Source organism: Pseudomonas sp. GW456-12-10-14-LB2 (assembly GCF_002884345.1).
Lineage (GTDB): Bacteria > Pseudomonadota > Gammaproteobacteria > Pseudomonadales > Pseudomonadaceae > Aquipseudomonas > Aquipseudomonas paraglycinae.
The window spans coordinates 1-57,671 of the sequence record NZ_POHV01000012.1 but is presented as its reverse complement, the minus strand read 5'-3'; the positions used below and the strand labels follow the sequence as shown (position 1 = coordinate 57,671).

General features: G+C 62.0%; 42 protein-coding genes and 1 pseudogene (1 of these 43 running past the window's edge). 18 read left to right on the top strand and 25 right to left on the bottom strand.

The window, feature by feature from the left end:
• The 3 genes in view from C1X29_RS10440 to C1X29_RS10430 are tightly spaced (each overlapping or abutting the next) and all read right to left on the bottom strand, a layout consistent with a single transcriptional unit that may run on beyond the window.
• Positions 1-1,561, bottom strand: partial view of a non-ribosomal peptide synthetase gene (locus tag C1X29_RS10440; protein ID WP_102717385.1) — the beginning only. Its footprint begins 7,535 nt before the window's first position; only the first 1,561 of its 9,096 coding nucleotides appear in the window; it begins with the start codon at positions 1,559-1,561; its stop codon lies off the left edge, out of view.
• Positions 1,558-5,670 (bottom strand): non-ribosomal peptide synthetase, encoded by a 4,113-nt coding sequence (locus C1X29_RS10435; protein ID WP_102717384.1) that lies wholly within the window; start codon positions 5,668-5,670, stop codon positions 1,558-1,560. Before C1X29_RS10435 ends, C1X29_RS10440 begins: the two co-directional genes overlap by 4 nt.
• Positions 5,667-14,675 (bottom strand): non-ribosomal peptide synthetase, encoded by a 9,009-nt coding sequence (locus C1X29_RS10430; protein WP_102717383.1) that lies wholly within the window; start codon positions 14,673-14,675, stop codon positions 5,667-5,669. The genes C1X29_RS10435 and C1X29_RS10430 overlap by 4 nt, the downstream gene beginning before the upstream one ends.
• Before the next feature lie 812 nt (positions 14,676-15,487).
• Between C1X29_RS10430 and C1X29_RS10425 the strand changes: the two genes are divergently transcribed.
• The 3 genes from C1X29_RS10425 (at position 15,488) to C1X29_RS10415 (ending at position 17,919) form a co-directional block, all read left to right on the top strand.
• Positions 15,488-15,892 carry a hypothetical protein gene (locus tag C1X29_RS10425; RefSeq protein WP_102717382.1) on the top strand — a complete coding sequence of 135 codons (405 nt, stop codon included), beginning with the start codon at positions 15,488-15,490 and terminating at the stop codon, positions 15,890-15,892.
• 40 nt (positions 15,893-15,932) lie between these two features.
• Complete coding sequence (locus C1X29_RS10420) at positions 15,933-16,349, top strand: organic hydroperoxide resistance protein (RefSeq protein ID WP_102717381.1); 417 nt, start codon at positions 15,933-15,935, stop codon at positions 16,347-16,349.
• A gap of 136 nt (positions 16,350-16,485) precedes the next feature.
• Complete coding sequence (locus tag C1X29_RS10415; RefSeq protein WP_102717380.1) at positions 16,486-17,919, top strand: catalase; 1,434 nt, start codon at positions 16,486-16,488, stop codon at positions 17,917-17,919.
• Positions 17,920-17,989: 70 nt separating this feature from the next.
• Here C1X29_RS10415 and C1X29_RS10410 read toward each other — a convergent pair whose 3' ends face one another.
• Both C1X29_RS10410 and C1X29_RS10405 read right to left on the bottom strand, forming a co-directional pair.
• Positions 17,990-18,739, bottom strand: a complete 750-nt coding sequence (locus C1X29_RS10410) for a creatininase family protein (protein WP_064595644.1) — start codon at positions 18,737-18,739, stop codon at positions 17,990-17,992.
• Between the two features lie 134 nt (positions 18,740-18,873).
• Positions 18,874-19,689 (bottom strand): helix-turn-helix transcriptional regulator, encoded by an 816-nt coding sequence (locus C1X29_RS10405; protein ID WP_102717379.1) that lies wholly within the window; start codon positions 19,687-19,689, stop codon positions 18,874-18,876.
• A 134-nt stretch (positions 19,690-19,823) separates the two neighbouring features.
• On the opposite strand from C1X29_RS10405, the gene C1X29_RS10400 reads away from it, so the two are divergent.
• Positions 19,824-21,038 carry a CynX/NimT family MFS transporter gene (locus C1X29_RS10400; protein ID WP_102717378.1) on the top strand — a complete coding sequence of 405 codons (1,215 nt, stop codon included), beginning with the start codon at positions 19,824-19,826 and terminating at the stop codon, positions 21,036-21,038.
• 46 nt (positions 21,039-21,084) lie between these two features.
• On the opposite strand, the gene C1X29_RS10395 is transcribed toward C1X29_RS10400, so the two are convergent.
• The 4 genes from C1X29_RS10395 to C1X29_RS10380 all read right to left on the bottom strand — a co-directional run bounded on the left by C1X29_RS10395 (position 21,085) and on the right by C1X29_RS10380 (position 24,869).
• Complete coding sequence (locus C1X29_RS10395; protein ID WP_102717377.1) at positions 21,085-21,861, bottom strand: alpha/beta fold hydrolase; 777 nt, start codon at positions 21,859-21,861, stop codon at positions 21,085-21,087.
• 24 nt (positions 21,862-21,885) lie between these two features.
• On the bottom strand, positions 21,886-22,395 hold the full coding sequence (locus C1X29_RS10390) for a cytochrome P460 family protein (RefSeq protein WP_102717376.1): 510 nt from the start codon (positions 22,393-22,395) through the stop codon (positions 21,886-21,888).
• A gap of 24 nt (positions 22,396-22,419) precedes the next feature.
• Positions 22,420-23,463: an alpha/beta fold hydrolase gene (locus C1X29_RS10385; RefSeq protein WP_102717375.1), complete on the bottom strand. Its 1,044-nt coding sequence runs from the start codon at positions 23,461-23,463 to the stop codon at positions 22,420-22,422.
• 71 nt (positions 23,464-23,534) lie between these two features.
• On the bottom strand, positions 23,535-24,869 hold the full coding sequence (locus C1X29_RS10380) for an epoxide hydrolase family protein (RefSeq protein ID WP_102717374.1): 1,335 nt from the start codon (positions 24,867-24,869) through the stop codon (positions 23,535-23,537).
• Positions 24,870-25,085: 216 nt separating this feature from the next.
• Here C1X29_RS10380 and C1X29_RS10375 point away from each other — a divergent pair, with 216 nt between their 5' ends.
• Complete coding sequence (locus C1X29_RS10375; protein ID WP_102717373.1) at positions 25,086-26,315, top strand: MFS transporter; 1,230 nt, start codon at positions 25,086-25,088, stop codon at positions 26,313-26,315.
• On the opposite strand, the gene C1X29_RS10370 is transcribed toward C1X29_RS10375, so the two are convergent.
• Entirely contained in the window at positions 26,302-27,267 is a 966-nt protein-coding gene (locus C1X29_RS10370; protein WP_256584344.1) for a quinone oxidoreductase, read from the bottom strand. The genes C1X29_RS10375 and C1X29_RS10370 overlap by 14 nt on opposite strands.
• Positions 27,268-27,605: 338 nt before the next feature.
• Between C1X29_RS10370 and C1X29_RS10365 the strand changes: the two genes are divergently transcribed.
• From C1X29_RS10365 to C1X29_RS10355, 3 genes are all read left to right on the top strand, one after another.
• Positions 27,606-29,567, top strand: coding sequence for a PAS domain-containing sensor histidine kinase (locus C1X29_RS10365; protein WP_256584343.1), 1,962 nt, complete (start codon positions 27,606-27,608; stop codon positions 29,565-29,567).
• Positions 29,567-29,938 (top strand): response regulator, encoded by a 372-nt coding sequence (locus C1X29_RS10360; RefSeq protein ID WP_039771030.1) that lies wholly within the window; start codon positions 29,567-29,569, stop codon positions 29,936-29,938. The genes C1X29_RS10365 and C1X29_RS10360 overlap by 1 nt, the downstream gene beginning before the upstream one ends.
• Positions 29,939-30,016: 78 nt before the next feature.
• The gene (locus C1X29_RS10355; RefSeq protein WP_102717370.1) at positions 30,017-30,631 is read left to right on the top strand and encodes a response regulator transcription factor; all 615 of its coding nucleotides are present in this window, start codon (positions 30,017-30,019) and stop codon (positions 30,629-30,631) included.
• On the opposite strand, the gene C1X29_RS10350 is transcribed toward C1X29_RS10355, so the two are convergent.
• The 3 genes from C1X29_RS10350 to hchA form a co-directional block, all read right to left on the bottom strand.
• Positions 30,618-33,500 carry a winged helix-turn-helix domain-containing protein gene (locus tag C1X29_RS10350; protein ID WP_102717369.1) on the bottom strand — a complete coding sequence of 961 codons (2,883 nt, stop codon included), beginning with the start codon at positions 33,498-33,500 and terminating at the stop codon, positions 30,618-30,620. The two genes, C1X29_RS10355 and C1X29_RS10350, sit on opposite strands and share 14 nt — an antisense overlap.
• A 121-nt stretch (positions 33,501-33,621) precedes the next feature.
• Positions 33,622-34,341, bottom strand: a complete 720-nt coding sequence (locus tag C1X29_RS10345; protein WP_102717368.1) for a PA1136 family autoinducer-binding transcriptional regulator — start codon at positions 34,339-34,341, stop codon at positions 33,622-33,624.
• Positions 34,338-35,216, bottom strand: coding sequence for a glyoxalase III HchA (gene hchA / locus C1X29_RS10340; RefSeq protein WP_102717367.1), 879 nt, complete (start codon positions 35,214-35,216; stop codon positions 34,338-34,340). The genes C1X29_RS10345 and hchA overlap by 4 nt, the downstream gene beginning before the upstream one ends.
• A gap of 164 nt (positions 35,217-35,380) precedes the next feature.
• On the opposite strand from hchA, the gene C1X29_RS10335 reads away from it, so the two are divergent.
• Positions 35,381-37,240, top strand: a complete 1,860-nt coding sequence (locus C1X29_RS10335) for an ABC transporter ATP-binding protein (RefSeq protein ID WP_102717366.1) — start codon at positions 35,381-35,383, stop codon at positions 37,238-37,240.
• Between the two features lie 40 nt (positions 37,241-37,280).
• Here the strand turns inward: C1X29_RS10335 and C1X29_RS10330 are convergent, their stop codons facing one another.
• The 4 genes from C1X29_RS10330 to C1X29_RS10315 all read right to left on the bottom strand — a co-directional run bounded on the left by C1X29_RS10330 (position 37,281) and on the right by C1X29_RS10315 (position 40,746).
• On the bottom strand, positions 37,281-37,661 hold the full coding sequence (locus tag C1X29_RS10330) for a nuclear transport factor 2 family protein (protein ID WP_039771019.1): 381 nt from the start codon (positions 37,659-37,661) through the stop codon (positions 37,281-37,283).
• A 73-nt stretch (positions 37,662-37,734) separates the two neighbouring features.
• A complete protein-coding gene (locus tag C1X29_RS10325; RefSeq protein WP_102717365.1) occupies positions 37,735-38,838 on the bottom strand; it encodes an alkene reductase in 1,104 nt (367 codons plus the stop codon).
• Between the two features lie 109 nt (positions 38,839-38,947).
• Entirely contained in the window at positions 38,948-40,207 is a 1,260-nt protein-coding gene (locus C1X29_RS10320) for a cation:dicarboxylase symporter family transporter (RefSeq protein ID WP_039771015.1), read from the bottom strand.
• Positions 40,208-40,320: 113 nt separating this feature from the next.
• Positions 40,321-40,746, bottom strand: coding sequence for a VOC family protein (locus C1X29_RS10315; protein ID WP_085747586.1), 426 nt, complete (start codon positions 40,744-40,746; stop codon positions 40,321-40,323).
• 104 nt (positions 40,747-40,850) lie between these two features.
• Between C1X29_RS10315 and C1X29_RS10310 the strand changes: the two genes are divergently transcribed.
• Positions 40,851-41,729, top strand: coding sequence for a LysR substrate-binding domain-containing protein (locus C1X29_RS10310; protein WP_039771013.1), 879 nt, complete (start codon positions 40,851-40,853; stop codon positions 41,727-41,729).
• Between the two features lie 11 nt (positions 41,730-41,740).
• Here the strand turns inward: C1X29_RS10310 and C1X29_RS10305 are convergent, their stop codons facing one another.
• Positions 41,741-42,724 (bottom strand): alpha/beta hydrolase, encoded by a 984-nt coding sequence (locus C1X29_RS10305; protein WP_256584342.1) that lies wholly within the window; start codon positions 42,722-42,724, stop codon positions 41,741-41,743.
• On the bottom strand, positions 42,721-42,885 hold the full coding sequence (locus C1X29_RS29240) for a hypothetical protein (protein WP_158247724.1): 165 nt from the start codon (positions 42,883-42,885) through the stop codon (positions 42,721-42,723). Before C1X29_RS29240 ends, C1X29_RS10305 begins: the two co-directional genes overlap by 4 nt.
• A gap of 30 nt (positions 42,886-42,915) precedes the next feature.
• On the opposite strand from C1X29_RS29240, the gene C1X29_RS10300 reads away from it, so the two are divergent.
• Entirely contained in the window at positions 42,916-43,749 is an 834-nt protein-coding gene (locus C1X29_RS10300; protein WP_102686645.1) for an oxidoreductase, read from the top strand.
• A gap of 21 nt (positions 43,750-43,770) precedes the next feature.
• On the top strand, positions 43,771-44,709 hold the full coding sequence (locus C1X29_RS10295) for an AraC family transcriptional regulator (protein WP_102717364.1): 939 nt from the start codon (positions 43,771-43,773) through the stop codon (positions 44,707-44,709).
• 4 nt (positions 44,710-44,713) lie between these two features.
• Here the strand turns inward: C1X29_RS10295 and C1X29_RS10290 are convergent, their stop codons facing one another.
• The gene (locus tag C1X29_RS10290) at positions 44,714-45,646 is read right to left on the bottom strand and encodes an AraC family transcriptional regulator (RefSeq protein WP_102717363.1); all 933 of its coding nucleotides are present in this window, start codon (positions 45,644-45,646) and stop codon (positions 44,714-44,716) included.
• Positions 45,647-46,236: 590 nt separating this feature from the next.
• Between C1X29_RS10290 and C1X29_RS10285 the strand changes: the two genes are divergently transcribed.
• From C1X29_RS10285 to C1X29_RS10270, 4 genes are all read left to right on the top strand, one after another.
• On the top strand, positions 46,237-47,586 hold the full coding sequence (locus C1X29_RS10285; RefSeq protein WP_102717362.1) for an MFS transporter: 1,350 nt from the start codon (positions 46,237-46,239) through the stop codon (positions 47,584-47,586).
• 99 nt (positions 47,587-47,685) lie between these two features.
• Positions 47,686-48,378, top strand: a complete 693-nt coding sequence (locus C1X29_RS10280) for a fumarylacetoacetate hydrolase family protein (protein WP_102717361.1) — start codon at positions 47,686-47,688, stop codon at positions 48,376-48,378.
• A 39-nt stretch (positions 48,379-48,417) separates the two neighbouring features.
• Positions 48,418-49,182: an SDR family oxidoreductase gene (locus tag C1X29_RS10275; RefSeq protein ID WP_085747563.1), complete on the top strand. Its 765-nt coding sequence runs from the start codon at positions 48,418-48,420 to the stop codon at positions 49,180-49,182.
• 32 nt (positions 49,183-49,214) lie between these two features.
• Positions 49,215-50,171 carry a 2-hydroxyacid dehydrogenase gene (locus tag C1X29_RS10270; RefSeq protein WP_102686641.1) on the top strand — a complete coding sequence of 319 codons (957 nt, stop codon included), beginning with the start codon at positions 49,215-49,217 and terminating at the stop codon, positions 50,169-50,171.
• Between the two features lie 52 nt (positions 50,172-50,223).
• On the opposite strand, the gene C1X29_RS10265 is transcribed toward C1X29_RS10270, so the two are convergent.
• Positions 50,224-52,350 (bottom strand): TonB-dependent siderophore receptor, encoded by a 2,127-nt coding sequence (locus tag C1X29_RS10265; RefSeq protein ID WP_102717360.1) that lies wholly within the window; start codon positions 52,348-52,350, stop codon positions 50,224-50,226.
• Positions 52,351-52,495: 145 nt separating this feature from the next.
• Entirely contained in the window at positions 52,496-53,080 is a 585-nt protein-coding gene (locus C1X29_RS10260; RefSeq protein WP_102717359.1) for a TetR/AcrR family transcriptional regulator, read from the bottom strand.
• 209 nt (positions 53,081-53,289) lie between these two features.
• On the opposite strand from C1X29_RS10260, the gene C1X29_RS10255 reads away from it, so the two are divergent.
• Together C1X29_RS10255 and C1X29_RS10250 are read left to right on the top strand one after the other, a co-directional pair.
• A complete protein-coding gene (locus C1X29_RS10255) occupies positions 53,290-53,967 on the top strand; it encodes a type 1 glutamine amidotransferase domain-containing protein (protein WP_102717358.1) in 678 nt (225 codons plus the stop codon).
• Positions 53,968-54,084: 117 nt separating this feature from the next.
• The gene (locus C1X29_RS10250) at positions 54,085-55,209 is read left to right on the top strand and encodes an alkene reductase (RefSeq protein WP_102717357.1); all 1,125 of its coding nucleotides are present in this window, start codon (positions 54,085-54,087) and stop codon (positions 55,207-55,209) included.
• Here the strand turns inward: C1X29_RS10250 and C1X29_RS10245 are convergent.
• The 3 genes and pseudogenes from C1X29_RS10245 to C1X29_RS10235 all read right to left on the bottom strand — a co-directional run.
• A pseudogene (locus C1X29_RS10245) lies at positions 55,188-55,433 on the bottom strand (GGDEF domain-containing protein); the annotation flags it as partial. The gene C1X29_RS10250 and the pseudogene C1X29_RS10245 sit on opposite strands and share 22 nt — an antisense overlap.
• Positions 55,434-55,447: 14 nt before the next feature.
• Positions 55,448-56,992: a class I SAM-dependent methyltransferase gene (locus tag C1X29_RS10240; protein WP_102717356.1), complete on the bottom strand. Its 1,545-nt coding sequence runs from the start codon at positions 56,990-56,992 to the stop codon at positions 55,448-55,450.
• 80 nt (positions 56,993-57,072) lie between these two features.
• Positions 57,073-57,528 carry a VOC family protein gene (locus C1X29_RS10235; protein ID WP_085747571.1) on the bottom strand — a complete coding sequence of 152 codons (456 nt, stop codon included), beginning with the start codon at positions 57,526-57,528 and terminating at the stop codon, positions 57,073-57,075.
• Positions 57,529-57,671 lie beyond the last annotated feature (143 nt).

The window sequence follows — 57,671 nt, the reverse complement described above, 5'->3', positions numbered from 1 at the left end:
TCAACGCAGGCGAAACAGCGCCATCGTCAACGGCATCCATCACTGGATGCCACGGACTCAGCCCTTGGGCCAGCAAGCCATCACGGTCGATTTTGCCATTGGCCGTCAGCGGCAGGCGCTCCAGCAGGAACAACTGATGCGGCCGCATATAAGGCGCCAGTTGTGCCCGCAGATGGGTTTCGAAGGCGTGATAGTCCAGCGCTCCCCGAGGCACGATGAACGCCAGCAACTGATGATCTTCAGCCGCCTGCCGCCGGGTGCAGACGTACACCTGCGCCACACCCGGATACTCCAGCATCCGTTGCTCCACCTCCCCCGGCTCGATCCGGAAGCCGCGAATCTTCACCTGCCGGTCGACCCGCCCCAGGTACTCGATCAAGCCTTCGGCGTTGCGCCGGACCAGATCGCCGGTGCGGTAATGCACCTGCGCGCCACTATCGAGGTGGGGCAAACGCACGAACTGGCGGGCGGTTTCTTCGGGCCGGTTGCGATAGCCACGGGCGACGCCGCTGCCACTCAAATACAGCTCGCCCACCTCGCCCGGCGGCACTGGCCGTTGCTGCTCATCCAGCACCTGCACACCGGTGTCCGGCAACGGTCGGCCAATCGGCGCCGAGTCAGCGGAAAAGTCGCGGCTGATCGGCCAACACAGGGCGAACGTGGTGCACTCGGTGGGGCCGTAAATATTGAAAATCCGGCAGCGGCTCTCAGGATTGTCCCGATACCAACCACGAACAGCGGCGGCACTGATCTGTTCACCGCCAATCAGCACCTGACGCACGCTGGAAAAACACGACGGCCACTCTGCAATCAACGTGTTGAACAGCGACACCGTCATGAACAGGTTGTCGACCTGCGTCCGCTCCAGCACTTCGGCCAGACGTCGCGCATCGAGCACGTCCTCGTCGGCGATCATCACGCAGCAACCGCCGTTGAGCAGCGGCGCCCACAGCTCGAAACTGCACGCATCGAACGCCGGGTTGGACAGGCAGGCAAACCGGTCCGTCGGGCGAATCTCGATATAGCCGTCGCTGTGCGCCAGCCGCAGCAAGCCGCGTTCACCCACCTCGACCGCTTTCGGCGTGCCGGTGGTGCCCGAGGTGTAGAACAGGAACATCACCTCGGCGAAATCTTCGGCCAGCGTTTGCGCTGGAGCGTCCGGCTGATCGAGCAAGGCCTCGACGTTGGTTTGCCACAGTGAAGGCGACCACAGCGGTTCCTCGTCCAGAGTAATCAGGCCGACACACGCCGCATCCGCCAACATCAACTCTCGACGTTTGCGCGGGCTGGCGCGATCCAGCGGCACCACCACCGCGCCGACTTTCAGGGTGCCGATAATCGCTGCCAGCCACTGCCAGCAGCGCGGCATGCACAACGCCAGCGACTGACCGGGCTCAACACCGCGCGCCAGCAACCCTCGGGCAATGCGTTCGCTGGCGCTGGCCAGTTCGGCGTAAGTCAGCGTAACCGACTGATCGATCACCGCCGGGGCTTGCGGATTACGCCGCACTTGCTCGGCGAAACGCGTGAGCAACGGCATGTCATTGGACGCACTCATCATTTCGCCTCCTGCGCGTCGAAGCGTTGCAGCTCCCGACGGATGATTTGCGAGACCCGATGGATTTCCGCGCTTTCGAGCATGTCCCAGTGCCCGCCGCTGACGAGTTTCGCCAGATAACCGCGGCCTGCGCGGCGACGCCAGAAGCCGCGCAGTTCATGCAACTGATGGCGGCTGAAATCTTCCCGCGCCTGAATCAGCACCACGCGACCGGCGGACGGCGCGCACTCATAGGCGGCCATGGCCAGCCGGTTGTGGTTGTAGATGTTGAAGTAGCGTTCGACCTGGGCGTCTTCGATGCCGGGGTACATGCCGTTGAAACGCACCAGCTTGTCGCGGAACTCGGTCATGTCCACGGTGCCGATCTGCTCGCGGAAACCAGGGTCGTCGCTACCCTGAGTGTCGAGCAGCACCACCGTCACCTGACGATGCCCCGCCGCCTTCAACCGCCGCGCCATTTCATAGGCCACCAGACCACCGAACGACAGTCCGGTAAGAATCAGCGGTTGCTGCGTCAGCGGTTCGATCTGACGCAAGTAAGCCTCGGCCATCGCTTCGACCGTCGGCTCGGTGCTCTCCCCCGGATTCAGTCCCGGCGATTGCAACCCGTACACGCCGGTTTCATCCGGCAGGACCTTGGCCAGCGACAGGTAACAGAACGCCGTGCCGCCCGCCGGGTGAATGCACACCACGTTGTGCTGGCCGCTGCCACGACGGAATTCGATCAGGTTGCTCTGAGCCAGCGCCGGATTCGCCCCGACCCGCAGCCAGCCGCCCAGCGCTTCGATGGTCGGGTAGCTGAGCACCACGCGCACCGGCACTTCGACCGCGAACTGCTGGCTGATTTCATGGGCCATTTTGATCGCGGCGATGGAGGTGCCGCCGACATTGAAGAAGTTGTCGCGAATGCCGATCTGCGGCGCCAGCAACAGGCTTTTCCAGATCTGGTACAGCGCCAGTTCGATGTGGTCGCGCGGGCTGCTCAGGTTGACCTGACGGTTGACCATTTCTTCGTCCGCCAACGCGGTCAGCGCGGCGCGATCAACCTTGCCGTTGGCGGTCAGCGGCAGCGCGTCGAGCCACAGATAGCTGCCGGGGATCACCGCTCTGGGCAGGGTTGTCGCCAGATGGGCGTGCACCGCTGCTTCGTCCACGGGCTCTGCCACCACGCAACAAGCTACCAGCCGCTGGTCCTGCGCTGCTTCGCCGACCATCAACACCACGGCGCTGCGGATACCCGCGAATGCTTCGAGTCGGGCTTCAATCTCACCCAGCTCCAGGCGCACACCGCGCAACTTGACCTGAAAGTCGTTGCGACCCAGAAACTCCAGCTGACCGTCCGGGCGATAACGCGCCAGATCGCCACTGCGATAGAGCCGATCACCTGTGACAAAGGGATTGTCGATAAAGCGCTCGGCACTGAGCTGCGCCAGCCCCAGATAACCCCGGGCCACGCCGACGCCGCCAATGTGCAGATGCCCGGTCACGCCAACCGGCACCGGCTCATCGCGGTCATCAAGAACATAAAAACGGTTGTTGGAAATCGGCCGACCGATCGGCAGTTGCCGGGCCGGTACCTCGGCGCCGGGCTCCAGGGTCCAGATGCTATTGATCACCGTGGTTTCGGTCGGGCCGTAGACATTGTGCAGCCGCGCATGGGGCAGACGCTCCTGAAAGCGCCGCGCCAGCGCGGGCGGCAGTTCACCGCCGCCGCTGAACACATCGGTCAGCGACACACACTGGCTGACCTCGTCGACTTCCAGAAACAGCTGCAACATCGCCGGCACGAACACCAGCGCCGTGACCTGCTGCTCGCGCACCTCGCGAGCCAGATACGCCGGTTCGTAATGCCCGCCGGGCCGTGCGATCACCAGCCGCCCGCCGGTTGCCAGCGGCCAGAAGGTCTCCCACGCCGAGGCATCAAAACCGAACGGAATCTTGTGCAGCATCGCCCCCGCCTCGCCGCAGACCTGCAAACACCACAGCAGCAGATTGCTCAAGCCACGATGGGCGACCATCGCGCCCTTGGGCAAGCCGGTGGTGCCGGAGGTGTAGATCACGTAGGCGAGATGGTCAGGGGTGACGCCGACATTGCGTGGGTCGAGATTGTCCGTCGGCAACGACGCCCAGCTCGCGGCGTCCTTTTCGAGGTCGAGGATCGGCGCTTCCCAGTTCGAACCCTGCACGGCCTGACGCAAGATTGCGTGCGCCGAGCCAAGTGTCAGCAGCACCGCCGGCGTGCTGTCGCCGAGCATATGGCTCAGGCGTCCCAGCGGATAATCCGGATCCAACGGCACGTAGGCGCCACCGGCCTTGAGCACCGCCAGCAGCGCCACCGGCAATTCCAGCGAACGCTCGATGCACACCGCCACGCGCACATCCGGGCCGACGCCCAAGGTGCGCAAATGCCGCGCCAGTCGGTTGGCCAGGGCATTGAGTTCGGCGTAGCTCAGGGATTCGCCCTCGAACACCACCGCGCAGGCCTGAGGGTTGCTCGCGGCCTGCGCTTCAACCAGTTGATGCACGCAGGGCGCCGTTTGCGTCAGTGGCGCGGCGCGGTTGAAGTCCACAAGCACTTGCTGACGCTCAGCCTCATTCATCAGCGGCAAGGCATTGATCGGTTGCTTGGCGTCGGCGGCGATCTGTTCGAGCAGGTGACGGTAGTGCCCGCTCAGGCGTTCGATGGTTGCGATGTCGTAGAGGTCGGTGTTGTATTCCACCAGCAAGTCCAGCCGCCCTTCCCGCTCGACCCATTCGAACGCCAGATCGAACTTGGCCGTGGCGCTGCTGGTGCCGTACGGCGCCAGTTCCAGGCCAGGCATCTGCACCGTGTTACCTGGCGTGTTCTGCAACACCAGCATCACCTGAAACAACGGCGAATGACCGGGATCGCGCTGCGGGTTGACGGCTTCGACCACGCGGTCGAACGGCACGTCCTGATGGGCGTGGACGTCGAGCATCTGGCCGCGCACCTCGCGCAGCAGTTCGGCGAAGGTTTGCTGCGGATTCAGGCGCTGGCGCAGCACCAACGTATTGACGAAATGGCCGATCAGCGGCTCGACTTCCGGACGATTGCGGTTGGCGAACGGCGTGCCGATGCACAGATCCTGCTGACCGCTGTGGCGCCACAGCAGCACCGCCAAAGCGCCGAGCAGTACGTTGAACAACGTGCCCTGAGTTTGCCGGGCCAGCGCCGTGAGTTCGCGCAAGGTGCCGCCATCGACGGAGGAACTGAACGTGGCGCCGACATAGCGCTGCACCAGCGGACGCGGCCGGTCGGCGGGCAGGGTCGACAACAACGGCGCATCGTCCAGGGTGCGCCGCCAGTAATCGAGCTGAGCGTCCAGCACCGCACCACCCACCCGCTGCTTTTGCCAGCAGGCGTAGTCGGCGTATTGCACCGGCAGCGGCGCAAGCGTCGGGGTTTCACCACGCAGATAATCGCCGTACAGCGTGGCGACTTCGTGCAGGATCACGCCCATCGACCAGCCGTCGGCGATGATGTGATGCACGCTGTACAGCCACAAGTATTCATCGTCGGCCACGCGCAGTAACGACGCCCGCAGCAACGGCCCGCTGGCCAGATCGAATGGCGCCCGGGCGTCCTGCTCGACGGCGGATCGCACGTGCTGCTCGCGCTCTTCGGCAGGCAAATGGCGCAGATCCGTCACCGACAACGACAGCGGCATCGATGGGTGCACCACCTGACGCGGTTCACCGTCCACGCTGCAAAACGTCGTGCGCAGGACTTCGTGCCGGGCCACCAATTCGTTCAGCGCCCGCTCCAGCTGCGCGACATCCAACTGCCCTTTCAGTGTTACCGCCGTCGGCACGTTGTAGAACGGGTTGCCGGGTTCCAGTTGATCGAGAAACCACAGTTGCCGCTGCGAGAACGACAATGGCCAGGACGCGTGCGCGCCGGCACGGCGGGGAATCGCCGCGTCATCGTGCCCGCCGAGCAAGGCGATCAGTTCCTGTTTGTGACGCTTGAGCGCCTGGGTCAGTTCTTCGGTGAGAAACCCGCGCGGCGCCTTGCAGCGCAGCCTGTCACCGTCCACTTCGAGCACCACGCCATGGCGAGCGAACAACGCCAGCAATTGATCGGCATTCATACTTCGAACTCCTCCATGTCTTCGTCGTCCAGGCTTGCGGTCACAGGCTCGATGGCAAACGCCTCGACCGGCGCGCGGTGTTGTTCATCGGCCGTGCGCAGCCCGCCGATCATCGAGTAGATCAATTCATGGTTTGGCCCCAGATCGAACAGCGTCGTCAGTTGCTGTTCCTCGACCGAGCCGATACCGCACAGGCCCAGGCCTTGCTCGACGGCGGTCATGCTCAGCAACTGGGCCATCGCCCCGCTTTCGATGTGGCAGAAGTCGCGGCTGCGCTCGCCGTACAACGGACGGATCGCAGCCATGTCGGCGATGAAGAACAACGAGAACGCGGCGTTCTCGTACACCGGTCGGTTGACGAAATAGTCGTAGGTGTCCGGGTCGAGCGCTCCGCTCTGGAGGGCCAGCAAACGATGCTGGCGGGGATCGTAGTAATACGCGCCGCCGGGGACGCCGAGCACGCGATCCGCTTTGACGTAGAGGTACGCCTGAATCGGATAAAGGCCGCCCGCCGACGGGAACTGGTATTTCACTTCGCCGTCGAGTTGCCCCTGGGCCAGCGCTGCCAGTACGTGCGCGAAGGCCTGGGTGGCGATCGGTTGCAGATCGTATTGACGCACCGAGCGGTAATCGCTCAAACGTCGGGCGAAGGCCGGGTCTTGCGGCAGATCCAATGCCACTGCCGGCAAGGCTTGAGCGAAGTCGCGGCGCCCACGCTGTTCGGCTTTGAACTGCGCCCGCTGCTGTGGATCCTCGATGATGTCCTGCACGGGCTCCGGCGCCTGCTGCACGTTGCCGAGCAGATCCTGCCGGGCCCGGTTCTGGCGGTACATACCAAGCAGATGCAGCAGCGTCGGCTGGGCCAGCAGTTGCGCCACGTGCGGGCGGAACTGCAAGGCGCCGGACAAGGCGTTGCTGATCCTGACGATATCGATCGACGTTGCGCCCAGATTCAGCAGGTTGGCGTTGGCGGCGATGGATTCGCGCTTGAGCACGCCCTGCACGATTTCCACCAGCCGCTGTTCCTGCGGGCCGTCGACTTCCAGCGCCGGTCCTTGCTCCTCGATTTGCTCAGGCTCCGGCAGGCGTTTCTTGTCGACCTTGCCGTTGGACGACAACGGCCAGGCCTCGACGAACGTGAATGACGGCGGAATCATGTAGGCCGGCAGTTTGTCGCTCAGGTAGGCGCTGAAATCGCTGGCCTGCAACGCCGGATCGGCCTTGAGCACGTAGCCCGCCAGACGTTTCTCGCCCAGCGTGCTGCCAAGAATCCGCACCACCGCACTCTGCACGCCGGGATGGCGATTGAGCGCGGCTTCGATCTCACCCAGCTCGATGCGATAGCCCTGGACCTTGACCTGATTGTCTTCGCGACCGAGGAATTCGATGTTGCCGTCCGGCAGCAATCGGCCCAGGTCACCGGTGCGATAAAGCCGTTCGCCGGTCACTGGATGATCGAAGAAACTGCCCGCGCTGAGTTTTTCATCGCGCCAGTAACCTTTCGCCAGACCGATGCCGCCGATGTACAACTGCCCCGCAACCCAGGTCGGGCGCACTTGCAGCGCTTCATCCAGCACGTAGAAGCGCTGATGATCGAGGGCCTTGCCGTAGGGAATGCTGCGCCAGGCCGGGTCGACGTGCTTCACCGGATAATAGATCGACCAGATCGACGCCTCGGTGGCGCCGCCCAGGCTGATCAACTGCAAGTCCGGCTGCAAGGTCCAGGCTCGCTCGGGCAGAGTCAACGGAATCCAGTCGCCGGACAGCATCGCAACTCGCAAGCTGGCAGGCAACGCTCCGCCCTCGCCTTCAACGTACTCGACCAGCATGCCAAGCAGCGCCGGCACCGAGTTCCACAGGCTGACGTGATGACGCTTGATCAATTCGAGCCAGTGCGCCGGATCGAGGGTCAGTTGCGGGTCGAGGATGACCACCGCCGCGCCCACCGCCAACGTGCCGAAGAAGTCGTAAACCGACAGGTCGAAGCTCAGCGACGAGATCGCCAATACGCGGTCGTTCGGGCCGACAGCAAAGCGCCGGTTGATGTCGAGCAAGGTGTTGACCGCGCCGCGATGGTCGATCACCACGCCTTTCGGCTGACCGGTGGAGCCGGAGGTGTAGATCACGTAAGCGAGGTCGCTTTCGTCCACCTGCACCGGTTGCAGTGGCAGCACATCGTTTGAGACTTCATCGGTGACCGCGATGGCCGTGACCTGCGCCGGCCATTCGATCCTGTCGAGCAGCGCCGGTTGGCTCAGGACCAGGCTCGCCTCGGCCCGCTCCAGAATATGCCGTAGCCGTTCCGCCGGCTGACTCGGTTCGATCGGCAGGTAAGCGCCGCCGGCGTACAGAATCGCCAGGGTCGCCACCACTTGTTCCCAGCCGCGCTCCATCACCACCGCGACCAAGCGGTTCGGCAGCACGCCCTGTGCTTGCAATCGGGCGCCGAGTTGTCGGGCCTCAAAGCGAAGCTGGGCGTACGTCAGCTGTCGCATGCCGATCACCGCCAGTGCGTCCGGTGTGGCAAGGGCCTGACGTTCGAACAGTTCGTGCATCAATGGCAGCGTTTGCTGATGGTCGACCGGTGCCGGCAAGCGTGCCTGCGGCAGCAGTTGTGGCGTGTTCGCGCCCCAGGCTGCCGGTTCGCAAAGGCTGTCGAGCAGCGCGTTATAGGCGACGAACATCTGCTCGATCATGCCTTGCGGGAACAGCTCGTCGATGCTGTCCCAGTTGAACAACAGGCGTCCTTCGAGCTCCAGCAACGTGTGGTCGAGCCACACTTGCGGGGTCTGGGTGATGCTGTGCATGTGCCTGGCGTTCAACGCGTCGGCGAGGTTGAACTCGGCCAACTCCGGCGCCGCTTCCGACAGTGTGCTGTTGAACACGATCGGCATCGCCGTCTGCTGCACGCCCCGGGCCTGGGACAATTCGCGCAGCACCCGCACGCCGCTGACCACCGAATGGTCGATGTCGCGCCACAGTTGCGCCTGCACGGCGCGGGCCTTGTCGGTAAAGGTTTGTGTTCCGTCGATGCCGACTTCCAGCAGCACCAGCGAGGTGAAATCGCCGATGATTTCATCGACATCCGGGTGCAGCGGCATGCGGTTGAACAGGGGGAGGCTCAGGGTGAAACGCGGCGTGCGGCTCCACAGCGCCAGCACTTCGCTGAACGCGGTCAGCAGCATCACCGACGGCGTCACCGCAAACTGCTTGGCCACGGCTTTGAGCTGCGTCCACTGCGCCGCCGACATGTCGCGGTCGCGGCGGGTGAAGTGCGGGTTGGCGATGCTTTCGGGTTGGCGCACCAATGGCAGGTCTGGCGCCGGGGCCAAAGTAGTCACTCGGTCGCGCCAGTAGCTCAGCGCCTGCTCGTAACGGCGGCCGTTGCGCAGCTGTTGTTCGGCCAGAACATAGTCGCGGAAAGTCAGGCCCGGTTCCGCCAGTTCCAGGTTCGGATCAACGTAGAACGCCATCAGTTCGCGGGCGAGAATCTGCGTGCTCGCGGCGTCGACGATCAGCGCGTCGAGGCTGATGTGCAAATGGGTAATGCCGTCATCCAGCAACGACAGGCTGAACTCGAACAGCGGCCAGCGACTGGCGTCCAGCACCTGATGGGACTGGCGTTCGCGTGTCGCTTCCAGCGTGCGCTGCGCCACATCGGCGGGCAAACCGCGCAGATCGCTGCGCGGCATGCGATAGGTCGGCACCTGCGCCAGCACCTGCTGCGTGCCGTCGCTGAGGAACACCACGCGCAGCATGTCGTGGCGCAGGATCATGCGGTTCAAGGCTTGTTCGAAACGCTCGGCGTCGAACTCGGGAATGCGCAGTTCTTCGTAACCGTGAGCGCTGACGCCACCGAGGCTGACCGTGGCCTCGCGACCGAACCAGTAGGCTTGCTGGATATCGGTCAGAGGGAACGGTTCATGTCGATTGTCGCGATCCGGTTCGATCTGAATGAACGCCGGTTCGATGCTCTGATCATCACGCGAAACCTGCGCCGCCAGATCCAGCAACACCGGGGTCTGGAACAGGCTGCTCAGGGACAGTTGCGCGCCCATGCGCTGGTTGATCGCGTAGATCATCCGCGTCGCCAGCAGCGAATGGCCCCCGAGGTCGAAGAAGTTGTCGTGAATACTGACCCGTTCGCACTTGAGCACTTCGGCCCAGATCTCGGCCATTTGCCGTTCAATGTCGTTGCGCGGCGCTTCGTAAGTCGCGCCGGCGCTGCGTTCCGGTGCCGGCAGCGCCTGGCGGTCGAGCTTGCCGTTGCGGGTCAGCGGTAATTGCGAGAGCCGGACCCAGGCACTTGGGATCATGTGTTCGGGCAACTGGCGTTGCAGTTCGGCGCGCAGGGATTCACTGGTCGCAGTGCCGACCACGTAAGCCACAAGACGTTTGTCGCCAGCCACGTCCTCACGCAGCAATACGGCGGCTTCCTGAACGCCGGGTTGTTGATGCAGCAGACTGTCGATCTCGCCGAGTTCGATGCGAAAGCCGCGCAGTTTCACCTGTTGGTCGATGCGTCCCAGGTATTGCACGTTGCCGTCGGCCAGGAATGTCGCGAGGTCGCCACTGCGGTACATCCGCGCGCCCGGCTCGCCACTGTACGGGTCCGGCAGGAAGCGTTCAGCGGTCAGGTCCGGACGGTTCAGATACCCTCGGGCCAGGCAGGCGCCAGCGATGTACAACTCGCCCGCCACACCGACCGGGACTGGATTCAAGTGCTCGTCCAGCACGTACAGCCGCGCGTTGGCGATGGGACGGCCAATGGGCGGCGCGTCCGGCCAGGATTCGGCCTCATTGCAGTCGAGGCTGAACTGGCTGACCACGTGGGTTTCGGTCGGCCCGTACTGGTTGTGCAGTTGCGCGCCACCGAGTCCGCGAACAAAACCGCGCAGCTCGTCATTGATTTGCAGGGCTTCACCGGCGGTGATGATCCCGCAGCCGCCGGCCGGCATCGGAGCATCGGCCTCGGTCAGGCCGGCGAGTTGCTGCAACACGGCGAACGGCAGGAACGCCCGCTGCACGCCTTCGGCCACCAGGGTCGGGCGCAGCGCGGCGAGGTCCTTGCGGCTGTCTTCGGTCATCAGCAACAGGCTGCCGCCCTGGCACAGCGTGCTGCAGATTTCCTGGAACGAGACGTCGAAGTTCAGCGAGGCGAATTGCAGCACGCGTTGCGGTGCCATGGCTTGATCGAGCTGCCAGGCGATCAGGTTGTCCAGCGCACGACGGTTGTGGGCCACGCCTTTCGGGCGTCCGGTGGAGCCGGAGGTGTAGAGCACGTAGCCGAGGTTTTCCGGGCTCACATTGACGTGCGGATCATCCGTCGGGTGTTGCGCCCATTGCGCTGCGTCGGTGTCCAGGCAGCAGATCTTCGCCTCGTTAGCCGGCAGCCCGGACACCAGGCTCGATTGCGTCAGCAGCAAGGTCGGCGCGGCATCGCTGAACATGAACGCCAGCCGCTCGCTCGGATAAGCCGGGTCGAACGGTACGTACGCCGCGCCGGCCTTGAGGATCGCCAGCAGGCCGATGACCATTTGCGGCGAGCGTTCCAGGCACAAGCCGACGCGATGCTCGGGGCCGACGCCTTGTTCGATCAGGTAATGCGCGAGGCGGTTGGCGGCGCGATTCAGGTCGCCGTAACTCAGTTGCTCACGGTCGGCGAGCAGCGCCACGGCGTCGGGCGTCTGCCGGGCGTGGGCTTCGAAGCGCGCCACACAACCGGGCAACGACGCGGTATCCCGGGCAGTGCGGTTCCAGTCATGAACGATCTGCTGGTGTTGCTCGGCGCTCAGCAGCTTGATCCTCGCCAGCGACTGTTGGCTGTCCTCGACCATCTGCGTCAGCACCCGACGCAGGTACTCGCCGAACTGCTCGACAGTGCTGCGCTCGAACAGGCCCGAGGCATATTCCAGACCGCCGACGATCTGCCCGTCGCGCTCACTGAGCGCCAGTTGCAGATCGAACTTGGCCACGTGATGGCTGCTCTCGACAGGCGTGACATCCAGCCCGGTCAGCAGCAGATCGGAATCCTGATCCTGCTCCCAGGCAAACAACACCTGGAACAACGGGCTGTGGGCCAGACTGCGCGGCGGATTGAGCAACTCCACCACTTGCTCGAACGGCAGGTCCTGATGTTCCTGAGCCTCCAGCGCCACTCGCCGCGCCTGTTGCAGCCATTGCGCCACCGACGGCGTCCCGGACTGAGTCATGCGCAGCGCGAGGGTGTTGACGAAGAAACCGATCAGCCCTTCCAGTTCCTGCTGCGGGCGGTTGGCCGATGGCACGCCGATCACCACATCGCTTTGCCCCGACAGGCGCGACAGCAGCAGTGAAAAACCGGCCAGCAGAGTCATGAACAGCGTGGTGCCTTGCTGCATGCCCAGGGCTTTCAGGCGTGCGGTCAAAGCGGCGTCGAAGACCAACGGAACAAAGCCGCCGAGGTAATCCTGCACGGGCGGGCGCTTGTGATCGGTCGGCAACTCCAGCAGCACCGGCGCGCCGCTGAGGGTTTCGCGCCAGTAACGGCTCTGCTGCTCCAGCACGTCGCCGGACAGCCATTGCTTTTGCCACACGGCGTAATCCACATACTGCACCGGCAAGGGCGGCAGCGGATCGTCGCGATCCAGCAACGCCGCTGCGTACAGCTGCCCCAGCTCGCGGGTGAGCACGCCCATCGACCAGCCGTCAGAGATGATGTGATGCTGGGTCAGCAGCAACACATGGTCATCCGCCGCCAGTCGCAGCAGGCTGACCCGCATCAACGGGCCGCGGCTCAGGTCGAACGGTCTGGCGCCCTCCTCGTCGATCAAGCGGCTCAGTCGCGCTTGCGCATCGTGCCCCTGCACGTCAGTCACCGTCAGCCGGATGCTGTGCGCCGGCGGCGAAACCCGTTGTCGCCCTTCCCCTTCAACGGCAATGAACGTGGTGCGCAGCGCAGCATGGCGCGCCACCAGCTGATTGAAGCTGCGTTCGAGTGCCGGCACGTCCAGCGAACCGCGCAAACGCAGGTTAAGCGGCATGTGGTACGCCGCGTTGCCACCCTCCATTTGCGCCAGAAACCACAGGCGCTGCTGAGCAGACGACAACGTTTGCGCGCCCGTGCGTTCAAGGGCCGTGATGGCCGGGCGAGCCGCAGCCTGACTGGCTTGCAGCCGTTCGGCGAACGCCGCCAGAACCGGCGCGGCAAACAGCGTCGAAGGCGCCACTTCCAGCCCCAGCGTGTGACGAACCTGCGCCAGCACGCGCATCACCAGCAGCGAGTGACCGCCGAGGGCGAAGAACTGATCCTGACGCCCCACCCGCTCGACGCCGAGCACGTCGGCCCAGATCGCGGCGAGCGCGGTTTCCAGCGAGCCTTGTGGTGCCTGGTACTCCTGCTGATCGAACGCCTCGACGTCCGGTGCCGGCAGATTTGGCCGGTCAACCTTGCCGTTGGCGGTCAGCGGCAACGCTTCGAGCCGCACGAAGGCGGTTGGCACCATGTAGTCCGGCAGACTGGTTTGCAGCTGTTCGCGCAGCGTTCGCGGGCTCAGCGTTGAGTCTGGCTTTTCGCAGTAGTAGGCCACCAGGCGTGGTTCACCGGGACTGTCCTGGCGCAGCAACACCACGCTTTCGCGCACGCCCGGAATGTCCGCCAACCGGGTTTCGATTTCCCCCAGTTCCAGACGCAGGCCGCGCAACTTGGCCTGGGAATCGTTGCGGCCGAGAAATTCCAGTTGGCCGTCGGCCCGGTAACGCGCCAGGTCACCGGTGCGGTAAAGGCGTTCGCCCGCCACGAACGGGCTGTCGAGGAAACGTTCGGCGGTCAGTTGCGGGAGGTTCAGATAACCGCGCGCCACACCAACGCCACCGATGTACAACTCACCCGCGACACCCTCGGCAACTGGTGCGCCGTCAACGTCGAGCAGGTAAATCCGGGTATTGGGCAGTGCCCGGCCAATGGGCAGCACCGCGTCGATCTGGCTGCTGTCGGTGAATTCGAAACAGGTGCTGTCGATGCTCGCTTCGGTCACGCCATAGGCCTGGACGATCTGCACGTGATCACCGCACAGCCTGCGCAATTGCCGCGCGCTGTGGGCGGTCCAGATGTCGGAGCCGCAGACCACGGTGCGCAGGAACGACAGGTCGTGGCCGGTCTCTTCGACCCATGCCAACAGCGGATTGAGCAGCGCCGGCACGAAGTCGGCAAAGCCAATCTGCGCCTCGCGCATCAGGCGATACAGGGCCGGCGGGTCCATCAGGGTGTCCCGTGGGCAGAGCACCAGCGTGCCGCCAAAACCCAGCGAACGGATCAGGTCGGCACTGAACACGTCGAAGGAAAAACCGGCCATTTGCAGGTGGTTGATCGGCTCGCCCAAAGCATAGAGCTGCGCCCAGTCGGCGCTCACGGCGACCAGTCCGCAGTGCTCGACCATCACGCCTTTCGGGGTGCCGGTGGAGCCGGAGGTGTAGATCACGTAAGCCAGATGTCGGGGTGTCAGGCCGATTGAGTGAGGATCGAGGTTGTCTGCCGGGAGCGAAGCCCAATCACTGGCGTCGGCCAGATCCAGCAGCGTCGGGGTGGTCGCCGACTGTTCGAGCACCGCCCGCAAAACACCGCGCGCCTCGCCGTGGGTCAGCACCACCGGCGGTGCGCTGTCGGCCAGCATGTGCGCCAGCCGCGCCTGCGGATAGGCCGGGTCCAGCGGCACATAGGCGCCGCCGGCCTTGAGTACCGCAAGTACGCCGACCAACATCTCCAGCGAACGCTCCAGACACAGCCCGACCCGCACGTCCGGCCCGACCCCGAGGCTGCGCAGGTGATGGGCCAGCCGGTTGGCGCGGGTGTTCAGTTCACGGTAACTGAGCGCCTCCTGCTGCCAGCGTGCGGCGATGGCCTCGGGGTTGCGCAGCACCTGCGCTTCAAACAGACCGTGCACGCACAGGTCCGCATCGAACGGTTTCAAGGAGCAAACGTCGGGCTGCGCGGGATTCGTCCCACGCAAGGAAGTGTTATCGAGCATCGGAGGCTACCGTCCATGACTACATTATTTTTGTGATCAGGCCGGGACAGAAATGCCCCGCCAGTCAGGCCCCGGCATCAGATGCCGGCACGGTCATTCGAATTCAGGAGGATGGCGCGGCGCGCGCGTGCAGACTCGCGTTGAACGCGGGCACACGCAGAAATTCGGGGGGAGACAGGCTGGAGAAAAACGCCGCCGCGCGGTCGGCGCAGGCAACTGGAAAGTGGGCCGGATCATTGGCGACAGACGTCGCCCCGTTCATTGCATCGACGATTGCAAACCGCGTGACCAATTGAAACCTCGACTTCCATTTGAGGGTCAACGACGAGGAACAACCTGCGCGGGGATGACAGCGCCAGGGTGGTCCCGATCGGCTGCGACTGCCGGGTCTGTGGACACACGGCAATCTTCTGGCGCCGGGTTTGTGACCCGAAGCGCCGGCGGATAATAACCACGTTTTTTGCCGGGGAGGCAAACAAAATGTAGGAAATTTGCTAAATAAATATCGGACGTTTCCTACATGGTTGTGACGATGGCAAAGGGACAGGGATGTCAAAAATGCTCGTACACCGTTCCGCCGTTTCGTGCAGGCCACGGGCATCGAAAACCGCTGCAGAGTCTTGAGTGGCCAGCGAAAAAGTCACCACGCGACATACCTCGATAGCCGGGCGCTAACAAGCGCTAACAACGCATAACTGGCAGTCATTCGGCTGTGAAGGCAGGCTTGAATCTCACCGCTGAACGCCGGGCCACCTGCAAATCTTTTCGGCAGCCGCGCTCAGTCGAACGATGGTTTTGCGAGGGATTCGACCATGGCTGAAGGTTATCGCGACACTTGCCTGTGCGAGTCAGACCGGCTCGGCAACGACGAACTGTATGCCTTGGTCGCGGGCGCCGTCCGGCATGGCCGGGGTGAGGCGCAACAGCTGTTCGCGACGGTGACGCCGTTGCTCATCGCCTTTTACGAAGGCCAGGTGCAGGCCGGGCGGATCCGTCGCGAAGACACCGGCGGCCTCGTTCAGCAAGCCTTCAGGGCGCTCTATCAGGAACAGGCCGCCCATGACCCGAGCTTTCCGTTTCGCGCCTGGCTGATCGAGATCGCCCGCACGATCCTGCTCGACAACCTGGGCCATCGCGGCACTGACGCCGTGGCCACGGCCGACGCGCTGGCGGGTGCGTCTGCGCGTGAATGTCATGAACCCACACGGGCAACATGAACCGCCCTTTTCGCTGTGAAATGCTCTTCAGGGAATGCCCATGATCGATATCGAAAAAACCCTCTACTCCGCGCATACCTGCACCACAGGCGGCCGCGAGGGCACAGGACGCAGTGACGATGGCCGACTGGATCTCAAGCTGTCGCCACCGGGTGCGCCCGGCTCCGGAACCAACCCCGAGCAATTGTTCGCCGTGTGCTGGTCGGCCTGTTTCCTCGGCTCACTGCGCCACGCCTGCAACGCGCGCAAGATCGGTTTTCCGACAACGGCCGGGGTCGATGCTCAAATCGACCTGGTCCACGGGGAACAAGGTTTTTTCCTTAAGGCTCAACTGGCTGTGTCACTGCCGGATATCGAACCGCAAGTGGCGCTACAACTGATCGACGCAGCGCACCAGAACTGCCCCTACTCCAAAGCCACGCGCAACAACATCAAGGTCAGCATTACTCTCGCCTGATCCGTCTTTTGCCGACAGCAAAACGCAATCCATTCCAACCACACCTTCGTACTATCCGGCGACACCATGGTGCAATAGATCGCGCCCGGGGCTTTTGATGTGATGGCGGGAAACCGACAAAAGCCAGGAGTTGCGCATGAACAAGCTGACGACTGCTGCGGGCGCGCCCGTGGTTGATAACAACAACGTACAGACGGCAGGCCCGAGAGGCCCGATGCTGTTGCAGGACGTCTGGTTGCTGGAAAAACTGGCGCACTTCGATCGGGAAGTCATACCCGAGCGGCGCATGCACGCCAAGGGTTCGGGCGCGTTCGGCACCTTCACCGTCACCCACGACATCACCCGTTTCACCAAGGCCAGGCTGTTTTCCAGCGTGGGCAAGACCACCGATGTGTTCGTCCGCTTTTCGACCGTGGCCGGCGAGCGTGGCGCGGCGGACGCCGAGCGTGACATCCGCGGGTTCGCCATCAAGTTCTACACCGAGCAAGGCAACTGGGATCTGGTGGGCAACAACACGCCGGTGTTCTTTCTGCGCGATCCGTTGAAATTCCCCGACCTCAACCATGCGGTCAAACGCGACCCGCGCACCAACATGCGCAGCGCCCGCAACAACTGGGATTTCTGGACCTTGCTGCCGGAGGCGCTGCACCAGGTCACGATTGTCATGAGCGACCGCGGCCTGCCGCGCACCTACCGCCACATGCACGGTTTCGGCAGCCACACCTTCAGTTTCATCAGCCCGGCGAACGAACGTTTCTGGGTGAAGTTCACCTGGAAGACTCAACAAGGCATCGAGAACCTGACCGATCAACAGGCCGCGACGCTGATCGGCGATGACCGCGAAAGCGCCCAGCGCGACCTGTACAACGCCATCGAGGAGGGCCACTTCCCGCAATGGAAGCTCTACGTGCAAGTGATGCCGGAACTGGACGCCGAGACCTACCCGATCAACCCGTTCGACCTGACCAAGGTCTGGCCTCACGCGGATTACCCGCTGATCGAAGTCGGCGTGCTCGAACTCAACCGCAACCCTGACAACTACTTCGCCGACGTCGAACAGGCAGCCTTCAACCCGGCCAACGTGGTGCCGGGCATCAGTTTTTCACCGGACAAAATGCTCCAGGCGCGCCTGTTCTCCTACGGCGATGCGCAGCGCTATCGCGTCGGCGTCAATCATCACCAGATTCCGGTGAACGCCCCGCGCTGCCCGGTCAACAGCTACCACCGGGACGGCCAGATGCGCACCGATGCGAACGCGGGCAGCACCATCGGCTATGAACCCAACAGCTACGGGCAGTGGGCCGAGCAACCGGATTTCAGCGAACCACCGCTGGCCCTCAAAGGCAGCGCCGGGCACTGGAATCACCGCGAGGACGACGACTACTTCTCGCAACCGGGCGCACTGTTCCGGGCCATGTCGCCCGCCCAGCAAAAGGTTTTGTTCGAAAACACCGCGCGCTCGATCCATGGCGCCAGCGCAGAGTCGAAACAACGACACATCGACCACTGCACCCGGGCAGATCCGGCGTATGGCGCAGGAGTTGCGCACGCCATTGAGGCACTGGGCTGATCTGCAATGACGCTGGCAGGGAGCCGAAACAACAACGCCCGGATTATCCGGGCGTTGTTGTTTGTACGAATCAGTCAGGCAGTGATTCGCGGCTGAAGGCTTGCACCTCCTGCACCAGACCGCGAGCGGCCATTTCCACCAGTTGCCGACCCTTTTCCGGCGATGCCTGCGCCGGGTCCGAGCCCATGCGGCCGTCCGGGTGACGGGCGCGGAAATCCGCCGCTTCACGGATCGGCCCCCAGTTGGCGATCTGCGGCGAGTAGTCCGCCGACTTGATGGAATCGGGGTACGCCCACTGGGTCACGGCGATTTCCGAAGGCGTCGCGTGAATGCCGTGGCCGGTCGGGAACTGCTCACGCGCCAGCTCGTTCACCCCTTCCAGATCCCACCAGTTGCACAGCTTCAGTGCAAACCCGGCCTTGCGTCGGGCGAAACTCGCTTCGGCGTACAGCTCCGAAAACGCCGCTTCGATTGACGCGATGTTGCCGCCGTGGCCATTGAGGAAAAAGATCTTTTCAAAGCCGTGGGCGGCCAGCGAACGGGTCCAGTCGGCGATGGCGGCGATGAAGGTCGAAGGCCGGAGCGAGATGGTGCCGGGGAAACCGAGGTGATGCTGCGCCATGCCGATGTTGAAGGTCGGGGCAATCAGGATGTCGGCGTTCTTCTGCGCTTCATGGGCGATGATTTCCGGGCACATCCAGTCGGTGCCCAGCAGGCCGGTCGGCCCGTGCTGTTCGTTGGAACCGATCGGGATGACGATGGTGCGGCTGCGTTCGAGGAATTGGGCGATTTCGGACCAGGTCGAAAGGTATAAAAGCATCAGGATTCTCACTCTTCGAAGGTTCCTAGCGGAACGCGGGTGGGTGTTCAGTGCACCTGCAACAGCAGTGTCATTGATACCACCCGCCTCCCTTCGACGACAGAATACGAAGGTATCGGAATGACCTGAATGCCCTAATCGCGGACGAGAAATTCACGGGGCGATTCACCCATCACCCGTCTGAACATGGCACTGAAGGCACTCTGGCTGGCGTAGCCCAGATCCCGGGCAATCACCCCGACGGATTGCCCCTTGTCGAGCCGATCGATGGCGGTCGCCAGCCGCACCTGTTGCAGCCAGTGGCGGAAATTCAGGCCGGTTTCATTGACGAACAGGCGAATCAGCGTGCGCGAACTGGCACCGACCCGGTCAGCCCAGTAACCGATCGAATGGTCTTGTCCCGGATCCTGCAGAATAGCCTCGCACACCGTGACCAGTCGCCGGTCGACCGGCCACGGCACTTCGATCGGCAACGTCCGGGCTCCCTGCAATTCACTGAGTATCAACGCCACGATGTGCACGTTGCGGCCTTCCTGTGGGTATTCGATCGGCTGCTCGGCCAGGGCCAGAATCAACTCGCGCAGCAGTCCGGGGATCTCCAGCACTTTGCAGTGATCGCCCAGCCGTGCGCAGACCTGCGGTTCGATGTAGATCGAGCGCATTTTGACCGCGCTCAGCATCAACTGGTCGTGGATCATTCCGGGCGGAATCCACAGCGCGCGCTTCGGCGGCAGGATCCACAATCCGCGCTCGGTGGCCACCCGCATCACGCCGTTCGAGGCATACAGCAATTGCCCGTGCCGATGCACGTGCGGCTCGTTGTACTCGCCGGTGGCCTGATCGCGCACCAGCACGGTCATTACGCGCGGCACGTCCTGATAGTCGGGATAACGTTCGCTGCGCGGCGTGGACTCACGCTGGGCGATGACCTTGCGCACCTCTCGTTTCATCGGCTGGAGTCTCCTGAAAACACACCTTGATCGTGTTAAAGCGGCGATTGTCACTTTGGCGACAAACCCTGGCATTTGCCGTGGCCGGCCCATTGTTAACCTTGCGCTCATTGTTCATCAATGAGGCCTTTCCCATGGCAATCACCCGCAATCTCTCCGACCACCAGCAGAGCGTCACGGCGGTGATCGGCCTGCTGATCCTGTCCATCGCCCTGCGGCCGCCGATCATTTCGGTGGGGCCGATTCTGCTGTTGATCCAGCAGCACTTCCAGTTGAGCTACACCCAGGCCGCGCTGCTGACTTCGATTCCCGACATCTGCATGGGCGTGTTCGCGCTGGTGGTTCCGAGCCTGGCCAGGCGCTTCGGGATCGATCGCAGTGTGGTGGTCGCCCTGACGTTGTTGGGTGCCTCCACCTTATTGCGGGCGATCTCGCCGAATGCATTCTTCCTGCTCGGCAGTACGTTCTTTGCCAGCATCGGCATTGCCGTCGCCGGCGCGATGACCGGCGCGTGGATCAAGACCCACTTTGCGCAACGGCCGGCGCTGTTCATGGGCATCTATGCCGGCGGCCTGAGCCTGGGCGCGACCCTCGCGGCGGTGCTCAGCGCCCCGATTGCCGAGCTGGCGCAGGACTGGCGGGTCAGCGCCGGGTTCTGGAGCGTGCTGTGTGTCACCGCCATCGCCAGTTGGGTGTGGATGGCGCGGCGTTTTGCGACACCGGCGCCTGTAGTGAAATCGCCGTCGAGTCCGAGCAAACGTCTGCCATGGAGCAATCTGCAGGCGTGGCTGATCGCGTTGAACTTCGGTGCCGGTCAATTCGTGGTTTACGCCCTCTTCGCCTGGATGGCGCCAGCGTCGGTGGAAGCGGCCACATCGAGTGTTTCCCCGGGCGTTCTGCTGGGCATTTTTACCGCGGTGTTCGCCGTGGCCAGCGTGGGTGCGGGGCTGATTCCGGGCAAGGCCCACGACCGGCGCGGTTTGCTTGGGCTGTCGGCGTTGCTGGCCCTGCTCGGGGTGGGCGGCATGGCATTCCTGCCGGCGTACTGGCCGATGCTGTACGTGGTGCTCGCGGCCATCGGCCTGGGCATGGGTTTTACCGTGGCCATGACCTTGCCGCTGGATCACGCCAGCACCAGTGAACAGGCCGGATTGTGGACGGTGTTCATGTTGTTCATCGGTTACCTGATCGCCGCGCTCGGGCCGCTGTTGTTCGGTGCCCTGCGCGAATACGCCGGACACTATGGCCCGGCGTACACCTTGCTGTTCGCGGTACTGCTGTTGATGCTCGGCATCACACCCCTGCTCAGACTGGCACCGGCTGGATCGCCGCAGGTGTCCGTTGCCTGAGCCGGGGGTGACAGACCTGCGACGCGCCTCGGCACGTCGCAGGTTTTCAGTTGGCTGCAGCGGCTTTTTCAATCAGCAGCGCCACCGGGGCCGGGTTCGACACCATCACCACGTGCGAGGCGCCCTTCACCACCTCAACGGCCTTGGCATCCGCACGCTTGGCCATGAACGCCATCGCCTGGGGCGGGATGTTCTTGTCCTTGTCGCCGTAGATGTACCACGACGGAATGTGCTTCCAGGCCGGCGTTCCGGCCTGCTCGTTCAGTGCCGCTTCGGTGACCGGACGTTGAGTCGCGGCCATCAGGGCCGCTTGTGCAGCGGGGACGTCGGCGGCGAATTGATCGTGGAACTTGCTCTGCTGGATGTACAAGTCCTTGCCGCCGTCGGCCAGCGCAACGGGTGGCGCCAGCGTTGGCCCGAGGGTGCTGCCGGGAAACTTGCCGGCCAGACCGGCGACGGTTTCACCGGCCTCGGGGGCAAACGCGCTGACGTAGACCAGCGCTTTGACATTGGCATGATCGTTGGCCGCATCACTGATGACGTTGCCGCCATAGGAGTGACCGACCAGCACCACCGGCGACTGGATGCTGCTCAGCAATGCCGATACCGCTGCGCCATCGCTCTTGACGCCGCGCAGCGGATTGGCGGCGGCGATCACCGTGTAGCCATCCTTCTCGAGAATCTTCGCCACGCCGTTCCAGCTCGATGCGTCGGCAAACGCGCCGTGCACCAGCACCACCGTGGGTTTGGCGGTTTGGGCGAAGGCATTGGCGCCCAGGCACAGGCCAACGGCAATGCTCAGTGCAGTCAGTGTTTTTTTCATGTGGACTTTCCTCGTATGACGGATTCAGGGGGCGTATCGGGTGAAGACAAAATCGTGGTTCTGCACCCGCGCCTGATGGCAGGCAAAGCAGGTCTGGTGCTGGGCTTCGTCGGCGGGTTTGCCGTTGATGAACCGGCCGAATCCCCAGCCACCGGTCGAGGCGTATTTGCGCGAGTCCTTGACCATCACCTGAACGGTGGTGGCCGCCCCCGGAATCGAGGCCGGCTCGAACTCCGGCGACTGCACGTGTTTCCACGCCAGCTTCACCAGCACCGTGCCGTCGGGAAACGGCAGCGATGCGCTCTGGTAAGCCTTGAGGGCCCGGTCATTGCCCAGCACCGCGCGCAGTTCATCCAGCGGCGCGGCTTCCTGGGCCGGGGCAATCAGCGCCCACTGGCGATAGTTTTTCGGCAGCTTCACGCCGTAGATCGGCGAGGCATCGCCCTCATCGGCCTCGCCCAACGCGACACCGGTGGCCGCCAGTGCCGCGAGCGCAATGGCCGCCGGCAACACGGCCCAATGGTTGAGTTTCATCGTCGGATCCCCTCAGGCCAGCAGTCAGAGATGATCGGCATCGATCACCGCCTGGGCGAACGCTTGCGGCGCTTCCTGCGGCAGGTTGTGGCCGATGCCGCCGCTGATCAGCCGGAACTCGTACTTGCCGGTGAAGCGTTTGGCGTAGGCCTCGGCCGGTGGGTGCGGCGCACCGTTGGCGTCGCCCTCCAGAGTGATGGTCGGCACGCTGATCGAGGGGAATGTCGCCAGTTTTTTCTCCAGCGGATCGTATTGCGCTTCCCCTTTGATCAGCCCCAGGCGCCAGCGGTAGTTGAAGATCGACACGGCGACGTGATCCGGGTTCTGCAACGCCGCGGCGCTGCGCTCGTAAGTCGCGTCGTCGAAGGTCCACTTCGGCGAGGCCAGCTGCCAGATCAGTTTGGCGAAGTCATGGGTGTTCTTTTCGTAGCCCAGACGGCCACGCTCGGTCGCAAAGTAGAACTGATACCACCACTGCAACTCCGCCGCCGGCGGCAGCGGCGTCTTGCCCGCTTCCTGGCTGCCGATCAGGTAACCGCTCACCGCCACCAGCGCTTTCACCCGCTCGGGCCAGAGCGCTGCAACGATGTCGGCAGTACGCGCGCCCCAGTCATAGCCGCCAAGCACGGCCTGCTTGATCTTCAGGGCGTCCATGAAGTCGATCAGATCTTTGGCCAGCGCCGCCGGCTGGCCGTTGCGCACGGTTTTGGCGGACAGGAAACGTGTGTCGCCATAACCGCGCGCGTAAGGAATCAGCACCCGATAGCCCTTCTGCGCCAGTGCCGGCGCCACGTCGGTGTAGCTGTGAATGTCGTAGGGCCAGCCGTGCAGCAGGATGACCACCGGACCGTCGGCGGGACCGACTTCGGCGTAGGACACGTCCAGCAATCCAGCCTTGACGTGTTTCAGCGCGCCGAAGGAAACGTTGGTGCCGGCGGTAATGGCGTCGATCTTGCCGGCGGGCACTTCAGCGGCGCTGGCGTATGCCGAAGCGATGCCCAGCGCAAGCGCCAGGATCGAAACGGCGAGCACGCGCCGGGATGGGGTTACAGCGTTAGAGTCAGTCATGCCGAGTCTCCCTCGTGAACCGCCGGGCGGCGGTTCCGGACTTGGTGTTGAAGGGCTTGCGAATTGCAGGGTTAGCGGGCTGCCTGAGCAGCGGTTTTCTGCGCAGCCGCGCGCAGTGGCCGGAAGGCTTCGCGCAGTTCTTCGCTGAACAGTTGCGGTTGCTCCCATGCCGCGAAGTGACCGCCCTTGCTGACTTCGCTGAAGTAGGCCAGCGACGGATAGGCGCGCTGCGACCAGACTTTCGGCGCGCGGTAGATTTCGTGCGGGAACACGGTGATCGCCACCGGCACCTTGATGTCGGCAGTCTTCTGCGCGGCGGCGCTGAAGTTATTGTTGTTGTTCTCCCAGTAGAAACGGGAGGACGACGCCCCGCTGTCGGTCAGCCAGTACAGGCTGATGTCATCGAGCATTTCATCGCGGCTCAGGACTTTCTCGGGCTGACCGTCGCTGTCGGTCCACGCGGCGAATTTTTCATACATCCACGCGGCCGTGCCGGCGGGCGAGTCGGCCAGCAGATAACCGATGGTTTGCGGCCGGGTCACCATCATTGCGCCGTAAGCGGCGTTACGACCGAAGAACTGGCTGAGCGAATTGAAGGCCGTCACCTCCGGTGCAGTCAGCCCTGCCGGTGCCGGGTCGCCGCTGTTGATCGGCTTGACCAGTTCCGGCGGCACGGTGGCCGGCATGTTCAGGTGAATGCCCAGCAAACCGGGCGGCGCCAGGCGACCCAGTGCATCGGAAATCACCGAACCATGATCGCCACCCTGGGACACGTAATGGCTGTAGCCCAGACGTTTCATCAGCACATCCCAGGCCTTCGCCACCCGGTCAGGGCCCCAGCCGAGCTCGGTCGGTTTGCCGGAGAAACCATGGCCGGGAATCGACGGGATCACCACGTCGAACGAGTCCTCGACCTTGCCGCCGTACGCCACGGGATCGGTCAGCGGGCCGATGGTCTTGAGGAATTCGAACTGCGAACCCGGCCAGCCGTGGGTGAGGATCAGCGGCATCGCATTGGGATTGCGCGAACGCACATGGATGAACTGGATGTCGACGCCGTCGATGGTGGTCACAAACTCCGGCAAGGCGTTGAGCTTCGCTTCAGCCTTGCGCCAGTCATAGCCGTCGCCCCAATACTTCACCAACGCCTGGACCTGCGCCAGTTGCACTCCCTGGGACACGTCGCCGACCGTTTCCTTGTCCGGCCAGCGGGTGTCGGCGATGCGTTTGCGCAGATCGCTCAACTTCGCTTCGTCCACATGGATGGTGTACGGGCGAATGGCTTGCGACGGATCCGCGGCCCAGACCCCGCTGCTGCCAGCGAGTACGGCAAGGCCGAGCACACCGCCCCTGATGGATGACGCCAGGCAATGGCGCCAGGTAAGACCGGACGAAAGCGCAACCATGATGGATCTCCTTGTAGTCATTATTCGAAAGGCATCGCCAATCGGATCAGACCACTGCGCTGGCACCGGGGCGATTACACGATGGTGTCGGTCGATACCTTGGTATGACGCGCTGGCCCGGCGCGCAAAATCGCGCTCGAACTCAGCAGCGCTTAACGGGCAGAATGCGGCGGGGAAAAGACCCATTTGAATCACAGAGCGGAACAAGGATTGCGGATGCGTGGGGAAACAGCGCTCGAACGCCTGAGCGGCACGCCATCGTCCACCTCGCAGTGGTGGGTGATCGGGTTGTGCATGCTGTTCAACGTGATCGACGGACTCGACGTCATGGCCATGGCCTTCACCGGCAGTCGGGTTTCGGCGCAGTGGACGTTGAGCGGCGCGCAACTGGGCCTGTTGTTGAGCGCAAGTCTGGTCGGAATGGCGCTCGGCTCGCTGCTGGCCGCGCCCAGGGCCGACCGCTTCGGGCGCAGACCGTTACTGCTCGCCGGTCTGCTGCTCAGCGGCCTGAGCATGTTGCTGTCGTTCTGGAGCCCGGATCATCACGTGTTGATGTTCCTGCGTTTGCTGACCGGCATCGGCACGGGGGCGGTGCTGGTGGGGGCGAACGTGCTGACGTTCGAACACGCCAGCCCGCAGCGGCGCAATCTGGCCATCGCGTTGCAATCCCTCGCCTTCGCCATGGGCGCGAGTCTGGGCGGAGTGCTGGCGCATGTACTGAATGATTTGATGGGCTGGCGGTATGTCTTTCTTGCCGGAGGTTGCATCACGCTGGCAGCCGCGCTTGCCGGCGTCTTTTGGCTGCGAGAGTCGCCGTCATTTCTGGCACTCGAACGCCGCACGCCAATCGCTACAGCGTCGCCTGACAACCCCAGCCGACCGCTTTCGCCCGGTCAGTGGCAACAGACCACATCGCTGGCACTGGCACTCTTTCTGTTGATGTTCTGCTTTTACTTCGTCATGAGCTGGACCCCGAGCCTGCTGGTCCACAATGGTTTTACCGACCAACAAGGCGCCTGGATCGGAGTGTTATTGGCGTTGGGGGGGATGCTCGGTGCCCTGCTGCTGGGACTGGCGGCCAATCGTTTCGGCTGCCGGCGATTGTTGTCGGGGTTTCTGCTGCTCAACGCCGCCCTGCTGCCATTGATGCTGCCGGCCACTCGCGTCCCCGGTCTGGCGACACTCGTGGCAGTCACGCTGGGGCTGATGCTCAATGGTGCGGTCGCGGCTCTGTATGTCCTGGCTCCTCAAGCGTTCTGCACCTCGGTTCGTACGACCGGTGTCGGCGTGGTGCTGGGGATGGGGCGTCTGGGGGCGATCATTTCGCCGCTGGTCGCCGGTTTTCTGCTGGATGCCGGATGGACCGCACAACACCTGTTCACGTTTTTCGCCGGTAGCCAGGTGTTGGCGGCCCTGCTGATCTGGCGTGGCACTAAGGGACGATGATCAGCTTGCCCGTCGTGTTGCGCGACTCGATATCGCGATGGGCCTGTTGCACCTCGTCCAGTGAATAACGTTTGCCGATGAAGGTTTTCAGTTTGCCGGTGCTGACCCACGCGAACAGTTGCCGGGATTTTTCCAGCAGCACCTCGCGATCGCGCACGTAGTGCATGACCGAGGGATACGTCAGCTTGATGCTGCGCGGCATGCTGAAGATATCGATCGGCGGGATCGGGTTCATGAACGGCCCGTACAAGGCCAGGGTGCCGAAGTAGTCCAGCATCTCCAGCGAGTCGGCGAAACCTTCCGCGCCCGTGCCGTCGTACACCACATTCACCCGCTGCCCCTCGGTCAGGCGCATGACCTGTCCGGCAATGTTTTGCGCTTGCCCGATCACTACATAGTCAGCCCCGGCCGCGAGCACCGCCTCCACTTTGTCGGCATGGGACACCCGGCCAATGACCTTGCCGCCCCGCAGTTTGATCAACTGGGTCAGCATCAATCCCACGCCACCCGCCGCCGCGTGCACAAAGGCCACGTCACCCGGCTGGATCGCATGCACCTTGTCCACCAGATTGCTGGCGGTCAGGCCTTGCATCATCAGGCTGGCGGCGGTGGCGAAGTCGATCTCATCGGGCAACGGCACCAACTGGCTGACCGGGGCGATCACCTGTTCGGCGTAGCTGCCCGGCACGTAATGCCAGGCCACGCGGTCACCGACTCCGAACTCCGTCACCTGCGGGCCGGCGGCCAGAACGATGCCGGCGCCTTCTGCACCCGGCGTCAGCGGCAACGCCCAGGCGCCGCCGAGCCCGCGCCGGACACCGGTGTCCATGAAATTGATGCCCGCTGCCATGACCTTGACCAGGACCTGTCCGGGCCCCGGTTCTGCCAGTTGAATGTCCTGCACCGTCAACACTTCGGGCCCGCCAAAGGCCTGGATAACCACTGCTTTCATAATCTTCTGCCCTGTCATCGGGACGACCGGTACTGCTGCCTTTCGGGTGGCAGGAGCGCGGACGTCACGTTGCTTTCACTCAACGTCGAAGGACGTTGAAACCAGGGCCAAGAGTGAGCGGGTGGTGTATCCGCGCAGTTTCGCGAACAGGCTCATTTGCATGCTTGTATGGCTCGAAGGGCCGTAGATACAGTGGCTTACAAAAGCGCCACTGTGATGCCCGTCGCAGTGTGCGACGGCAGCCGATATTCGCTACAGGCGACACCAAAGTATGATGGGCGAGTGCCAGCAGAAGGCGCATCTTTGTTCAACGGTGACTGCACACAATGAGAATCGGTATGACGAACGAGCAGGAGCGCGTCATCGAGGACGATCCAGACTGCGCCAGTGACGCAATCATGCCCATGCCGGGGGTCGAAGCCATCATCGACAGCATCCCGGCCATGGTCGCCTTCATGACGCCGTCCGGTGAGCTGGAACAGGTCAACCGGCAAATCATGGACTACATCGGCGCCCCGCTTCATGAACTGAAAAAATGGCAAGCCGGCGAGACCGTGCACCCGGACGACCTGCCCTCGGTCATCGCCGCCTGGATGCATTCAGTCGACACCGGCACGCCCTATGAAGTCGAACATCGCATCCGACGCGCCGACGGTGTCTATCGCTGGTTCCATGTGCGCGGCCTGCCGATCAGAGACAGCGAAGGCACCATCACACGCTGGTGCGTTTTGCAGGTCGATATCGATGAGCGCCGGCGGGACAAGGCCTTGATCGCCAGTGCCCTCGCCGAAGTCAGCGCATCGGAAGAACGTCTGCGCGGGATCATCGATGCCGTGCCCGGTTTTGTCTGGAGTGCCTCGCCCGAAGGCAGCGTCGGCTTCGTCAATCGACGCTGGTGCGACTACACCGGCATGTCCCTCGAACAGGCCTGCGGCCATGGCTGGACGGCGTCCATCCACCCGGACGACGCACCGGGCCTGGCAGTCTATTGGCAAGGGATTCTGCAATCGGGCAGCGCCGGCGAGTACGAGGCTCGACTGAAACGCTTCGACGGCATTTACCGCTGGTTTCTGATCCGCGCCGTGCCCCAGCGCGATGACACGGGGCGGATCGTGCGCTGGTACGGCGAAAACACTGACATCGAAGACCGCAAACGGGCGGAAGTCTTTCTGGCCAAGGCCCAACGCCTGAGCGCTACCGGTACGTTTTCCTGGCGGGTGAGCACCGACGAGATCACCTGGTCGGACGAGGTCTACCGCATCCTCGAACTGGACCCGGACACGCCGCCCGGCTTCGAGGCGATCTATCGCCGCGTGCATCCGGACGACATCTCCAGCCATCGGGAGATGATCAAGCGCCAGCGCCGCAAGGGGCGTGATTTCGAACACGAACACCGGCTGCTGATGCCCGACGGCACGGTGAAATACGTGCGGCTGGTGGCGCACTCGATCGCCCATGCGCCGGACGGTTTCGAGTACATCGCCGCCCTGCAGGACATCACCCAGCGCCGGCTCGCCGAAGAGGTCTTGAGCAAGGCGCGCTCGGAACTGACGCACCTGGCCAGAGTCGCCAGCCTTGGCGCGGTCACGGCGTCGATTGCCCACGAGGTCAATCAACCGCTGGCCGGCATCATCACCAACGCCAGCACCTGCCTGCGCATGCTTGGTGCGGACCCGCCGAATGTCGACGGCGCCAGGGAAACCGCGCGCCGCACCATTCGCGACGGTAATCGCGCCGCCGATGTAATCAATCGACTGCGGGCGCTGTTCTCGAAAAAAAGCATCACGATTGAAGACGTCAATCTGAATGACGCGGCACGGGAAGTCATCGCCATGCTATTGGGCGAGCTGCAACGCAACGGCGTGGTGCTGCACCCGCAATTTGCCGAAGCCCTGCCGCTGGTCAGGGGCGATCGGGTCCAGCTTCAGCAGGTGATCCTCAACCTGATCATGAATGCCGCCGAGGCCATGAGTGCGATCCACGGCCGGCCCCGAGAATTGATCATCAGCACCGGCCTTGGGGCGGACGAGAGCGTTTGCCTGGCGGTGAAAGACAGCGGCAACGGCGTCGATCCGCAGGACATCGAGCGCATTTTCAATGCCTTTTACACCACCAAAAGTTCGGGCATGGGCGTCGGTCTGTCCATCAGTCGCTCGATCATCGAGCGCCACGACGGGAAGCTGTGGGCCAGCGCCAACGACGGCCCGGGTGCGACGTTTACCTTTGCCATCCCGAATTCGACGGACTTGCCGCAAACCGATAACCGCGACCTCGCCGATCGCACCGTGGAGAATGATTGATGGGTACGCATTTGCTCGTATCGGTGGTCGATGACGACGAATCGGTTCGTGAATCACTGCCGGACCTGATCAAGGAGTTCGGCTTCGCCGTCCAGGCATTCGCCTCGGCGCAGGCGTTTCTGGCATCGCCCTATCTGGACTTGACCCATTGCCTGATTCTCGACGTGGCCATGCCGGGGATGTCGGGTCCGGATCTGCAACGGGAGCTGCTGCGCCGTGACTATCGCATTCCGGTGATTTTCATCACCGCCCACGGCGACGCCAGCGAACAGGCGAAGCTGCTGAACAGTGGCGCCGTGGAGTGCCTGTTCAAACCCTTCAGCGAAGCCCAATTGCTCAAGGCCCTGAGCGCCGCCTTGCCCCTCGACTGAGCGTGAAGCCGAACAGAACAAGGAATCGACATGTTGAACGCGAACAACGCAATCGCCCCTTCCCGTGGAGCATTACCGATGAGTGATGTCACGCCCGTCGTATTCGTTGTCGATGACGACATTTCCGTGCGCGAGTCGCTGGAGCTGATGATCCGCTTCGCCGGATGGCAGCCACGGCTGTTCGAGTCCGCGCAGGATTTTCTCGATGCGCCCCGGTCGCTGGTGCCCAGTTGTCTGGTGCTGGATATCAACTTGCCCGACCTGAGCGGCCTGGATCTGCAGACCGCCCTTGCCAATGAACGTCACAACATGCCGATCATTTTCATCACCGGCTACGGCGATATTCCGCGCACGGTGCGGGCCTTGAAGGCCGGCGCGGTGGAGTTTCTGACCAAACCGTTCAATGACGATGTGATCCTTGCCGCCATGGCCGATGCGCTGCAAAGCAGTCGTGTGGCGCTGGAAGGAGAAAAGCACGTGCGCTCACTGCTTGAGGCCTACAAGACCCTGACGCCCCGCGAGCAGGAGATCATGGCTTCGGTGGTCAGCGGACGGCTCAACAAACTGATTGCCGCCGACCTCAACATCAGCGAAATCACCGTCAAGGCCCATCGCGGCAAGGTGATGCGCAAGATGAAGGCCCGCTCGCTGGCGGACCTGGTGAAAATGGCCGCCCTGATTACGCCGGCGTGACCGGCAGGCTCTGCCAGAAGCTTTCCAGCCGGCGCAGATCAAGGCTGTCGAAGCCTTCCGAAGCCCGCTCGCGGCAGGCACAGAGCAACGTCCGGGCCTGATCCGGTTGCCCCTGTTCAAGCCAGAACCTGGCCAGATCCATCGAAGACCGCAACTCCCACGCCCAGGCGCCCTGCTCGCGGCTCAGCGCAATGGAACCCTCAAGAACGGCCAGCATGGCCTGAACATCGTCGGTGTGGATGACCTTGAGAATACCGGCCTTGATTCGCAGCAGTTCCGGCAGCGCAAAGGCATCACCGCTTCGCCGGCAGTGATCGATGGTGCCCTCGACCAAGGTCAGCGCCTTTTGGTGTTCGCCCACCAGCATCAGGCCTTCGGCCAGTGCGATTTCGAATGAGGTCGTGAGCAGTTCGTAACGCATGCCACGCAACCGCGCCAGACTTTCCTCCAGCATGGCAACTGCATCCCCCGGCTCCTCGGCGCGGATGGCGATCGCCGCACGCAAACCGTGGCAGGCGGCAATGTAGGGGCCCAGTGCGTTGGTTTCGGCGATGGCGCTGAACCGCTCGAGGCTCGCGGTGGCCTTCGCCAGATCACCGGTCCAGATATAGATGCACAAGATCCAGACCATGGCGATGCAGTAGGTAACCGGATGCTGCAGCGCCGACGCTTCGGCCTCGATCTGCTCGGCCCAGCGCCGCGCCTGATCGGGATAGCCCTGCAGCCAGAGTGAACGCGCCAGCGCCAGCCCCGTGCGATTGCGGTGATCGAAGCCGTAGTAGATCGTGTTGCTGGGGTGGGACGGCAAGCTGTTGCGCAGCGAGCTTTCCAGTTCCTGACGGGCCAGACGCTGGTTGCCGAGCAGATGATGGGAGATGCCGGTCAGCGATGAAGCAATCGCGATGGCGGCGGGCTCGTTGAGGATGTTGCCGACCACGGCTGCCTGCTCGGCCCAGGCCAGCGACGAAGGGAAATCACCGATGCGCTCGTAGAAGATCTGCAAGCGGCCCAGCAGCCTCAGCTGTGAGCCGTAGTCGTTCAACGCGACTGCAATGTCCTGCGCCCGGAGCAAGGCTTTTTCGGCGGCCTCACTGTTGCCCCGGGTGAACATCAGCACCAGACCGAGCGCGGCTTGCAGCTCCATCTCGGTGGGCGTGCCGTAGTACCCCAGTTCCAGCAGTTCCACCGCCCGGGAACACCACGTCCGGCACTCGACCAGCAATGAAAAATGCAGGAACAACGGCGCGCTCGCGGCCGCCAGCGGCAACGCCAGCCCCGGATCGCCGTAGGGCCCGAAGCTCCATTCCAGCGCACCGCGAACGTTGCCCAACTGGCTGGCCAGACGCGCCGAGTGACGGAAAATCTCCTCGGGAGAAGTCCCCAGATGGCCGAGCAGATCCATGTAAAACGCCGCGTGCCGGAACGCCAGCGCATTGACCTCGGCCTCTCCCCGCGCCGTCAATTTCTCCCGGGCGTAGGCGCGCGTCATCTCCAGCAAGCGATACGAATCCGTCGAGTCGCTGTGATCGACCGTGACCAGTCCCTTGCACACCAGATCATCGAGGATCGCGGCCGCCGTGGCGCTTTCGTGTTGCGATTCGGCAACCACCTGAGCGGCGGCTTCCTGGGAGAACGGCCCGACGAAGACCGAAAACCGCTCCAGCGCCAGGCGCTCTTGCGGCGACAGCAGGTCATAACTCCAGTCGAGCATGGCGCGCAGGGTCTGATGGCGCGGCACCGCCGTCCTGCGCCCCGACCAGCCCAGCGAGAAACGCTCGCCGAGCAGTGCATGGGTGGCCTTCAATCCATGACTGGCGACCCGCATCGCCGCCAGTTCGATCGGCAGCGCCATGCCCTCCAGCCGCTGGCAAATGTCCGCAATCATTTGCCCTCCGTCCGCTTCCAGCAACAGCGCCGCATTGCTCGACGATGCACGTTCGACAAACAGCTTGATGGCCGGGAATGCCAGCAATTCTTCAACGCAAAGGTGTTGCGGCTCACGGGGAAATTCCAGCGGATTGAGCCAGTGCACGTATTCGCCACGTACCCGCAGCGGTTCGCGACTGGTCGCCAGAACCCCGACATCCGGCGCGGTATCGCTGATCTGTTCCAGGAGGGTCGACACCGCGTCGATCAGGTGTTCGCAGTTGTCGATCACCAGCATCAGCCGCTGCTCACGCAAATGCGCGAGCAGGACGAACATCGGGTCTTCCGCCTGCACCGGGATGTCCAACGATCGGGCCAATGCCGACGGCACCAGCGCGCAGTCTTCCACTTGCGCCAGATCGACGAAGCTGACGCGTTCATAGCCCTGGGCGGCGATGCGGTGCGCCACTTCGATGGCCAGGCTGGTCTTGCCGACGCCGCCGGGGCCGACGATGGTGAACAGCCTCGGTTGCTGCATGTGGTCGATGACCAGTTGCAGATCGGTCTCGCGGCCGATCAATTTTGCCCGTGGCGGCAGACTGCAAACGCCATCAGTGGCTCGGGGCGCGATGGGCGCCGGTTGAACAGCGGTCTGTTTTCTTTCCAGCGGCGCGACGAAGGCATAGCCCACGCCCACCTGGGTCGCGATATACCGCGCCTGTTCCTCGCCATCGCCGAGAATCCGCCGCAGCCCGGTCATATGAAAGCGCAGGCTGCCTTCGGCCACCACGCTGTCGGGCCACACCTTGTCGATCAGGTCGTACTTGGACAGCACGCGTCCCGGTTGCTCGAGCAAGGCGATCAACAGATCCAGCGCCCGTCCGCCGATCTCGACCGCCACCCCGTTGCGGGTCAGCAGTCGTTTGCCTGGAACGACACAGAAAGGACCGAAAATGAATTGGGTCGTGAGGGATTCGTGCAATGCGCCCGGAAAAGACTCCACGAGGATCGATCTCTCTAAAAAACGTAGGGGGCGGCGCCGGTTACAGACAGCCGGCGCAGGCCCTTTGCATCATAGGAGTTTTGCACCGCCGTTCAAGCACGGCACCGGCAGAGTGAGAACCTCACCCCTTTATTTCACCCTTGCGAATGGCAATTTTGATGGCCTGAGCAGTGGTGGCCACGCCCAGATGCCGACGAGCCGAACGCAGATGATTTTCCACCGTGCGCCCGGACAAGCCGAGCGTGGCAGCAATGTCGGCCTGCCGCCGACCGGCAGCGACCCACGCCAGCACTTCGCGCTCACGGGTCGAGAGTTTTCCGGCCGTCTCGTCCAGCGGCGCTTCGAGCAAGCGTCGTGCGGAGTAAAACGCCACTGTGGCGAGCATGCCCAACGCCAGACGAACTCGCGCCGAGGCATCGATCTGCTCGCCCCCCAGGCTCATGGCGCCTTCAAGCCCCTGCGGGCCGAAGACCGGAATCTGCAAGCCATGTACACCAGAGCCACTGGGCACGCGGACCAGCCGATAAAGTTCGCCGCTCTCCTCCTGCACCTTGCTCCAGAAGAACGATTCGCGGGCGTCCAACAGGTGGCGAGTCACTGGGCAGCGCTGAACGTAGGTCTCGGCGTCGACGCCAGTGCCATCACCAAACCAGTCGCCTTCCACCCAGTAAATGCGCTCGACCACGTCCTCCGACGCCGAGGTGGCGGAGAACAGGACGAACCGATCGTAACCATAGGCCCCGGCGAAACCGCGAACGGCCTTCTGGATCGCCACCAGCGTGAGCGCCGCCTCGATGTCGAGGGCGGCGCGCAAGAGGGCCTCGGCAGGTCCGGAGCTCACCCCGACGTGACCTCTTTGAGGAGCGCGGCCGCCGCCAGTTTGCCCAGTGCGTTGCCCGCCAGCGGACTGTCACCGGTCAGCAGTTTGCGATCCTGGAGCGTGGCCCCGGAAATGTCCTGGTTAGTGATTTCCACACCGAGCGCCTGCAACTGCTCGCCGAACTTCCAGGTCAGGTGGCCGGGCATGTAACCGATGTCGGGGGTTGTCGCGTCCAGGGCATCGGGAAACGCGCAGATCCGGTAACCGTTGAAGATGCACGACTCTTTTGTTTCACCGAGGCCGGCCGCCAGCAGCGCCGCCGGGCCGTGGCACAGAGTGATGACGAATTTGTCCTTGGCGACGGCCCATTGCAGAACCTTCTTCACGTCCTCGCTTTCCGGCAGGCCGATCAGCGCACCGTGCCCGCCGGGAATGAACACGCCGATGTAGTCCGAGTTTTCGCCCAGCGCGTCTTCGATCACTTGGGACAGCTTGAGCGGACGCTTGAACTGATCGCGATATTGCTCGTAGAAGCCCTTCACTTCGGCGTCTTCGGAGGGCATGGCCCAGAATTCGAACTTGACCGGATTGCCCGACAGCGTCGCGACATCGAAGCCGAAACCGGCCTTGTCGAGGTGATACATCGGCAGCAGCGTTTCAACCGGGTGATTGCCCGTGGAGAACATCGTGCCGTTGTCGGTCAACAGATAGCGCTCGTCCGCACCGATCATCAGAACCTTCCAGCGTCCGCCCTTGTAACGGTTCGGGTACTCGGCATCACTGAGATCGGATTTGGGCGAAGTGAACTGGCTGAGGGAGTACGGCGAGGGGAAAAACGCGTTGTCCTCGGCCGGATCGGGGGTTGGGCGCTTGTCGTCAGTCTGCGTGGTAGCCATGGTGCTCTCCATCGAGTGGGTCAATGTCGGAGTTCATGCTAGTAAGGCGTCAGCGTTACAACAATGAGGGTTTTCCCTCAAAAAATCATGCGCTGAACCTGCAGCCCCTCAATGTGATCGATAAGTGGCAGAATCCCCGCAACTGATGAATTCGGAGACCCACAATGCTTCGCCTGTTTGAACAACGGCTCGACCCCTTCCCGCCCGACGAAGCGCCGCCACCGCCGGTCGGTCTGGCGCGATTCCTGTGGGCCTGCACCCGTGGCGCTCGCGGTTATATCCTCGCGCTGGCGCTGCTTAGTGCCGGTGTGTCGATCTACGAAGCCTGGTTGTTTTCCTTTCTGGGTCAGGTCGTTGACCTGCTTTCGGCCTGGCAGGCCGGCGGCGATGTGAACGGCCAGGAGAGCCGTGTGCTGTGGGGCATCGGCCTCGTGCTGCTGACCAGCGTCGGGCTGGTGGCGCTGCGCACCATGGTTCAGCACCAGGTGTTGGCGATCAATCTGCCGCTGCGCCTGCGCTGGGATTTCCACCGGCTGATGCTGCGGCAGAGCCTTTCATTCTTTTCCGATGAGTTTTCCGGCCGGGTCACGACCAAGGTGATGCAGACGGCACTGGCCGTGCGCGAGGTGCTGTTCACCGTTATCGAAATCGCACCGGGCATCGGCGTTTACTTCATAGCGATCATCGCCCTGGCCGGCGGTTTCGCCCTGAAACTCATGCTGCCGTTCATTGCCTGGGTCGCACTGTTCGGGCTGGCGATGCTGTACTTCGTGCCACGCCTGGGCCAGGTCGGGCAGGAACAGGCCCATGCGCGGTCATCGATGACGGGCCGGGTTTCGGACGCCTACACCAACATCACCACGGTGAAACTGTTCTCCCACTCCAAACGTGAAGCGCATTTTGCGCGGGCGGCAATGGAGGATTTCAAGCAGACCGGTTTCCGCCAGATGCGTCTGGTCAGCCAGTTCGAGATCGTCAATCAGGCGCTGGTAGTCGGGCTGATCATGGGCGCCGGCGGCTATGCCTTGTGGCTTTGGCATCAGGGCGAAGTCGGCACCGGGGCGGTGGCGGCGATCACGGCCATGGCGTTGCGCATCAACGGCATGTCGCACTGGATCATGTGGCAGATGACGTCGCTGTTCGAAAACATCGGCACCGTGCAGGACGGCATGGACACCCTGACCCGTGGCCCCAAGGTGCAGGACGCGCCGGACGCCGGCGTGCTGGTACCTTCCGGCGGCGCCGTGGAATTCGACAACGTCAGCTTCAACTACAACGGCGAACGCCAGGTGCTCGACGGCTTGAGCCTGAGCATCCAGCCGGGCGAGAAAATCGGTCTGGTGGGCCGCTCCGGCGCCGGCAAATCCACGCTGATCAACCTGCTGCTGCGCTTCTATGATGTGGACCGTGGCGAGATTCGCATCGACGGGCAAAACATTGCACAGGTGACCCAGGACAGCCTGCGCAGCGCGATCGGCATGGTCACTCAGGACACGTCCCTGCTGCACCGCTCGATTCGCGACAACATCGCCTACGGCCGACCGGACGCGACCGACGAACAGATCCAGCGCGCGGCGGCCAATGCTCAGGCCGACGGCTTCATCAACCAGCTCAGCGACCGTCATGGCCACACCGGCTACGACACGCTGGTAGGTGAACGTGGCATCAAGCTTTCCGGTGGCCAGCGCCAGCGGATCGCCATCGCCCGGGTAATGCTCAAGAACGCGCCGATTCTTCTACTGGACGAAGCTACCAGCGCCCTGGATTCCGAAGTCGAAGTCGCCATTCAGGAAAGCCTCGATGAAATGATGCAGGGCAAGACCGTGATCGCGATTGCGCATCGACTGTCGACGATTGCGGCGATGGACCGACTGATTGTCATGGATGAGGGACGGATCATCGAGCAAGGCACCCACACTGAACTGCTGGCGAAAAACGGCACCTATGCGCGGTTGTGGCAGCATCAGAGTGGCGGGTTTCTGGGTGAGGATCAGGGGCTGACCGAGGCGATGGATCAGGCGTAAACGGTGCTGCCCCGGTACTGCCGGGGCAGAAGACGAGGGCTCAGGCGCTCGGGTGGGTGTGGTAGATCTTGCTGACGATCGTCCACTTGCCGTCTACCTTCAGCAGGTTGAAGAAGTCGGTGAAACGGAACCCCGACACGTTGTCGGTATCGACCCGGGCACTCGCGGCCGTGCCGACGATGTCGATGCGGACGATCGCGGCTTCGGCTTCAGGAGATGGACGAAACGCGCTGTCGATGACGTCATACAGATTCTGGATCGCGCCGCCGACGAGCTTGCCGTCGTCAACCCCGAACATGGTCGCCTGCGCATTGAACGCGGGCTTCATCAAGGCGCTGTCAGCCTTTGCTCCCCCTTCGTTGTACTGGCTGAGCACTTCGACGATTGCGTTGTATTCCTGCACGTAAGTTGGATGACTCATGATGAACTCCTGTTTGCTGTGAATGTTTTTTCAATCAAGCCGCCCTGCGCCGATCCGGTTCAGGGCGCACACATCAATGGTCAGCCGTTGGCCAGTCGGTGTAGCCCTTGGCGCCGCCGCCGTAGTAGCTCTCGCGTGGCGCGATGGTCAGTTCGGTGCCCCGACGCAGGCGCTCCACGAGGTCGGGGTTGGAAATGAACAGGCGCCCGAACGCCACCGCGTCAATCCGGCCCTGTGCCCGGCGCTTCAGTGCCATCTCGAGGTCGTAGTTGTTATTGCCGATGAAGGGGCCTTCGAACTGCGCGCTCAATGCATCCATATCAACGCCATCAGGAACCGTTCGCGAAGTCGCGGTGGCGCCTTCGACGAAGTGCAGATAGGCCAGATTGAGCCGGTTGAGCTGCTGAATCAGATATCCGTAAGTCGCCATGACATTGCTGTCGGGAGGCGTGTTTCCGGCATCGGGCGTGACCGGCGAAAGACGGATGCCGACGCGGTCACTGCCCCAGATCGAAATCACCGCTTCAGTGACTTCAAGCGTCAGTCGGGCGCGGTTCTCAATGGTGCCGCCGTACCGGTCAGTGCGCTGATTGGTCGAGTCACGCAGAAACTGGTCGAGCAGATAGCTGTTCGCCGAATGAACCTCCACCCCATCGAAACCGGCACGCCTGGCATTTTCAGCGGCGCGCTTGTATTGCTCGATGATGCCGGGAATCTCCGACGTCTCCAGCGCTCGGGGCATCGACACTTCGACAAAGCAGTTCTCGGTGTAGGTGCTGCCTTCTGCCTTGATCGCCGAGGGCGCAACGGGAGCGGCACCGTCGGGCTGTAACTCGACGCTGGAAAAACGCCCCACGTGCCACAACTGGCTGACAATCCTGCCACCTGCGGCATGGACGGCGTCCGTGACTTTTCTCCAGCCCGCCACCTGCGCGTCCGACCAGATCCCCGGCGTCATGGCATAGCCACGCCCCTGCGCCGAAATGTTTGTCGCTTCGGCAATGATCAAGCCGGCACTCGCGCGCTGTGCGTAGTAAGTCGCGTGCAGTTCGTTCGGAACGCCGTCTTCAGCCATCCGGCTGCGAGTCACGGACGCCATGACAATCCGGTTGGCCAATTGCAGGGCGCCCATTTGCATGGGAGAAAAAAGATCCGTGTTGCGACTGTTATCAATCATGTTGCATACCTTCAATATCAGACCGGTCGTCTAGTAACTTGATGAAAAAAATCGCCTGTACATCAGCAGGCGTTTACTCGTGCAGCACCGTCAGTGCTCCTTGTGATCGTCAGGCCTTTTGTACGTCCGGGCGGGTGCGCGAAGGCTCAAGAGTCACCCTCTCCCATTTGGCGATCACCAGGGGCGCGATCGCATTGCCCAACACATTCAGGGTGGTGGTGCCGCTGTCGATAATCCTGAAAATACCGGCGATCAGTGCCACGCCCTCCAGCGGGAGACCGGCAGACGCCAACGTGGCCGACAGGATGACGATGGCGAATCCAGGCACCCCGGCAGCACCTTTGGAGGTCAGCACCATGGTCACCACCAGCAGGATTTCCTGAGAAAGCGACAGATCGATTCCATAAAGCTGGGCGATGAAAATTGTCGCCACGCCGAGGAAGATCGACGCGCCATCGAGGTTGAACGCGTACCCCACTGGCACCACAAAACTGACAATGCGCCGTGGTACGCCGTAGTTCTCCAGCTTGCTCATCAACTGCGGCATGACCGCTGCAGAGGCAGCACTGGAGAACGCAAGAATCAACTCGTCGCGGAAATACCTGATCAACTTGAAGATGTTCTCGCCGATCAGGTAACTGATTCCTCCGAGCACTACCAATGCGAAGACGATCAGCGCCAGATAAACCACACCAATCAACTTGAGCAGGGGCAACAACGAGGCAAAACCGAAGGTAGCGACGGTCGCACCGATCATGCCGAACACCCCTATCGGGGCATAGGCCATGACGATCGAGACGATCCTGAACATCGCATCTGAAATGCCTTGGACCAGCGCAACCACAGGTGCACTTTTCTCCCTGGGCAATGCGTTGAGCGCGACACCGAACAACACCGCGAAGAACAGCACAGAAAGCAACTTCGCCTCGGACATCGCCACCAGAACGTTATCCGGAACGATGTTTTGCACAATCACGAGCGCGCCCTTCGAAGGCTCCATCGTGATGGCGGCAGCACCGTGTGCGATGCCCGAAATATCGGTGCCCGTACCGGGTTCGAAGAGGTTCGCGAAACACAGGCCGATCACGATGGCCAGGCCGGTGATCGCAAAGAAATAGCCCAGCGACTTGATGCCCATCCGGCCGAACGACTTGTTATCCCCGCCTCCGGCGATACCCAGGATCATGCAACAGAACACGATAGGCACGACCACCATCTTCATCATCTTGATGAAGATATCGCCAAGCGGTTTCAGGATCTCCGTACTGACCCACGACTGATACTGCGGATGGGTATTGAAGTACCAACCAACGAGCACGCCAAGCAACAGCCCGGCAACGATTTGCCACACCAGGGGAATACGTTTCATGTCTAGCCTTCTTGTTGGAATGAAAGGACTGCATCAATCGGCAGTTGCTAGAGTCATGAGCTTCCAGCTCACTTGAGATCAAATGGCACAACGCCGTTGTGCCATTGCGTTTCTTACTTGGCGAAGAGCTGGCTCATATCCTTGAAGGCCTTGAATTCGAGGGCATTGCCGCAAGGGTCGAACAGAAACATGGTGGCTTGCTCGCCAACCTGTCCTTTGAATCGAATGTAAGGTTCGATCACAAATTCGGTACCGAAAGACTTGAGGCGCTCTGCCAGCGCTTCCCACTCTTCCCATCCCAGGATGATGCCGAAGTGAGGAACAGGAACGTCGTGCCCGTCGACCGGGTTGCTGTGAACGCTTTGCTGAGAGTCGGTTTTCGGGTGTTCGTGAATCACCAGTTGATGCCCGTAAAAGTTGAAGTCGACCCATTGGTTACTGGAACGACCCTCTTCCAGGCCGAAGACCTCACCGTAAAAAGTGCGGGCTGCAGCCAGGTTGTACACGGGGATGGCGAGGTGGAATGGCGAAAGGCTCATCAGGACTCCGATACGGTTTTTGTGGTTGGTGAGCACATCGTAGGGCGACACTGACAGCAAAAAAATCAATATATATTTCTCAGAAACACAACTAATATTTGTGAATGATCAAAGAACTCAAGACCCTCATTGCCGTCGCCCGGGAAGGCACTTTCGCGGCCGCCGGCAACCGGATCGGCCTCACCCAGGCGGCGGTGAGCGCCCAGATTCAACGTCTGGAAGCCGAGCTCGGCTTTGAAATATTCGACAGAAAAGGACGCTCGGCCCACCTCAACAGGATGGGCCAGCAAGTCCTGCTTCAGGCGCAGGAGCTGCTTCGTCTTTACGACAACCTGGGATCGACCACCGTCGGTCTTTCCACCCGCATTCTGGTCAACGTCGGCGCAATCGCCTCAGTCCAGCGATCGTTTCTCCCGGACGCACTCGCCAGGTTTCACCAGCAGTGCCCGGAATGCCGAACGCGTGTCGTGCCCGGTCTTTCCATGGAGCTGGTGAACCTGGTGGATACTGGCGAAATCGACATGGCGGCGATCATTCGGCCGCCCTTCTCGCTTCAAAGCGATCTGCGCTGGACCACGCTGGCGCTTGAACCCTACCGTCTGATCGTGCCCAAGGACGTACCGGGAGAAGACTGGATCGAACTGCTCTCAAGCCTGCCGTTCATTCGCTATGACCGCTCCTCCTTCGGCGGCAGGCAGGTCGATCGTTTCCTGCGACAGATGCATTTCACTTTGCGTGAAGTCTCTGAGCTGGATGAGCTGGAGGCCATCATCAGGCTGGTGGAAAATGGCGTAGGGGTCGCGCTCGTGCCGCAGACGGCCACCCATCAGCAATGGCCGTCAGGTGTGCGGGCGCTTGATCTCGGCCAACACACCTTCCATCGTGATATCGGACTGGTGCACAGGCCTCGGCGAAGTTTCACCGAGCCTGTCAGGACATTGGCTGAACTTATTCTCGAGCAATTCAAGGTGGCGGCTGAGTGAGGGTCGATGGCTCACCCCTCAACAAGCCGCCCCGCAACCCACGCACGACTATACCCAAGCACTTTCCCCGCCAACCCCAGCGGAAAATGAATCACCCCATGTGCGGTTTCCGGCAACAGATGCACCTCCACTTCCGCCGCCCTGCCCCAACGCTCAGCCAACTCAAGCGTGTCATCCCTGAGCGGATCCAGTTGCGCAGCAAACATCAACGCTGGCGGAAAACCGGTGAAGTCACCGTACAGCGGAGACAACGGCGCCTGCCGGCGTTCTTCATCGTTCAATCCCGGAGTGAGCATTTGCAGCGCTTCAACCATCCCCGGCCCATCCAGCAGCAAGGTATCGGGCCCGGCGTTGCGTACGCTGGGGGTTCCGGTCAGGTCGTAGACGCCGTAATACAGCAGCGCCCCGCTCACCCGTTCGAGCAGGTCCGGCCACTGTTTGAGTTGCAGCAGGGTCGCGGCGGCAAGGTGGCCGCCTGCCGACTCGCCCACGACGATGACGGGCAGGTTCGCAAACTCGTGGCAGTCATCGCTCAGCAGCCAGCGGGCCGCCGTGAGGCAGTCCTGCATGACGCCCTCGATCGGAGTCGAGACCACAAGCCGATAGTCGACCGAGACCACTGCCACGTCGCAGGCTTTCACCATGGCGATGTTGAGGGGATCGTTCATCTGCGCGTTGCCGATGACCCAGCCGCCGCCATGGAAGTCCAGCACTACGCCTTTGGCCTTTGTATTTGGCCGAATAATCCGCACCGGCACTGACGCGCCGTCGACACCCACCACTTTTCGTTCGGCCTTGAGCCCGTGCTTGAGCAACTTTCTTGCGCCGCCCAATTGGCTTAGGCGCAACAACAACTGAATCGCCCGTGGGGTGATGCGATTGCGGATGCGAAAGCGCGGCAGCCGGGCAAGCTTGCGGTTGAACGCGCGCAATTGCGCCAACTCGTTATCGTCTGCGGGCCAACGGGTTGATGTCTTCATTTCGTCCTGGCTCATCGGCGGTTGTTGCGCAGGATATCAGCGGTTGCGGTCTGTTCCAGCCTGGATGCCTGGAGCAACGCAAAAAGTTCATCGGCCGTCATCTCGCCCCGGTGATAGGAATAGGCAATGATCAAAGACAAACCGACATAGGTGAGTGTTTCTTCGATGGATACCATGAGCTGAAACCGCACTTACTGGAGCCCGTCATGACCACCACCAAAACCCTCTTCATCACCGGCGTCAGCAGCGGCTTCGGCCACGCGCTGGCCAAGGAAGCGCTGGATGCCGGCCACCGCGTCATCGGGACCGTGCGCAACGAAGCCGACCTGCAAGCCTTTCAGGCTCTTTCTATCGATAATGCGTACGGCGTGCTGCTGGACGTCACGGACTTCGACCGCATCGAAGGCGTCGTGGCGACCGTCGAAGCGACCCACGGTCCGGTCGATGTGCTGGTCAACAACGCCGGCTACGGCCACGAAGGCATTTTAGAAGAATCGCCGCTGGAGGACATGCGCCGCCAGTTCGACGTGAATGTGTTCGGCGCGGTCGCGGTGACCAAGGCGTTTGTGCCGTTCTTTCGCCAGCGGCGGGCGGGTCATATTCTCAATATCACGTCGATGGGCGGCACAATCACCATGCCGGGTATCGCGTACTACTGCGGCAGCAAGTTTGCGCTCGAAGGCATCTCCGATACCCTGAGCAAGGAACTGGCGCCGTTCAATATCTTCGTGACCGCCGTCGCACCGGGTTCATTTCGGACCGACTGGGCCGGCCGTTCGATGCAGCGCACGCCCCGCAGCATCGCCGACTATGACGCCAGTTTCGATCCGGTGCGCAAGGCCCGCGAAGACAAAAGCGGCAAGCAACTCGGTGATCCGCGCAAAGCGGCGCAGGCGATGTTGCAGATCATCGCCAGCCCTGCTCCACCGGCGCATCTGTTGCTCGGCAGCGATGCATTGAGCCTGGTGCGCGACAAGCTGAAACGCGCCGCCAGCGAGATCGATCAATGGGAAGCGCTGACCCGTTCCACCGACCATTGAACGGCCCACAGAGAGAACCCGATGAAACAGGCCGACCCAAGCACTTCGCGCATGGTGCAGCTCATGGAAACGCTGGCACCGGTCGAGGGCTACAACCTCAGCGCGCTGGAGGGCGTGCGTTTCCTGCGCTCGAACCGGCCACTGACCCGCACGCCGGTGCTGTACGACCCCGGCATCGTGATTCTCTGTCAGGGCCAGAAGCGCGGGTATCTGGGCGATGACGTCTACGTGTATGACGCCCAGCATTACCTGGTGGTGTCGGTTCCGATCCCCTTCACCATGGAGACCGACGCCTCTGAGGACGAGCCAATGCTCGCGATCTATATGCAACTCGATTTCCAGGTGGCCAGCGAGTTGATGCCGCAGGTGGATGAGATTCACGGCCCGAGTGATGCGCCACCCAAGGGCATGTTTGCCTCGCCGATGGACGACCGCCTGCGCGCATCGACGCTGCGCTTTCTCGAAGCCATGAGTATTGAGGGTGAGGCACAGATATTGGGGCCAGCGCTGTTGCGGGAAATCTATTACCGCATCCTGACCGGCGAACAAGGCGGCTCGATGCGCGCCGCACTCAATCGACAGGGGCACTTCGGCAAGGTGACGCGGGCGATCCGCAAGATCCACAGCAGCTATCAGGAGCGCCTGGACGTCGAGCAACTGGCCCGCGAAGCGAGCATGAGCGTACCCAGTTTTCACCTGCACTTTCGCAGCGTGACGGACGCCTCGCCCATGCAATACCTGAAGTCGACACGCCTGCATCAGGCGCGACTTTTGATGTTGCGCCACGCGATGACCGCGTCAGCGGCGGCGTTCAGTGTCGGCTATGAAAGCGCTTCGCAATTCAGCCGCGAGTTCAAACGGTTCTTCGGCCGAACGCCGCAAGCGGAGATCGAGTGGATGAAGGCAACGTATGCGTTGCCTGCGCCGACGTCGGCCTCGGATTATGTTTCGTCGCATTAGCCGATCAGGTATCTACAGGTGACTGCGGGGTGTCCGGGTCCAGTTGCCGACGGCGGAACTGTCCAGGTGGCTGGCCGTGGATCTGGCGAAAGCGCCGGGAGAAATAAGCTTCATCCGCAAAACCACACAGCCTCGCCACCTCGCCCACTGGCCGGGCTCCATTGAGCAGGTAATTGCGCGCCGCGTGCATTCTGCGTTCCAGCACCAGCTCGGTGAAGGTCTTGCCGATTTCCTTGCGCAGCCAGTGCGTGAGGTAAGTCGGTGACAGGTAGGTAGCCGCCGCCACCTTGATCAGATTGAGATCGGGGTCGGCAATATTCTTGCGCAAGTACTCGAACATCCGGCTCAGTGCATCCCGTCGACTGGCCTGTGCTGCGTTTTCTTCCGCCAGGCGCTTGAGCGGTTCGGCATACAGGACGCACACCTTGCCCACCAGTTGCAGCAGCAATCCCTTGAGCACTTCGCGCGTACCGAACTGACGATTCTCGTCCAGGCCGCGCATCTGTTCGATCAAGCCACAGACCTCGTTGAAGTCCTCATCCCCCAGTATGAAATCCAGATGCTCCTGAAAGCGAAACGGCGACAGTTCGGGCGCCAGGAGAATCGATACCTCCTCCAGATCCATCGGGTCGCACTGCAAATGCGGCAACAGAAAGGTCTGGGAAAAGTTGATCACCATGAAATTGCTGTCCGCCGGATGCGGGATCACGTGCACACGGTGCGGCAGGATGAATGCCAGTGCGTTACGCGGAAACGGACGAACCGCGTTGCCAATGTGCTGCACCGTGTCGCCGCCGAGGTTGATCTGGATCTGGAAGTATTCGTGTCGGTGCGGGCCAGTCTCGGCGCGGCGACCTTTCTTGTCACGAATGTAGAAATCCATCATCTCGCTGCGTTGCTGCATGACGTAGGTGGGCACACGGCATTGTGACGTCATTTCTTGAGAATCCTCGACAGGTTACTTGGGCAGGTTTTCCTGGCGTTACCGAGTTATCGGCGTGGCTCATCTTGAAGGTTCGTCGCCGACCCTTCAAGCAGTCATACGACGACGCCAGACTCAGTGTTTTTTCTACACCGCCACTGCCAATGATCACTGTCCAAAAAACGCGACCGCAAATTCAGTATTTTTTCCTTTTAAAAACAGTCGGATAGAAAACAAAGCAGAGAGCATATGGAAAATTTACTGTGTGGACTTTTTTTGGACAGGTTTATCCGACGCGCCCTTCTCCGGAAAAAATGATCTAACACCTTGATTGATTTCAAGAGGTTGTACGACCACTGTATTTCTCATGCAGCCCAACCTCATTCAAAAACAAAAAAGGTGCGCACGTCATGAATCCGCTATTGCTCCCCGCCGCCCCTCCCCACCCTTTACCGACGATGCCAGCCGGAAGACGTCCCTGAACGTCTGACCCTGGCCGTTTTTGCCATTGGTTTCAACTTCGATTGCCTTGCCCCCGAACAGCGGGCAACGACGTCGGCTGTCCGCAAACAACTCGACACTTCTAACAATAACGAGGTCCACTCATGTCGAATTCGCACACCTCCCCGACCACCGCCCCCCCGCTGATTGCCGGCGACAGAGACGCCGCCTCTTCCCGGCGACTGCCGACGCGGCGACGCTGGTTCATGCTCTCGCTGCTGCTGATTGCGACGATCATCAATTACATCGACCGGGTGAACATCTCGATCGCCGCCCCGTTCATGGCCAAGGACCTGGGTCTGGACAAGATCGAAATGGGGCTGATTTTCTCTGCCTTTGCCTGGACCTACGCACTCGCTCTCGTGCCGGCCGGATTTATCGCCGACCGCTTCGGCTCACGCTTCACCTACGGGGTTTCACTGATCAGTTGGTCGACCGTCACGGTGTTTCAAGGCTTCGCCACGGGTTTCGCTTCGCTGTTCGGCTTGCGTCTGGCCGTCGGGGCGATGGAAGCGCCGGCGTTTCCGGCCAACAGCCGTGCGGTAACCGTATGGTTTCCGGCGCGGGAACGGGGACTGGCCAGCAGCATTTACGTCTGCGGGCAGTACCTGGGCACGGCACTGTTTACCGGTGCCCTGCTGTGGCTGGCCACAACCTTTGACTGGCGCCATGTGTTCTACAGCACCGGCGCGCTCGGCATCGTCTTCGGTGTGCTGTGGCTGTATCTGTATCGCGATCCGCTGAACTGCAAGAAGGTCAGCAAAGAAGAGTTGAAATACATCGAGGCCGGTGGCGGACTGGTCAAGAGCAGCCAGGAACGCACCCGTTTCAACTGGCGGCAGATCGCCGAGCTGTTCAGCTATCGCCAGGTCTGGGCCATTTGTATCGGCAAGTTCGCCAGCACCTCGGCGCTGTACTTCTTCCTCACCTGGTTCCCGACCTATCTGATTGAAGAACGCCATCTGACCACGATCAAGGCCGGGATCTTTGCCGTGATGCCCTTCGTGGGCGCAACGGTCGGCATCCTGCTCGCCGGCATCGTCTCCGACCTGTTGATCCGTCGCGGTTATTCAATGTCTTTCGCCCGGAAATTGCCGCTGGTAGTCGGGTCGATGCTGGGCATGTCGATCGTGCTGGTGAACTTCACCGACTCAAACGTCATCTGCATCGCCGTGCTGACCATTGCCTTCTTCGCGCAGGGCATCGCGTCGTCCTCGTGGGCGGCGGTGTCGGAGGTGGCGCCCAAGGAACTGATCGGGCTGACCGGCGGGATCACCAGCCTGGCCGCCAACATCGGCGGCATTGTGACCCCGATCGTGATCGGCGCCATCGTCCACGCCACCGGCTCGTTCGCCTGGGCGTTCTGGTTCATAGGCGCCGTGGCGCTGATCGGCACTCTCTCCTACTCATTGCTGCTCGGTCGCCTGTACCGCATCGAGTTGAAAACGCGCTGAAGCCAGAACAACCGGTTTCTCCAATTGGAGGCGGCTTTCGTCCAACTTCGCCAGCGATTGCCGCCGTACGCTGCACTCTCACACAGGACTTCCAGCAGGATGAACATGACCGAATACGTCTTTACCCCGGATCTGCCAGTGACCTTGCCGATTGTCGACAGCGAGCAACGCTTTCCCGTCGGACGCGTCTTTTGCGTCGGCCGCAACTACCCGTGGCCGGACACGCTGGGCCAACCGCGCCAGCCGCCAGTGTTTTTCATGAAGCCGGCAAGCTGCGTGGTAGACGCCGTCGGTGAAGTGACCTTCCCGTCACTGACCGAAGAGTTTGCCCATGAAATCGAGCTGGTCGTGGCCATCGGCGAAGGCGGCGCGCAGATCCCCGAAAGCCAGGCGCTGGCCTATGTCTGGGGGTACGCCGCCGGACTGGACCTGACCCGCCGTGACGTACAGCGCCTGGCCAAGCGCGACGGTTTGCCATGGGAAGGTGCCAAGGTGTTTGACGGCGCCGCACCAATGACCGCCATTGTGCCGGTCACTCGGACCGGTCGGCTCGAAGGGGAATTATGGTTGAGCGTGAACGGTGAGGAACGCCAGCGCGATCGTCTCGACAGCCAGATCTGGTCGGTGAGTGAAGTCATCAGCCGCATCTCGCAATCCGTAACACTCAAGGCCGGTGACCTGATCATGACCGGCAGCCCCGCCGGCGTCGATATCCTGCAACCCGGCGACGTCATCAGTGCCGGGATCGACGGCATCGGCCAACTCGAAATGCGCGTCGGCCCACGGCCTTGAGTCTGTCCTTAAGTGATTGGAAAAAAGGAGAACAACAAGATGTCTGACACTCAATCCTTGAAAGTGGCCCTGGTGACCGGCGCCGGCAGCGGGATCGGCCGTTCGGTGGCACTGGGCCTGCTGGCCGACGGATACACCCTGGTGCTGGCCGGGCGCCGGCCCGAACCCTTGCACGCGTTGGTCGATCTGGCGGCCAGCGAAGGAAACGAAGCGCTGGCGGTGCCCACTGATGTACGCGACCCGGCCAGTGTCGATCAGCTGTTTGCAACCATTGCCGAAGTCTATGGACGCCTGGACGTGGTCTTCAACAACGCCGGGGTCAATGCCCCCGCCGTGCCGCTGGATGAGCTGACGTTCGAGCAGTGGCGAAACGTGATCGACACCAACCTCAACGGGGTTTTTCTCTGCGCCCGTGGCGCGTTCGGGCTCATGCGCCGGCAACAGCCACAGGGTGGCCGCATCATCAATAACGGTTCGATTTCGGCCCACACCCCGCGTCCTTTCAGCAGCGCATACACCGCCAGCAAACACGCGGTATTGGGATTGACCAAATCACTGGCGCTGGATGGTCGGGAATTCAATATCGCCTGCAGCCAGATCGATATCGGCAATGCCTTGACCGAAATGTCGGTGCGCATGACCAAAGGCGTGCGCCAGGCCAACGGCAGCATCGCCGTGGAGCCGATGGTCGACGTCAAGCATGTCGCCGACGCCGTGCGCTACATCGCCGGTCTGCCCCTGTCGGCCAACGTCCTGAACATGACCGTCATGGCCACTGCCATGCCGTTTGCCGGCCGCGGTTGAGCCGGCTTTTTTATTGCGTAAGTGAGGTTTACATGAAGCCAGAAGTCTTGCAGCTGAGCCCGATCCTGATTCCGCAAATCAATGCCCGTCTCGGCGAACTGTTCACGATCAGGCGTTATTTCGAGCAGGCCGACAAAGCGGCGTATTTGCAGGAACACGGCGCCAACATTCGCGGCGTGATCACCGGTGGCCACACGGGCATCAGCCAGGCGCTGATGGCGCAACTGCCCAAACTGGAAGTGGTGGCGGTCAACGGTGTCGGCACCGATGCGGTCGACCTGGCCTACGCCCGGGATCGCGGGATTCGCGTGACGGCGACCATCGGCGCGCTGACCGAAGACGTGGCCGACCTGGCCATCGGTTTGCTGATCGCCGTGTGTCGTGGGCTGTGTACCAGTGACCGTTACGTTCGCTCGGGCCAGTGGCCGCAAAGCCCGACCCCATTGGCACCGCTGCCTTTGGCGCGGCAAGTGTCCGGCATGCGGATCGGCATCGTGGGCATGGGCCGGGTCGGCCGAGCGGTCGCCACTCGCGCTGCCGCGTTTGGCTGTCCGATCAGTTACACCGACCTGCAACCGATGAGCGATATCAGCCACACCTTCATCGCCGACCTCAAGCAATTGGCCCGCGACAGTGATGCGCTGATTCTCGCGGCGGCCGCCGACAAGGCCGAAGCCATCATCGATGCCTCCGTGCTGCAGGCCCTGGGCAAGGGCGGCTACCTGATCAACGTCGCCCGGGGAAAACTGGTCAACGAAACCGATCTGGTGGCGGCCCTGACGGCCGGTGAGATCGCGGGTGCGGCGCTGGATGTTTTCGTCGATGAGCCCAACGTTCCTGAAGCCTTGTTTGCCCAGGAACAGGTGGTGCTGCAACCGCACCGCGCCAGCGCGACCCTGCAGACCCGCACCCGCATGGGCGAGATGGTTGTGGCGAGCCTGGTGGACAGTTTTGCCGGAAGAACTCCGCCAGGGTGCGTGACCGGCTGAACCTCACAGTCATCGGGGGCCGCAGCCCCCGCTGACAGATTCCAGACCCCGACTACAACGTGTAAGAAATGCCGACCTGCACCGTTCTCGGTGCCCCCGGATAGGCGTAGACGTTACCGAATGCACCCTCGTCGTAGTCCCGGTCAAACAGGTTCTTCAGGTCGAGGTTGAGGCGCACCTTGTCATTGACCTTGTAGTAGCTGAGCAGGTCGACAACGGTGTAGCTCCCCATCGAAAACGCGGTGTTCGCCGTCTGACCCGCGCGCTCATCGACATATTTGAGGCCTGTTCCCAGACCCAGACCACTGAGGGCACCGTCCTGGAACTCATAGACGTTGAGCAGGCTGAAGCTGTTTTTCGGGATGTTCATCAGTCGCGTGCCGGAGCGGATCACGTTGTCCTTGGTCACCTCGGCATCGACGTAGGCGTAACCCCCGATGACACGCCACTCGGGGGTCAGGTTGCCGGCGACATTGAGGTCAAATCCCCGGCTGCGCACTTCCCCGGCAGCCACGCTGAAAGTCGAGTCCACCGGGTCAGTGGTCAGGACATTGCGCTTTTCAATCTGATAGATCGCCGCGTCAACGCTCAACTGATGATCCAGCGCTTCCCATTTGACGCCCATCTCCCAGGACTTGCCTTTCTCCGGTTCAAAGCCCCCGCCCTGTCGGCTCGCGCCGGTATTGGGCTTGAATGAACGCGCGGTGTCCGCGTAGACCGCGAGGGTGTCGGTCAGGTCGTAGGTCACACCGACGCGGGGCGTCACGGCATTGTCACTGGCCTGCCAGTTCTTGCCGCCGGGCACGTAGGTTTCGTAGTCGTGTTCGAAGCGTTCGAAACGTGCGCCGGCCAGGACTTTCAGCCGATCGGTCAGAGCCACCTGATCCTGTACGAACGCGGCGTAGGTCTTGAGATTTTCCTTGTCGTGGGTCGGGGTGCGCGTCAGTGCCGGACGGGGCTGCCCATACACCGGATTGAAGATGTCGATCGGATAGGCACTCACCGCGCCGCTGGAGCGCTGGATGATCGACTGGTAGTCGTAATCTTCGTATTCGATACCGGTGAGCAAGGTGTGCTGCAGGCCGCCCGTGGCAAAGTGACCGGTCAGGTTGAGCTGGGTGTCCTTGTCCGTCCACTCCAGCTTGCGGTAGTTGAAGTTTCGTCCCAAAGTCCGGCCGTCGGCGGCAATGCCGTTGGCTTCGATGGCATTGCCCTGCAAGGTTCCGTCGAGCCACTGGAAGCCACCGCCGAGCGTCCAGTCCTCATTGAGCACATGCTCGAAGCGCAATTGCGCCATGTTGTTGTCGTTGTGCAACTTGCCGGCGTCCGGTTCACCGAAGAAGGTGTCGCGGGAGGCGGTGCCGATCTGCCGGGGATAACGCGTCGCGCCCCGGTCCAGCGGATGGTTGTTGCGCATGAAGTCACCCTCAAAGATGACTCGAGTGTCATCGCTGGCTTGCCAGGTCAGCACCGGGGTCACGCCGTAGCGTTCGGTTTCAACGTGATCGCGGAAGGTATCGCCGCCCTCGCCCACCACGTTCAGGCGATAGGCCAGACGCCCCTCTTCATCGAGCGGACCGGAAGCATCCAGGGTACCGCGGCGCATGCCTTGGTCATTCAACTGGCTGCCGAGTGTGACCGTGCGCTCGGGCAACGGTTGTTTGGAAACGACATTGAAGGTGCCACCCGGATCGCCACGGCCGTAGAGCATGGTCGCCGGACCGCGCAGGACCTCAAGACGCTCGATGGTGTTGGCATCCGGCATGTTCGGATACCCGCGATTGATCGGGAAACCATTACGGTAGAACTCGCCGGTGGTAAATCCGCGCACGGTGAACGTGGTCAGTCCCTGGCCGCCGAAATTGTTGGCTCGCCCTACGCCGCCCGCGTAATCCAGTGCGTCCTGCAGCCGGGTAGCACCGATGTCTTCGACCGCGTCTTTAGTGACGACACTGATCGACTGCGGGGTTTCATGGATCGAGGTATCGGTTCGGGTGGCGCTGGCCGAACGGGTCGCGCGATATCCGTGTACCGGGCCGTCCGCTCTTTCGTAATCCGCGGTACCGACCACATCGGTTGCCTCCAGCTCCAGAGCTGACGCTGTTGAACCGGAGGGCTCGGCCCACGCAAAGGGAGACAACGTTTGCAACACACAGATGGACAGCAGAGTTCGACGCATGGGGGGAGAACCTTACAGATAGGCCAGAACGAAGGGGATAACTGCCAGCAAAAACGCGGCGGATGGTATACCACCCGCCGCGCAATTGATAGGCATTCCCATTCGTTTGTGCAGCTGACTCTCACCTCTTGCGTCTATTTCCTGCTCACACGCCCAACAGGCGTTTCGTGGTCGCCATTGACGTACTCAACGACTGTCCTGTGCGTTGCAGTTTGTTCAGCAAACTGGCCCCCAGCCACAGTTGATACAGGGTTTCAGCCAGTTGCCGAGCATCGCCCTCAGGCAAGCTTTTTTCGACCTGGCCCTGTTCGATGCACTCGCTGATGCGCGCCACCACTCGCTCTGCACCATCACGCAAGGTCAGGCGCATGGTTTCGGAAAGGTCAGCCACCTCGGCGCTGAGTTTCACCACCAGGCATTCGTCGCCATGGCCTTCCAGGGTGCAGCGATCCTGCCAGCCTTGCCAATAATCCATCAGCCGTTCATAGGCGCTCAGGCCGGGCAGCGTCAGGCGTCGCTCCATGTCCGCCAGATAGTCGACGAAGTAATCCTCGAGCAAGGCCTGGCCGTACAGTTCCTTGGATTTGAAGTAGTGATAGAACGAGCCCTTGGGCACGCCGGCGGTCTGCAGGATCTCGTTCAGGCCGACACTGGTGAAGCCTTTCTCGGCCATCATCCGGTGGCCGGTGTCGAGCAAATGTTGGCGGGTGTCGTCGTAGGTCGGTTTCATGGGGCACGAATTACCAGGCAATAGACCAGTCGTTTATCTCAAAGGAACGCGAGTTTGCCACACCTGTCCATGAAAAAGCTTCAGAGAAAAAATTACTAGACGACTGGTCTAATTGGAAACTATGCTGCGCCCCGACAAACTTTTTCCCGGTGCCGATTCTGTGCGAATCCCTTGCTCATGAACGCCGCCAGACCAACCCAGGGTGCTCTATGAAAATCTTGATGGTTTTGACTTCCCACGATCAACTCGGCAACACCGGCAAGAAAACCGGCTTCTGGCTCGAAGAGTTCGCCGCCCCCTACTACGCCTTCAAGGACGCCGGTGCCGACGTCACCCTGGTTTCGCCCGCTGGCGGTCAGCCACCGCTGGATCCGAAGAGCGACGAGCCCGACGCTCAGACGACTGAAACCGACCGTTTCCGCCAGGACCCTGCGGCCCAACAGGTACTCGCGAGCACCGGCCGCCTGGCCGACGTCCGCGCCGAAGATTTCGATGCCGTGTTTTATCCAGGTGGCCATGGCCCGCTCTGGGACCTGGCCGAAGACAAGCATTCGATTGCCCTGATCGAAGCCTTCGCGCGCAGCAACAAGCCCCATGGTTTTGTCTGCCACGCACCGGGGGTACTGCGTCATGTGGTCGATACGGACGGTAAACCGCTGATCCAGCATCGCGAAGTGACCGGCTTCACCAATTCCGAAGAGGCGGCCGTCGGTTTGACGGATGTCGTACCTTTCCTGATCGAAGACGAGTTTCAGCGTCTTGGCGGTCGCTATTCCAAAGTTGCCGACTGGCAGGTTCATGTAGTGACTGATGGAAAACTGGTGACCGGCCAGAATCCTGCCAGCTCGGCAGCTGTCGCCGAAAAACTGCTGAAGCTGCTGGGCTGAAGCTTTCCGCTACATCCTCGAACAACTGATCCGGACACCGTGTGTGCGTTGCACGGTGTTCTTTTTTCGCCACTTGAATAGTCGACTGGTCTAATAAGGCCATGAAAAGGTATTTCCATGAACCACAGCAGTTTCTTTACACCCGTCACCCTGGGCCGCCACATCCTGAAAAACCGCATAGTCCTGCCGCCCCTCACCCGCCAGCGCAGCACCCAACCGGGCAATGTCGCCAATGAATTGATGGCCGAGTATTACCAGCAGCGGGCCGGTGCGGGCTTGCTGGCGACTGAAGGCACTCAGATCGAACCCCGTGGCCAGGGTTACGCCTGGACCCCGGGCATTCATACACCTGAGCAAATTGCCGGTTGGCGCAAGGTCACCGAGGCTGTCCACGCCAGTGACGGCGTGATTTTCGCGCAGCTATGGCATGTCGGTCGCGTATCCCATACTGCCCTGCAACCCAATGGCGACGCCCCGGTGTCGGCCTCCGCCATCGCCACCGACCGGGTCAGTGTGTTCATCGAAACCGCGCCCGGTGTGGGCGCTCTGGTTCCGCCGTCCGCGCCTCGAGCGCTGACCACCGATGAAGTCCAGGAACTGGTTCAGCTGTACATCCAGGCGGCGCGCAATGCCATGGACGCCGGTTTCGACGGTATCGAACTGCATTGTGCCAATGGTTATCTGGTGAACCAGTTCATCTCCGCCCACAGCAACCTGCGCACCGATCAATACGGCGGTTCGCTGCATAACCGTCTGCGCTTTCTGCGCGAAGTAGTGGCCGGGGTCGCCGAATGCATCGGCAAGGAAAAGGTCGGCGTGCGCTTTGCGCCGCTGTTCACCACCACCGATGAAGCGCGGACTTATCTGGGTATGGTCGAGGAAGACCCTCACACCACCTATATCGAAGCGATCAAGGTGCTGCAAGACGTCGGCATCGCCTACCTGTCCATCGCCGAAGCCGACTGGGACGACGCGCCAGTGATGCCGGAAACCTTCCGTCGAGCGGTACGCGACACCTTCAGCGGCGCGATCATCTACGCGGGCCGCTACAACGCCGAAAGCGGTGCGCGGTTGCTTGAATCCGGATTGGCGGACCTCGTGGCTTTCGGTCGCCCGTTCATGGCTAACCCGGACCTGCCCGCGCGGATCGCCAATGGCTGGCCGCTGAATTCGCTGAACCCGGCCACGGTGTATGGCGGCCATGCCGAAGGCTATGTGGATTACCCGGTGTACGGAGAGTAGCTTTCGCTGGCGACACTTTTGGCGAGCTGATTGCGGCCCGCCCCTTTGGCTTGATACAGCGCCTGATCTGCCGCAGCGATCAGGCCTTGTACCGTGTCCAGTTGCGACCCTGTGGCGGCCGCAATGCCGATGCTCACACTCACTCGGCCGAATGGACTGGTCCGGTGAGCGATAGGCTCTTGCGCCAAGCGTTTCAGGATTATTTGCGCCACGACCGCTGCGCCGTCCCTCGTCTCGACTAGACGATTTTCAAAGCCTTGAGAATCACCAGCGTATTCTCGGCAAACGCTTGAGCCTGCCAGGTCAGTTCGGCAAGGTTTTCTTCAGCGGTGGTCAGGGCCCTGCCGTCCTTCAGAAGACCTTCGCCCTGGCCGCCGATGATGCCCCACGCCAGTTGCGCCCATTCAGCCGGGTGCTTTTTGCCTTGCTTGATCGAGATCAGGAACAACTGCTGGAAGCGGCTGACCGTCACGCCACCACCGGTCACCGGACTCGCCAGGGTCTGAATCCTGTTGCCGTACAACGAACGCTTGCACAGCTGCAGGTTGAGGGTGTTGCAACGGGCCTGCACCAGCTTTTCAGCCGCCTCGCTCTGACAGGGCGCTACAACGCTCATGCCGATCAGCACGTTGAGGGCCTGCTCGACGTCGCCATAGGCCAACGAGGGCACGAGATCCAGCAAATGCCGCAAGGTCTTCGGCACATAGGCGTCATCCGCCAGGGCTGCGAGTACCGGGCCATAGATCTCTGCCTGCAGCGTCGCTGCGCCCGCCGGACCGGTGACGTTGGCCGGCACGCTGTCGGCTGCCTGCAACAGGACGAAGCGCGTGCTGAGCATCCGCTCACGGTGCTCGGAGGCGGACAGCTTGTTGGTGCCACGCACATAAAGATCCCGGCGGAAACTCTGGTTCACAAAGTAGTCACGCGCCTGCTCACGCATGACGGGATGCTCGATACCTTCCAGAAAGTCCATGCCTTCGGCGCTCAGGTTGAGCGGGTCGACGGAGTCCAGCGGCACGGCTGTCGTGGCGTAATCGAGCTTGGCGGGTGCCAGGGCATCCACCACGTCGGTGAAATACATGCAGTTCCAGTCGCGGTTGAAATACTCATGGGCGACGTACTGGCGATCCTGACCCTTGATGCTCTGGAGCTTGGCGTCCAGCCCCGGTGCGGAGTTGGCATATTTAGGATTTGCAGCCAGCAGCGCTTCGGAAAATTGCAGCGCAGCGTCGATACGTTGATCAGGGCGCGCAGACGGCTGGCTGGCGAAACGGTCGTGCAGACTGAACAGTTGGCGCAACGGTGCCTGAGGCGACCAGCCCGGGAAGCAGTTGTAGCTGACGTAGAGCAGACCACCTGGCTTGAGATGACGGCGGACGAATTCCACGATCAGCTTATGGTTATCGCGGCTGACCCAGGTCCAGATGCCATGCAGGCTGATGCTGTCGAACTGGGGCAAGTCATGGCGGGCCAGCAACTGCTCGAAGCTGTCGTCATACAGCCGCGCATCGCTGCCCCAGTCTCTGGCCAGAGCGATGGCATGGGACGCCTGACCCGGGTGGAAGTCGGTACCGACATAGGAGCCTGGATTGCCCGCGGCATGGATGTTGATCGAAACGCCCTGACCAAAGCCCAGCTCACAGTGATAACCGTCGGTGCTCTCCAGCGTGGCGAAACCGCGCAGCAGCAGACAATAACGCTGGAAAACCGGATTGATTTCCCGGCTATACCCGTAGGTGTAGCCTTCGTCCGTGAAATATCCCTCGTTCCAGGCATTGCTCATGCGTGCACCCTACTCTGATATCGGAAATGAAAGTCGCTCTTATACGGGGTAGTGATGGCGTATCACAAGAGGAGAAGCTATCAGGCAAACGCGTCTTCGATAAATGCCTCTAGCGTCTCTTCCTCGAGGATTTCGATCGAGAAGTGGCCGAAGCGCTTGGGCAACCAGATGATGCGTGCCCCTGCCGGTGATTGGAGATGTTCGCGGACCAACGGTTTACCGTTTTCATCTTCGGGCTGTACGCCTTCAGCGACAAGCTCGTCGTAGGCTTTTTCGATATCGGGAGTCGAATAGCAGTGACGGTAGATCATGCCCTCGCCTGCGCTATCCAGGAGCTCCCGCAGATTACCGGCCAATGGCTGAACCAGCATGAAACGCTCCTGCCCGATCAACGCAATCGCATAACGCACATGCAGGCCGCCCCGCTCCCACACCAGCGTCCTGGAGGTTCTCGCCTTTAATATTTGCGCGTAGTACGCGCAGGCTTCTTCGAGGTTATTGACGAGTACATCGACGTGACTGAACTTGAGTTGCATTGCCTGCCTCCTGCCGAACGGACGCACATGGTAACCAACAACGCGTGCTCAAACGTGAGCAAAAACTTTCCTGCGGGCAAAACAAAACCCCAACTGCTTTCGCAATTGGGGTTTCGGAATTTAATCTTGACGATGACCTACTC

Bases quoted from the DNA above. Each gene is read 5' to 3' on its own strand.
- C1X29_RS10435 (WP_102717384.1), bottom strand. From the start codon at position 5,670: ATGAATGCCGATCAATTGCTGGCGTTGTTCGCTCGCCATGGCGTGGTG.
- C1X29_RS10430 (WP_102717383.1), bottom strand. From the start codon at position 14,675: ATGCTCGATAACACTTCCTTGCGTGGGACGAATCCCGCGCAGCCCGAC.
- C1X29_RS10425 (WP_102717382.1), top strand. From the start codon at position 15,488: ATGGCTGAAGGTTATCGCGACACTTGCCTGTGCGAGTCAGACCGGCTC.
- C1X29_RS10420 (WP_102717381.1), top strand. From the start codon at position 15,933: ATGATCGATATCGAAAAAACCCTCTACTCCGCGCATACCTGCACCACA.
- C1X29_RS10415 (WP_102717380.1), top strand. From the start codon at position 16,486: ATGAACAAGCTGACGACTGCTGCGGGCGCGCCCGTGGTTGATAACAAC.
- C1X29_RS10410 (WP_064595644.1), bottom strand. From the start codon at position 18,739: ATGCTTTTATACCTTTCGACCTGGTCCGAAATCGCCCAATTCCTCGAA.
- C1X29_RS10405 (WP_102717379.1), bottom strand. From the start codon at position 19,689: ATGAAACGAGAGGTGCGCAAGGTCATCGCCCAGCGTGAGTCCACGCCG.
- C1X29_RS10400 (WP_102717378.1), top strand. From the start codon at position 19,824: ATGGCAATCACCCGCAATCTCTCCGACCACCAGCAGAGCGTCACGGCG.
- C1X29_RS10395 (WP_102717377.1), bottom strand. From the start codon at position 21,861: ATGAAAAAAACACTGACTGCACTGAGCATTGCCGTTGGCCTGTGCCTG.
- C1X29_RS10390 (WP_102717376.1), bottom strand. From the start codon at position 22,395: ATGAAACTCAACCATTGGGCCGTGTTGCCGGCGGCCATTGCGCTCGCG.
- C1X29_RS10385 (WP_102717375.1), bottom strand. From the start codon at position 23,463: ATGACTGACTCTAACGCTGTAACCCCATCCCGGCGCGTGCTCGCCGTT.
- C1X29_RS10380 (WP_102717374.1), bottom strand. From the start codon at position 24,869: ATGGTTGCGCTTTCGTCCGGTCTTACCTGGCGCCATTGCCTGGCGTCA.
- C1X29_RS10375 (WP_102717373.1), top strand. From the start codon at position 25,086: ATGCGTGGGGAAACAGCGCTCGAACGCCTGAGCGGCACGCCATCGTCC.
- C1X29_RS10370 (WP_256584344.1), bottom strand. From the start codon at position 27,267: ATGAAAGCAGTGGTTATCCAGGCCTTTGGCGGGCCCGAAGTGTTGACG.
- C1X29_RS10365 (WP_256584343.1), top strand. From the start codon at position 27,606: ATGACGAACGAGCAGGAGCGCGTCATCGAGGACGATCCAGACTGCGCC.
- C1X29_RS10360 (WP_039771030.1), top strand. From the start codon at position 29,567: ATGGGTACGCATTTGCTCGTATCGGTGGTCGATGACGACGAATCGGTT.
- C1X29_RS10355 (WP_102717370.1), top strand. From the start codon at position 30,017: ATGAGTGATGTCACGCCCGTCGTATTCGTTGTCGATGACGACATTTCC.
- hchA (WP_102717367.1), bottom strand. From the start codon at position 35,216: ATGGCTACCACGCAGACTGACGACAAGCGCCCAACCCCCGATCCGGCC.
- C1X29_RS10335 (WP_102717366.1), top strand. From the start codon at position 35,381: ATGCTTCGCCTGTTTGAACAACGGCTCGACCCCTTCCCGCCCGACGAA.
- C1X29_RS10330 (WP_039771019.1), bottom strand. From the start codon at position 37,661: ATGAGTCATCCAACTTACGTGCAGGAATACAACGCAATCGTCGAAGTG.
- C1X29_RS10325 (WP_102717365.1), bottom strand. From the start codon at position 38,838: ATGATTGATAACAGTCGCAACACGGATCTTTTTTCTCCCATGCAAATG.
- C1X29_RS10320 (WP_039771015.1), bottom strand. From the start codon at position 40,207: ATGAAACGTATTCCCCTGGTGTGGCAAATCGTTGCCGGGCTGTTGCTT.
- C1X29_RS10315 (WP_085747586.1), bottom strand. From the start codon at position 40,746: ATGAGCCTTTCGCCATTCCACCTCGCCATCCCCGTGTACAACCTGGCT.
- C1X29_RS10310 (WP_039771013.1), top strand. From the start codon at position 40,851: ATGATCAAAGAACTCAAGACCCTCATTGCCGTCGCCCGGGAAGGCACT.
- C1X29_RS10305 (WP_256584342.1), bottom strand. From the start codon at position 42,724: ATGAGCCAGGACGAAATGAAGACATCAACCCGTTGGCCCGCAGACGAT.
- C1X29_RS29240 (WP_158247724.1), bottom strand. From the start codon at position 42,885: ATGGTATCCATCGAAGAAACACTCACCTATGTCGGTTTGTCTTTGATC.
- C1X29_RS10300 (WP_102686645.1), top strand. From the start codon at position 42,916: ATGACCACCACCAAAACCCTCTTCATCACCGGCGTCAGCAGCGGCTTC.
- C1X29_RS10295 (WP_102717364.1), top strand. From the start codon at position 43,771: ATGAAACAGGCCGACCCAAGCACTTCGCGCATGGTGCAGCTCATGGAA.
- C1X29_RS10290 (WP_102717363.1), bottom strand. From the start codon at position 45,646: ATGACGTCACAATGCCGTGTGCCCACCTACGTCATGCAGCAACGCAGC.
- C1X29_RS10285 (WP_102717362.1), top strand. From the start codon at position 46,237: ATGTCGAATTCGCACACCTCCCCGACCACCGCCCCCCCGCTGATTGCC.
- C1X29_RS10280 (WP_102717361.1), top strand. From the start codon at position 47,686: ATGAACATGACCGAATACGTCTTTACCCCGGATCTGCCAGTGACCTTG.
- C1X29_RS10275 (WP_085747563.1), top strand. From the start codon at position 48,418: ATGTCTGACACTCAATCCTTGAAAGTGGCCCTGGTGACCGGCGCCGGC.
- C1X29_RS10270 (WP_102686641.1), top strand. From the start codon at position 49,215: ATGAAGCCAGAAGTCTTGCAGCTGAGCCCGATCCTGATTCCGCAAATC.
- C1X29_RS10265 (WP_102717360.1), bottom strand. From the start codon at position 52,350: ATGCGTCGAACTCTGCTGTCCATCTGTGTGTTGCAAACGTTGTCTCCC.
- C1X29_RS10260 (WP_102717359.1), bottom strand. From the start codon at position 53,080: ATGAAACCGACCTACGACGACACCCGCCAACATTTGCTCGACACCGGC.
- C1X29_RS10255 (WP_102717358.1), top strand. From the start codon at position 53,290: ATGAAAATCTTGATGGTTTTGACTTCCCACGATCAACTCGGCAACACC.
- C1X29_RS10250 (WP_102717357.1), top strand. From the start codon at position 54,085: ATGAACCACAGCAGTTTCTTTACACCCGTCACCCTGGGCCGCCACATC.
- C1X29_RS10240 (WP_102717356.1), bottom strand. From the start codon at position 56,992: ATGAGCAATGCCTGGAACGAGGGATATTTCACGGACGAAGGCTACACC.
- C1X29_RS10235 (WP_085747571.1), bottom strand. From the start codon at position 57,528: ATGCAACTCAAGTTCAGTCACGTCGATGTACTCGTCAATAACCTCGAA.